Consider the following 57671-nt stretch of genomic DNA (forward strand, 5'->3'; position numbering starts at 1 on the left):
ATTGCTAATACAAGAGTAAGCAAAGTGAGTCCAATGCTCAGAGTGAAAGGTGAGGGCAGTACTTTAGCAAAAAAAAGTTCGAGTTTAGCTATCAACGAATTATGAATATTTTAAAAATTCAAGGAGTAAAAATAAAAAAAGCTCTAGAAAAACTTCTAGAGCTGTAGTTATTTATCGATTGATTTTATTTAGAATGGTAAATCATCTTCGTCATCGTCATTCAAATCTTGAACAGGTTCAAATTGATCTGACGGAGGCACCGGAGGTGCACCAGCAGAATTGCTTTGCTCTAAGTTTTCAATCCTCCAACCATTTAATGAATTGAAGTATTTTGTCTCCCCTTGTGGGCTAACCCATTCGCGACCTCTAAGGTTGATTCCAACTTTCACATTTTGGCCAACATTAAAATTGTCTAGCAAATTAGTTTTATCTTGAACAAATTCTATTAAAATATGTTGTGGATATTGTTCTTCTGTGGTCACAACCATTTCTCTCTTTCTGAAACCATTACTACCAAATTCCTTGGTTTCTCCTAATACTTTAATTTTTCCTTGTACTTCCATAATTATTGTTTTGCGAGTAATATATTCAGAGCTTTTTCAAGCTCATTTTTTTCTATGTATTCTTGAGCGATCAAGTGGACACGCTCATCAGAACTTTCTTCTATAAAATGTTCCAAATCATGATTGGAAATAAATTTTTGAACTACAGCTTTGCTAGGCAGTTCTTCAATATTTCCAAGCTTGCCAAGATCATTTCCAGTCAAGACAGAGCTTAATCTTACAGATTTTGGCAACTGGTCTACGCCAATACCAGTTTTAAGTATCGGTTTTTCAACCTCAAACATACCTTCGTTTGCTCTGGAGTACCAGTTTCCACCCATCCTAGATACCAAATCAATTTTATGCTGATTGATATGTAAACCATCATCCAGCAAGTCTTCTCGAATGTGAATTTTTATCACTTCAGCAATTACAAGATTTCCAGCTCCACCCTCTTCTCCTAGTGAAATGGTGTCATTGACCTTGCATTCATACTGAACCGGAGATTCTTTCACCCTTGGCGGTTTAACTAAGTCTGATTTCAGCATCGTTAGTCCAGCTTTTTCAAACTCATTTACGCCTTTGTCATATTCGGTACTAGATAAAGATACTTGTTGTACTATGTCCCAGTTGACTATATTTATGACAACCTCTTTGGATTCAATAGCATTTTCTAAGGTGTGCTTTGTAGAATTATCCCTTACACGTCTTACTGGTGAAAATATCAAAATCGGTGGGTTAGCGCTAAAAACGTTAAAAAAACTATATGGAGATAAATTGGGTGTCCCGTTTTTATCTACAGTGCTCACAAAGGCAATAGGTCTTGGGCCTACAGAGCCGGAAAGCAGTCCATAAACATTTTTAGTTTCCAATTCTGAAGGCAAAAAACTTTTCATATTTGAATTTTTACAAAGGTAATTAATCTCTTTCGGAATTTCTTTTTAGAAAAGATTTGACTTAGAAAAAGTTGCTTAAAGATTAAATTTAAAAAAACTAAATACTGAATTTCCATACCTTCTTTGCTCTGAAAAGGTGTCTATATGTTCTAATTTTGTATGTTTCGAATGTTCAATGATGAGTAAGCCATCTTCATTCAAAAGACTTTTTTCTTTTATTATAGTTTCAATTTTCTCAAATTCCTCGATAGGTAATCCGTACGGAGGGTCTGCAAAGATAAGATCTGCTTTTTGAGATGTCTTTTCTAAAAAATCAAAAACATCACTTTTTATAATGTTTAGATTCAAATCCAACTCTTCAGAAGTTTTGGTTAAAAACTTTATACAGTCATAATTTGCATCAACAGCTGTAACGCGTTGCGTTCCTCTTGAAATAAATTCAAAAGAAATACTACCTATTCCAGCAAATAGATCAATCACTTCTATCTCTTGAAAATGTAATCTGTTATTTAAAATATTAAACAAGCCTTCCTTAGCCATATCTGTGGTAGGTCTGACGGGAAGTTTTTTGGGTGCTATGATTCTTCGTCCTTTAAGACTGCCAGATACTATTCTCATAATTTATATTAAATTAAAATGCTCGTGAAATGCTTTATTACGTCCAAATTCAGATGAATCTACTTTATTTTTAAATTGTATATGTCGAATATATGTAGAAAGTATCTCGAGGGCTTTATTGTCTTCAAAATTGTAAAAATTCCCAGTAAAATCAATTAATAATTGTTCCCTGTTAAAGTTCAGTTCTTCAACTGAGAATAAAACATAGTATGCAAAATCTTCAGGTGTTTCGTAAGAAAACGTATTTGCTAATTGCAATTTTTGATTTTGAAACGCTGTTAGGTATATCTGGTCTTTACTTACGTGAATTTTCAGGTATTCTGCTGAAGCTGAACATTCCTTATATCCGCTTTTTACTAAGCCTGTGAATAGGTGGGTGAATTTAAAACTCCCAAATGCGTCAAATAGGTAATTATTTATATTTATGTACGGAATATAAACGGTGTAGGCCTGTATGGGAGGAATTTCATCATAAGAGAAATCATCACCTTCAATAAGTTTCGAACTGTATTTTAAGTAATGGGGGAGATGAGATTCTACAAAATAGTCTTTCGGGACAATGCTAAATTGAGGATTTCCATAAATAACTTCTAGCTCTCGAATTTTATTATTACCGATAAATTCAGTATCGATTTTTGATTTCAGAAGTTTTAAAAGCTCTGTTGTGGATGAGCCAGTTTCAAGTCGAAAATCTTCAAAACCTATTGGAATGTTTAGTTCATTAAGTACTAAAAAAGAAAATCCATCTTGTAAAATTAAGATGGATAGTCTATTATTAATATGTATGGAGTATTCATCCATTAATTATCACCAAAGTTTTTTGGCCAGTTACCACTAGTATTAACTTGTTTCATAGACCCTACTTTAATTGCAGGACCATCAACACCATCTACAGATTTGATTTGTTTTTCTTGAATAACAAGGTCTCTGTCTTGATCTGCAAGAATCAAATCTTTAGGAGCTTTTACTTCAAAAACTGGAGTTTTATTTCCATCTTCTTCGAGGAATCCAGCCTCAATTTCAAATTTTTTCTTGTCTGTATGTGGAATATACATTATTTGCTTATATCTATCAGAATCACCAAATATGGAATCCTTAACAGATGCAAATCCTAATGTATCAATAACAACATCTTCAATATATTGATCTACTCCGTAAGTTTTTCTGTACTCTTCATCTAAAAACGTAGTGTCTCTTCTTTGTGTAATAACATATTCTGCTGTATCTATGAATTTGATCATATCATCGAAGTTACCAACATAATTTCCGATAATTTCCCTGTGAGCTAACTCCACATCACGGATGTCTTTCATTTTTTCAACTACATCTAAGTATCGTCTGTCTCTTATTTTATTAAATTCAACAGGTCCGTAAACCGCATTATAAGTGTAGTAACCTAACACTCCGATAACAACCCATAAGACAATCTGTATTACAATCTTCATAACTTATAATTAAGAATTTTTGATATAAGCAAAACTACAACTTTTTTTCAATCACAAAAGTTTACTACCAAAAAATCGTGCTTATATTTGAAATTTAAGAATTGTAACTTCTTTTATGAATAATCAAGAGTTTTACGAAGCGCTCAAAACCGATTTTGGACATCCTCCAACTCCTAAGCAAGATCTTACTTTGCAACTTCTAGCCAAATTTGTTTTAGAAACTTCAGTTGATCGTATTTTTTTATTAAAAGGTTATGCAGGTACAGGTAAGACTTCGATTATAGGAACTCTTGTCAAGAACATTTGGAAGGTGAAAAAGAAAGTGATTCTGGCAGCACCAACCGGAAGGGCTGCAAAAGTGATTTCAAATTACAGCAATCAATATGCTCAAACCATTCATCGTAAAATTTATCAGCCTAAAAGTACTAGCGGAGGAGGAATAGAGTTTGTTCCTCAAGTCAACAAACATAAAAACACAATTTTTATTGTAGACGAAGCTTCTATGATTCCAGATTTTCCAAGCGGTGATCAACTTTTTAACAGAGGTTCTGTATTAGATGACCTTATGGAGTATGTCTATTCTGGTGATAATTGTAAATTGATTTTTATTGGCGATACTGCACAGTTGCCACCAGTGAAGTCAAATTTGAGTCCCGCTCTGGATGAAAAAACGTTAACCACCCACTATCAAATGGATGTGATTCCTGTTGAGCTAGATGAGGTTGTTAGGCAAAAACTTGAAAGCAGTATCTTGTTGAATGCTACTAAAATCCGTGAAACCATCGAAAATGAAGATTTTGAAAACTTCAAATTTGAGTTGTCTGATAAAGCCGATATGGTAAGACTTGTGGATGGCTACGAAATCTTAGATGCGATAAATGAAGCTTATGATAATCTGGGTCATGAAGAAACAGCTATAATTGTAAGGTCTAATAAAAGGGCGAACCTCTATAATGAACAAATCAGAAGTAGAATACTTCTAAGAGAAGATGAAATTGCGCCAGGTGATTTCTTGATGGTAGTAAAAAATAATTACTTCTGGGTTAAGCCCAAAAGTGATGCTGGATTTATTGCCAACGGAGACATCATAGAAATTCTGGAAATTTTTGGTTTAAAGGAACTCTACGGGTTTCGGTTTGCAGAAGTCAAAGTTCAGATGGTAGATTATCCTAAAATGAAACCTTTTGAAACGGTGATCATGTTGGATACCTTAACCTTAAACTCACCATCCCTCCCTTACGAAAGGTCAAATGAGCTTTACCAGGAAGTGATGAAAGATTATGAAGACATCACCTCGAAATACAAGAAGTTTCAAAAAGTTAAGCAAAATCCGTTTTTTAATGCTCTGCAAGTAAAATTCAGCTATGCTATAACCTGTCATAAGTCTCAAGGAGGCCAATGGGATACGGTTTTTGTAGAACAGCCTTATTTACCAGATGGAATAAATAAAGATTATTTGAGATGGTTGTACACGGCTTGTACCAGAGCAAAGGAGAAATTGTATTTAATTGGTTTTAAAGATGATTTCTTCAGTGAAAAGCAATTATAAATTTATAATAAAATTTAAAATCTATGTCAAAGCCTTTCAAAGTTATAGCGATGATTCCTGCCCGTTACGAAGCTTCCAGGTTTCCAGGGAAGCTAATGCAGGATTTAGCAGGAAAGCCCGTTATTGTTCGTACTTATGAATCGGCAAAATCTACCCAGTTATTTGATGAAGTTTATGTAGTAACCGACTCCGAGCTTATTTTTTCTGAAATTGAAAAGCATGGAGGTCAGGCCATCATGAGTCAAAAAGAGCATGAATGTGGAAGCGATCGCATTGCAGAGGCTGTTCAAGATATGAATGTTGACATTGTCATTAATGTGCAAGGCGACGAGCCTTTTATTAATGAAAAAGCTTTGAGTCAGCTGTTGAATGTTTTTGAAACTGACACCGAAAAGCAAATAGATTTAGCTTCACTAAAACTGAAATTAACTTCAGAAGAGGATATTGTCAACCCAAATCATGTGAAAGTAATTACCGACTTGAATAACTTTGCGCTATACTTTTCGAGATCAGTGATTCCTTTTCACAGAGCTAAAGAGTTGAAAGTTGATTATTTCAAACATGTTGGTATTTATGCCTTTAGAAAAGAAGCCTTGATGGCATTTTATCACTTGCCAATGAGTCCATTGGAAGCTGCAGAAAAAATCGAATGCATTCGTTATTTGGAAAATGGAAAAACCATTAAAATGGTGGAAACACAAGAAGTGAGTATTGGGATTGATACACCAGAAGATCTTGAAAAAGCCAGGCTCAGGTTTACTTAATGACTACCTCTTATGGTGTGACGTTTTAGAATTTTCTTACCTTCAACCTTGGATCTTTCAGATTGAATAATTTTCCAGATCGCATCTGATGCCTGCTGACGTGCAGATTCCATATCGACTATGGGGTGAGGATAATCTTCGCCAAGTCTAAAGTTGTACATGGCTTGTTCCATCTTAGTCAATTTCCAGGGCTCGTGCACAAATTCTTTAGGAATAGAGTTTAATTCTGGAATGTATTTCAGAATAAATTCACCTTCAGGATCGTGTTTATATGAATTTTTGACCGGATTGTAGATTCTCAAGGTATGAATTCCAGTGGTTCCAGCCTGCATTTGCAACTGTGGATAATGAATGCCAGGTTCAAAATCTAAAAATAAACTCGCCAGATGTTCTGAGGCTTCCTGCCACTTTTGCCAGAGCAAATGTGTGAAAAATGAGACCAAAAGCGCTCTCATTCTAAAGTTGAGATACCCCGTTTGAGTTAAACAGCGCATGCTTGCATCTACAAGTGGAAATCCCGTTTGTCCGTCTTTCCAGGCTTGGATCAAGTTATCATTTTTAGGTTGTTTTAAAACATTGAATGCAGGATTAAAATTTTGAAACTCAGCTTTGTATTCCATTTCAAACTTCTGAATGAAATGCGCCTGCCAGCGCAATCTGGATTGAAACTGACTAAGAGCCCCCTTGTATCTAGTTTTATGTTCAATCTCCATGGAAGCATGAATCACTTCTCTCATGGATAAAACGCCCCAGGCGATATATGGTGATAATCGGCTGCAGGATTTCCTGGCCAAAAGCGGTTTTGAAATGTGATTTTGATAATTGGGATAGCGTTCTTCCAGAAAACTTTTGAGGTAACGTAAGGCCATCTTTCGGCCTCCTTTCTGAAAAATGGTATTTCTTTCTACTGAAAGGATTTCGTCTTCAAAATGACCTTTAAGCTTTTGGATAGTATTAGAATCAACAAATTGTCCGAGGCTTGCTGAAAATGGAATTGGCTTTTGGTTCATGAAATTTTCCCAGGAATTCACCCAGGTTTTTCGATTTTTTAAGCCCCGAATCACGCCATTATTGATAAATTCTTTCCATTGAATTTTTTCTGTAGTAAACACCTCTTTTAGGCTTTTATCTCTTTGGAAAGTAATATGTATACCTGTTTCCTGATGGGAATACACTGTTTTGATTTTAAGCTCAGTATGAATTTTTTTGAAAGCATTTTTAGCAGAAGACTTCACTACCAAAACTTGAGTTTGATATGCAGCTAATTCTCTTTGAAGTTCCTGAATAGATTCTTTGATGAACCTAAAATGCCGTTCGCTGTAATGTGGGTCTTTCAACACTAGGGGTTCAAAAATGTATAACAGGAGTATAGGGTGTTGCTTTTGTAGGGCTTTATGTAAAGGCGCATGGTCCTGTATCCTCAAATCCCTCTTCAACCAAACTACATTCACCATCACCTAAAATTATTTATATTCTAATTTTTCACAGCTTCCTTATAAGTTTCTAGACAGCGTTCTCGTGCTAGTTTATGCTCTACCATTGGCTCTGGATACTTATCAGATTCAAATTCCGGCACCCATTTTTTGATGTATTTTTTGTCTTTATCAAACCTGTCGGTTTGAGAGTAAGGATTGAAGACTCTAAAGTAAGGTGCGGCATCCACACCAGAACCGGCGACCCATTGCCAGCCACCGACATTGGATGACATTTCATAATCCAAGAGCTTTTCTGCAAAATAAGCCTCTCCCCAGCGCCAGTCGATTAACAAATGCTTGCATAAAAAACTACCGACAACCATTCGAAGTCTATTATGCATCCAGCCCGTTTCATTAAGCTGTCGCATTCCTGCATCTACGATGGGATAGCCCGTTTGTCCTTTTTTCCATTTTTCAAATTCTTCTTCATCATTTCGCCATTGAATGCGGTCATATTTTGGCTTGAAAGCGCGTTCTTGAGTTTCGGGATAGTGATATAGAATCGCTTTATAAAATTCTCTCCATATTAATTCTTCCAAAAACGCTTCATCTTTAACAGACAAGGCTTTTTTGACGACCTTTCTATAACCGATGACGCCAAATCTCAAATATGGACTTAATCTTGAAGTTCCTTCAATAGAAGGGATATTACGGGTGTCGTCGTAATTTTTAATTAATTCTTTATCGAGATTATGATCTGGGACTTTAATGGATGACCTTTCAAAACCCATATCAGATAAAGACACATTGGGTAATCTCGAATTTTCATAGGTATTGTCTAGTAAATCTTCGGAAGGATAGGTTTTGAAGTCAATTTTGTCAAACTCTTTTTTCCATTGTTTCATATAAGGCGTGTACACCAGATACATTCCGCCATCATTTTTTTCGACTTCCGTTTTTTCAAAAATGACCTGATCTTTAAAATCATGAAATTCAATTCCATTTTGAGCTAAGAGTGCATTGATTTCAGCATCCCGTTTCTGAGCATAAGGCTCATAATCTCTATTGGTGTAAACGGCTTCAATATCAAAGTCTTCAATGATTTTTTTGAAAGCATTTTCTGGAGTATCATGATACGTAGCAATAGAAGATCCATACTTATCTTGAAGATAAGATCGCATCTTTTGTAATTCATCATGAATAAAAGTGACTCGAGCATCATCTTTAGGTAATTCATCTAAAATATATTTGTCAAATATGAATAGCGGAAGGACATTATAATCGCCCGACAATGCGTGATACAAGCCCACATTATCTTCAAAACGCATATCTCTCCTGAACCAAAATACTCTTAACTTATCACTCATGATTGAAAATTTTAATTATCCCTTAAACTTAAAAATCTTCTTGCAGGAAAACTATCCTGCAAGAAGATTTTAATAAAATAAGTTTGGAATTAATTCATATTAAGACTTCCCATACCACCGTCAACTCCTAAAACTTGACCAGTAATCCAGGACGAGTCATCAGATAAAAGGAAACTTGCAATTTTTCCAATATCGGAAGGTTCCCCGACACGTTTGAGTGGGTGTTTTTCGTCCATTTTTTCTTTTTTCTTTTCACTACCAAGTAGTTTTCCTGCCAGGTCAGAATTTACTAACGACGGCGCAATAACATTTACTCTAAACGATGGCGCATATTCTGCAGCGAGTGATCTGGCAAACCCTTCAATTGCCCCTTTTGCGGCGGCAACGCTGGTGTGAAATGCCATTCCAGATTGAACAGCAACTGTACTGAAATAAACGATACTGGCTTGTTCAGAATTTTTTAGTTTGGATAAAACTCCGTGAGTCACTTTAACCAAACTTAAGAAATTGAGTTGAAAATCTTCTTCAAAAATTTCTGGTTTCATCATTTTGAACGGCTTCAGGTTGATGGTTCCAGGACAGTAAACCAAACCATCTAAAGTGTCTGGTAAATCTAAATCTGAAATATCATCTTTTAGCGCATCAAATTTATGATAGGTGACATCATAGTCAGATAAATTTTCATCGGTTCTGGAGGCCACAATAATGTTGTGATCTGCGCTTAATTCTTTTACGATTTCCAGACCTATTCCTTTAGATCCACCGATAAGTAAAATATTCTTCTTCATAACTTTTTATTTATTTTGATTATCAAAATGACCGAATTTTTCGATCATTTTAGCTTCTCTAGCTTTAAAAATTTTATTCAATTTTGGTTTCACTACCAGTGGATGCATCAATCTGCCTAAAGCACCAAATGGTATTTTATAGTGAACAAGATCCTCGACTTCAACGCCACCCTCAATCTCATGTATGAAATGTTTGTGATGCCACAACGCATAAGGTCCATACAATTGAATGTCTACAAAATAATTTGGTTTTTCTACGTGTGTAATTTCAGTAACCCATTTGGTATTAAAACCAGGGAATGGAGTAACATTGTATTGTAGTAATTGTCCTGTAAACATTTTTCTATCTGCTCCTGAAAGGATTTCAAAACCCATATCGTCTGGCATGATTTCTTGAAGATTTTTAGGATCAGACAAAAATTCCCAAGCTTTTTGCTTTGTAATGGGTAATTTCTGTTTTGTGTTGATTTCATATATCATACTCCAAAATTAAATATTTAATTGTTTAATAAAACAGGATTGAAGTTAAACAAAAGTTATTGTTAAGGGGTTTCAATTTGAAAAACTGATAAATAAATCTTTATATGTCATTTGATTATAATGAGTATGCCTTTATTTGTATCAAATTCAAGAAAAAAATGAAATACATAAGCCTTTTGGTATTAGTTGTATTTACGGCTTGTAAAAGCTTTCAAACTGAATTGCCCTTACTGCAAAATTGTCCAGGAAATGGGGACTGCGAAGTCCAAGTTTTTAAAGAAACTAAATTATTACTCACAGAAGAATCTTCTGAAGTTTCAGATGTTTCTTTTGAAGAGGATAAAGATTTTCAAGTGATTTACATCAGATATAAAGATTCAAAAAAAGTAGATTACACTGAGGAAGTCTATCTTCAAATACCATCAAGATTTAAAGAAATTCATTCCAAAAATCATAGTCTACAAAATCAAAAAGTTGTGTTTGGTAAGTTCTGTGATTGCAATGAACAAGGTTTTGTTCGCATTAATCACGGTGAGTTATTAATCGTAAATAACAAAGAATTTATATCTCTTCATCTAGAAATCAAATCAGAAAAAAATCAAGTAATACAAGTGATTGATCTTGATATTTAATTGTCTATAACATCTCCTGCAAACGGTGGAACACCTGGTGAGAAGCTAGGTTTTTTTGTATCGTCTTCTGAGTTCAATTCAATTACATTGTAAGGAAAATCTCTATTTCTGATTTTCTTTCTTTGTTTACACCCTAGATCTGCATAAAAAGTTTCATACTTTTCTTCAGCTGAAGTATCCCAAGCATATAAATAAACTTCTCTTACGTATTTTAGGATAAGCTCATAAGCATCATGTTCTCCATAAGAACCTAATGCTACTATCGCTTGTTTTGGCGAGTCAGCTTTGGTTTTATCCTTGTTAGGGTTTGTTAAAAATTGGTAGACAGCTTCTTTAAATTGAATTTCAGAAATTCCTTCTTTTTCAATTCCATTCATCAATAATTTACCCTCTTGATTAATTACAAGCGTGAGTAAGTTATTGGATTTTGCTGAAGTATAATCTTCACTAGAAGTTTCTTTTTCTATAGGGCAAGTATTGTCAAGCCATACTTGGCTATGAGTTACTCCCATTAAAGAAAAACATAAAATAGTAAAAAGTAGAGTTTTCATAATTTTAATCTTTGACCGTAACAAAGATATAAACTTATTCCTCCAATATTACTAGAGCTGATACTTATCATTTTTATTAGTAGATTAGTGTAAGATTTTTGTGCCATATTTTAAATCTATGTCAAAGGATAAATGTTTTCACTGTGGTGATGACTGTACTACCAAAATTTATCACGATGATAAATTGTTTTGCTGTAATGGCTGTAAAACAGTTTTTGAGATTTTTTCTGAAAATGACTTGACTTGTTATTATGACTTAGAACAGAATCCTGGTACAACTCCAAATGAAATTAATGGAAAATTCGATTATCTAGAAAAGGAGGATATTGTTAATAAATTAATTGATTTTCAAGAAGATTCCACCGAAATTGTTACTCTTTATATTCCTCATATTCACTGTAGCTCATGCATTTGGGTATTAGAAAATCTCCATAAATTAAATAAACACGTAGTATCTTCTCAAGTTGACTTCCCCAAGAAAAAAGTGACCATCACTTATAATACTGAAGAATTTTCACTGAAGGAACTAGTCGAGCTTATGTCGAGAATAGGATACGAACCTTATATAAGCTTAGAAAATTATGGTCAAACTCAGCAAAATTTAGATAGAAGCCTTGTTTACAAAATAGGTGTTGCTGGATTTGCATTTGGTAATGTGATGTTTTTAAGTTTTCCAGAGTACTTTGAAGTTTCAGAATATTGGCTGGAGCAGTATAAGCCAGTGTTTAGGTGGCTTATGTTTTTCTTCAGCTTGCCGGTTGTTTTTTATGCAGGTCAGGATTATTTTAAATCTGCCATCAAAGGACTTAGAAGTAAGATTCTGAATATAGATATTCCCATAGCTTTAGGTATTACAGTTCTGTTTTTAAGGAGTACTGTAGATATAGTATTTGATTTAGGGTCTGGATTCTTCGATAGTCTCACAGGCCTTGTCTTCTTTTTGCTTTTAGGTAAAATTGTGCAGCAAAAGACGTATAAATTCATGTCTTTCGAAAGGGATTATAAATCCTATTTTCCCATAGCTGTGACGAAAATAAATTCAGAAGGAGAGGAGGAAAATACTCAAGTTTATGATATAGAGAGAGGGGACAGACTACTTATCAGAAATCAGGAATTACTTCCTGTGGACGGCGTTTTGATGTCAGCTTCTGCTGAAATTGATTATAGTTTTGTGACTGGTGAAGCTAAACTCGTGAAAAAAGTGTCTGGCGATAAAGTTTATGCTGGCGGTAAGCAAAGTGGAAGTGCGGTAGAAATTGTAGCCGAAAAATCGGTGGAACAAAGTTACTTGACTCAATTGTGGAGTAATGATGTCTTCCAAAAAGATTACAATCCAAAATTTCAAAGTCTGATTAATAAAATCAGTAAAAAATTTACTATTGCTGTCCTTACGATCGCGTTTTCTGGATTGTTATACTGGTTGTTTTACGATGCTAGTCTCGCCTTAAATGTATTTACGGCTGTACTTATTATTGCATGTCCTTGTGCTATAGCTCTTGCTACGCCTTTTGCAATGGGTAATTTGTTGAGAATATTTGGAAAGAACGGGTTTTACCTTAAAAATACAAATGTCCTGGAACAAATGGCAGATCTTGATGTTTTTGTTTTTGACAAAACAGGAACGCTTACCACAAATAAAAAAAGTGATATTTCTTACTCTGGTCTGACTTTAAGTGAGGATGACAAAATGGTCTTAAAAAACTCCTTTAGAAATTCTAATCACCCATTAAGTAGAGAGTTATATTCCTTTTTAAGTAGCCAGAATATTCAAGATTCAGAATCCTTTGAAGAACACCTTGGGGAAGGAATTATTTCATCTTACAACGATCATACCTATAAACTGGGGTCTGCAAAATTTGTTTCTAATCATTTAGAAGAACCTAACCTGTCTACTGCTGTCCATATAAGCAAAGACGAAACCTACTTAGGTAAGTTTGAATTTGATACGATTTACAGAAAAGGTGTAGAGCCACTGTTTGAGTCACTAGATTCACATTATAAATTGATTATACTTTCTGGTGATAATGAAGGTGAGAAGGCAGTACTTACAAAGATGCTGCCTAAAACCACTCAGATGTTTTTCAATCAAAAGCCAGATTCTAAAATGCGTCTGATAGAAAAAATTCAATCTGAAAATAAAAATGTTGCGATGGTAGGCGATGGATTGAACGACGCTGGTGCTCTAAAGCAAGCTGATATAGGTATTGCTATTTCAGAAAACGTTAACGTCTTTTCTCCAGCTTGTGATGCTATCATGGATGCATCGGAATTCTACAAATTAGACAAGTACGTAGAAATAACTAAGAAGGGGATAAAAATAATCAAGTTCAGCTTTGCATTTTCGTTTCTGTATAATGTAATAGGATTGTACTTTGCTTTAACAGGGCAGCTTGAGCCAGTTATTGCTGCTATCTTGATGCCTTTGAGCTCAATATCTATTGTGATTTTTACTACTTTAGCTACACAAAACATTTCTAAACCTATACTTAATAAGTAAGTCATTGAAACATGATTAAGATCATTTTTTTAGAAAATATTCACATGTAGTTTTGTCAAAAATTAATTCATGAACGTCATTTACGGACTTCTCGCCATCAGTATTCTCGTAGCCCTAGTCTTTTTTGGGCTCTTTATTTTTTCAGTTAAAAAAGGTCAATTTGATGACGATTACACGCCATCGGTCAGAATGCTTTTTGATGATGAGCTTGTAAAAGATAAAGATGAAGAGAAAAATGAAAATTCGAACAATCAACAAAAACAATCATAACTATGGAGTTACAGCAATTTCATTACGATAATAAAATCGTAAAAAACTTCCTTTTTGCCACTGTAATTTGGGGCGTTGTAGGAATGTCAGTTGGCCTATTATTGGCATTTATGTTTATTTTCCCAGATGTCACCGATGGTATTTCTTGGTTGAGTTTTGGTCGGTTGAGACCTTTACATACTAACGCTGTGATTTTTGCATTTGTTGGTAATGCTATTTTTGCGGGAGTTTATTATTCTACTCAGCGATTGCTCAAAGCGAGAATGTTTAGCGATGCTCTTAGTAAAATTAACTTCTGGGGATGGCAATTAATTATTGTTGCCGCAGCAATCACTTTGCCTCTTGGCTATACAAGTTCGAAAGAATATGCTGAATTAGAATGGCCAATCGATATTATGATAGCTGTAGTATGGGTTGTTTTTGGATGGAACCTTATTGGTACTATTCTAAAGAGACGTCAGCGCCACTTATATGTAGCGATTTGGTTTTACTTAGCTACATTCGTTACAGTTGCCGTACTTCATATTTTCAATAGTTTGGCTTTACCAGTAAACTTATTGAAAAGTTACTCTGCGTATGCAGGAGTTCAAGATGCATTGGTGCAATGGTGGTATGGTCATAACGCTGTTGCGTTTTTCTTAACCACGCCTTTCTTAGGCTTAATGTATTACTTTGTACCAAAAGCAGCAAACAGGCCTGTTTATTCCTATAAATTATCTATCATTCATTTCTGGTCTTTGATCTTTATTTACATCTGGGCTGGTCCTCATCACTTGCTCTACACGGCATTGCCAGACTGGGCTCAAAACTTAGGTGTTACTTTTTCTATTATGTTGTTAATGCCGTCTTGGGGTGGTATGATAAATGGATTGTTGACGCTGCGTGGAGCCTGGGATAAAGTAAGAACAGATCCTGTTCTTAAATTCTTTGTGGTCGCCATTACAGGTTATGGTATGGCGACTTTTGAAGGGCCAATGTTATCACTTAAAAATGTAAATGCAATAGCCCACTTTACAGACTGGATTATTGCTCACGTCCACGTTGGAGCTTTAGCTTGGAATGGTTTCTTAACCTTTGGTATGATATACTGGCTAGTTCCAAGATTATTTAAAACTAAATTATTTTCAGTAGGATTGGCAAATGTTCATTTCTGGCTAGGGACTTTAGGTATTGTTATGTATGCATTACCTATGTATGTAGCTGGTTTCCTACAAGCATCTATGTGGAAACAATTCAATCCTGATGGAAGTTTATTCTACGGTAACTTCTTAGAAACTGTTACTGAAATTATGCCTATGTACTGGATGAGAGCTATCGGAGGTAGCCTTTATATCATCGGTACTTTTGTGATGATTTACAACGTTATCAGAACAGCTAAATCTGGTTCTAAAGTTGAAGATGAACTTGCAGAAGCAGCAGCTTTAAGCCGTGGAGGTAAGAGAAAAAGAGGAGAGAAATTCCATACTTGGTTAGAAAGAAAACCTATTCAATTAACCATTTTAGCAACGATTGCAATTTTGATAGGAGGTATTGTTCAAATTATACCAACACTACTTGTGAAATCTAATATACCAACTATTTCAACTGTTAAGCCTTACACTCCCTTAGAACTAGAAGGGCGTGACTTATACATCAGAGAAGGATGTGTTGGTTGTCACTCTCAAATGGTCAGACCATTCCGAAGTGAAGTAGAGCGTTATGGTGAATACGCGAAAGCAGGTGAATTTGTTTATGACAGACCATTCTTGTGGGGAAGTAAACGAACAGGGCCAGACTTACTGAGAGTTGGTGGTAAGTATTCGGACAACTGGCATTTTAATCATATGTATGATCCGCAAAGTACCTCTTCGGGTTCTATTATGCCAAGCTACCAGTGGTTGATTAAAAGTGAGTTAGATAAATCTTCTACAGAAGACAAAATGCAAACCATGGCAGATCTAGGTGTTCCTTATTCTGATGAAGAAATCGAAAATGCACAGGCTTCTATGCTTGCACAAGGAACAGAAATTCAAACTAATTTGTATAACGATCCCGATTTTGTAAAAGCATATGAAGCCGATAAAGCTTATGCTGAAGAAAATAACCTTGACTTTGTAGAAATGAAAAATCGAGAAATTGTTGCTCTTATTGCCTACTTACAAAGATTAGGTACAGATATTAAAATAAAGACTAACCAAGAAGCAACCACTTCTAATTAAATTCTTGCATTATGTTGAAATTTATAAAAGGACATATGGAAACGATACAAGGGATAGAAATCTATCCCATCATTTCCCTGCTTATTTTTTTCCTCTTTTTTGTTGTGCTTTTTTGGTGGGTTTTCACCGCCAAGAAAGACTATGTGGAAGAGGTAAGTCAAATACCACTGGAATCTAAAAACGATAATTAATTATGAGAAATCTTGTATCTATTTTTAGAATAATAGCTTTAACAGCTATAGCTTGGGGAGGAGTTGAGCTTCTTTTTGAAACAGAACCTGGACAATGGGCTGTTATAGAATACCCCAAGACCTTGATCTTTATTGGGATGATATTTTTAATATCTATCGCCATAGAAGTTTCAGTAGCAGCACTTCGATTTACTTTGTTCAGATCACTTTCAGAAGAAAAGCAGGAGAAGTTCTTGGCTTCAGAAAACCAATTGGTAAATAAATTGAAAGCTAAATATGAAAATCTTCCACAACTTTTAACTCGATCAAAACCAGTTGAAGAGGAAGGTGAAATTGAGCTAGATCATAATTACGATGGTATTCGTGAGCTTGACAATAAATTACCACCATGGTGGATCTATAGTTTTTACGCAAGTATTGTTTTTGCTGCGATTTATCTCATAAGGTTTCATGTATTTGATGATTATACACAAGTTGAAGAATATCAAGCTGAAGTTGCTCAAGCAGAAATTGATATTGCAAGATATAAAGAAACAGCAAAAGATCTAGTTACTTTGGAAACAGTTACTCTTATGGCTGATCCTTCAGACCTTGAAGCCGGAAAACAAATCTACACAAACAATTGTGTGGCTTGTCATAAAGCTGATGCTGGTGGAGGTATTGGCCCAAACCTTACAGATGAGTACTGGATTCTTGGTGGTGGTATCAAAAATGTATACCAAACCTTGGTTGAAGGTGGTCGACCTGGAAAAGGTATGGTATCATGGAAAAATGATTTTAAACCTTCAGAACTTCAGCAAGTAGCTAGCTATGTGCTTTCATTACAAGGGACTGTTCCAGCTGAACCTAAAGAGCCTGAAGGCGAGGTTTGGGTAGAAGAAACTGAGGAATAAATTTAAATTAACTAAAAGTGGATAATCAAGAAAAGTTTAGAGATAGCATTGGTACGATGGACCAAGAAGGTAAGCGCAAGTGGGTTTACCCGAAGAAACCTGATGGTATTTTCTATAAGTATAGAAAATACGTAAGCTATTTCTTATTGCTTTTCTTGTTCGCCGCCCCTTTTATAAAAATTAACGGTAATCAATTTTTACTTTTTAATGTTTTAGAAAGAAAATTCAACATTTTTGGTTTTCCGTTCTGGCCTCAAGATTTCTATTTGTTTGTTATTGCAATGCTTATTGGAGTGATTTTTATTGCTCTTTTTACAGTAGCTTTTGGTAGAATATTTTGTGGATGGATTTGTCCTCAAACCATTTTTATGGAGATGGTTTTTAGACGCATAGAATACGCTATTGAAGGAGATAGAGGTAAGCAAATCCGTTTGGATAAAATGCCATGGAACAAAGAAAAGATCTTAAAAAAAGGAAGCAAATGGTTTATTTTTGCCATCATATCATTTTTAATTGCCAATGTATTTTTGGCATATCTTATAAGTAGTGATGAATTAGTAAAGTACGTGATTAATGGTCCATCAAGTCATTTAGGTACTTTTATCCCATTGCTTATTTTTACGGCTGTTTTTTACTTTGTTTTTGCTTGGTTCAGAGAACAGGTATGTATTATTGCCTGTCCATATGGGAGGCTTCAAGGAGCCTTACTCGATGAAAAATCTATTGTTGTTGCCTACGATCATAAACGTGGAGAACGCGAAGAAGGACGACAAAAGTTTAGAAAAAATCAAGATAGAGCAGAACAAGGAATAGGTGATTGTATAGATTGTTCCCAATGTGTGCAAGTTTGCCCTACAGGTATAGATATAAGAAATGGTACTCAACTAGAATGTGTGAACTGCACAGCCTGTATAGATGCTTGTGATTCTATTATGGAAAGTGTGGATTTACCAAAAGGACTTATTCGCTACGCCAGTGAGAAGAATATTGAGAAGAAGGCAAAGTTTGAATTTACACCAAGGTTAAAAGGGTATACGGCTGTTTTAACTATACTTACAGGATTATTGGTAGGATTATTACTTATAAGAAGTGATGTAGAGGCCAAAGTATTGAGGTTACCTGGACAATTATATGAATTAAAGGAAAATGGCAATATCTCAAACGTATTCACTTATAAGCTTTTAAATAAAACAAATACTGAACTAGATAGTATTCACTTCAAATTGGCTTCAATGCCAGGTGAAATTAAAATGGTGAAAAAAGACTATTTTACTATCGGTGAAAGCGGATTGCAAAAAGGAACCTTTTTTATTGAAATCCACCCTTCACAACTCACCGATTCCAAAAATAAAATTGAAGTAGAGGTTTACAGCAAAGACCGGATCATTGACAGAGCAACAACCAACTTCATGGGGCCACGAACTTTTAGATAAAAAATTATGAAATTAAACTGGGGAACATCTATAGTAATAGCATTTGTACTTTTCATTGGATTCATCATGTTTATGGTGGTTCAAATGCTGTCAAATAAAGAACTAGAATACGATCTTGTAGTCGAGTCTTATTATCAAAAAGAATTGACCTTTCAAGACGACCTAGATTCTGCACAGAACGCTGAGGATCTTCAAAATCAGGTAAAAATAGGCTTGATTTCAGAAGGGCTTCAGATTATTTTTCCTTCAGATTTTGATTATTCTGAAATCCAGGGAGAAGTTTTTTTATACAGACCATCAGACAAAGCATTGGATTTCACAGTTCAGCTTCAGTTGGAAGGTGACGAATATGTCTTGCCTAGATCATTAATGGAAGACGGTATATGGGAAGTCAACCTTAAGTTCAATCATAAAGGAGAAGATTATTTTATTCAACAGAAAATTAAAATTTAAATGTTGTGGACGGCATTCATATTAGGACTTTTAGGTAGTTTTCACTGCGTTGGCATGTGTGGACCTATAGCCCTTGTATTGCCAGTAGACCGCCATAACCCATGGCGAAAAGCCTTTCAGATATTTTTATATCATTTTGGTAGAATAACAACTTATGCTTTTATCGGTTTAGTTTTTGGACTCATTGGAGAAAGCTTTGCCTTATTTGGGTTTCAACAGCAACTCTCTATTATCATAGGAGTTATTATGCTCTCTTCTCTTCTTTTTTCTGAATCTATTTTGGGAAAATTTAATGTTACAAAGCCTCTTTTTAAGTGGGTAGGAAAACTAAAGTCCGAGCTTGGATCTTCTCTAAAGAAAAAGGAGCTAGACACTTTTTTTTATTTAGGTTTTCTGAATGGTTTCCTGCCTTGTGGACTTGTTTATATGGCAGTTTTTGGTTCTATAGCTATCACAGGATTATTTGAGAGCTCGTTGTATATGGCTTTCTTTGGTTTAGGTACAATTCCGTTGATGAGTGTTGTGATCTATGCGAAAGATTGGCTAAAATCTGTCCTGAAATTCAATCCAAAACGACTAATTCCTATTGCCATTGCCATTATTGGTATTCTCTTTATCCTTAGAGGAATGGGACTTGGTATTCCTTATGTTTCTCCAAAACCTGCTCAAGCTCAAGTGACTTCTTCTATGGAATGTCATTGAATTTTAACGGCTGGAAATTTTAAAATCAATTCAGAGTCTATTTAAGCAGACGTAGCTACTAGATGTTATAGTTTCATTTAGTTTTTTATTATTTTGGAGTAAATAATAGCAAAGTAGTTATGTAAATATTTGACGGAAATTTCTGAACTTATTTTCTAAAACGATTTATACTCTGACCTAGAAGTTAAAAAGTTTATTTTATTTTTAAACAAAAATTTGAAAACGACTTCTTACGCAACCGTAGATCAAACATCTTTTCCTCTTATCACTGTGACTTTCACTGGTGAAAAAAGTTCGAATGCTAATTTTAAAGCTTACCTTAAAGAGCTAGATGACTGCTATTTTACCCAACAAAAGTTGGCTTTTATCTTTGATGCAACAAATGCTTCAGTACCTAGACTTTCACATCAGAAAATGCAAGCAAAGTGGTTAAAGGAAAATTCTGTTTTGATACAAGAATATTGCAAAGGAACAGCATATGTGATTCCAAACAAGACTATACAATGGGTATTGAAAATGATTCTTTTACTACAAAATCAGCCAGTCCCTTACGAAGTTTTTTCAACATATAAGGATGCTCAAATTTGGATATGGAATCAGATTCAGAAAAATTAAGTCATTTTTTTTTAAATTTACAGGTGATTATTTCCTGGCAGAAAACCTAGCTTAAACTGATTGAAATCATATAATCTTTTGTTTAAGCTCAGCTTAAATAGAGTCTTAGCCCTTATTTTTGTATTTAAATTTAAGACCAAAAAATATGATCAATCAACTCAATAAAGTAACCGCTGAAGAGGCTGTATCAAAAGTCAAATCAGGAGATAGAGTTTTTATTCAAGGTGCAGCAATGACACCATTAAAACTTATTGATGCTTTAGTATCTAGATATGAATCTTTGGAAGATGTCGAGATCATGCATATGCATACAGAAGGATTGGCTGCTTATTCGGAAGAGCCTTATTCTAAAGCGTTCAAGGTAAATAGTGTGTTTGTAGGTGGAAATGTAAGAAACTCATTAAAGAAAGGAAATGGGGATTATATTCCAATATTTTTAAGCGAGATTCATAGATTATTCAGAAGGTCAATATTACCTCTAGATGTTGCATTCATTCAGGTTTCACCTCCAGACAGACATGGATATTGTTCCCTGGGAGTCTCGGTAGATATAACTATTCCAGCGGTACAAACAGCTAAACTGGTAATAGCTCAAGTGAATCCAAAAGTGCCAAGAACACATGGGGATGGTATTATTCATATGAGTGAGCTTGATTTTGCAATCGAAGTTGAAGAGTCTATATTTGGTCATGATCCAGCTCCAGTTTCAGAATTGGAAAGTAAGATAGGAGCTAATGTTGCAAGTTTAGTAGATGACGGTGCAACATTACAAATGGGCATTGGAGGAATTCCTAATGCAGCTCTCAAAAACTTAGGAGGTCATAAAAACCTTGGTATCCATACAGAAATGTTTTCAGATGGAATTTTACCATTAGTAGAAAGTGGTGTAATTAATGGAAGTAAAAAGGAAGTGAAAACCGGTAAAATTGTAACCTGTTTTGCTGTTGGTTCTCAAAAGCTTTATGATTTTATGGATGATAATCCGTTAGTTCATATGAAAGAAGCAGCTTACACAAATGACACTGCCATTATAAGGCGGAATCCAAAGGTTACCGCAATAAACTCTGCAATTGAGATAGACCTCACAGGTCAGGTTTGTGCTGATACTATCGGTAAAATGCAGTTTTCTGGTGTTGGTGGACAAATGGATTTTATTAGAGGAGCTTCATTGTCTGATGGTGGTAAAGCTATTATTGCAATGCCATCTGTTACAAATAAAGGTATTTCAAAAATTTCTTCATTCCTGAATGAAGGTGCTGGTGTTACAACTACTAGAGCTCACGTCCATTATATTGTTACAGAATATGGTGTAGTAAATCTGTATGGTAAAAATTTAAAACAAAGAGCAGAAGCTTTAATTTCGATTGCTCACCCAGATCACCGGGAAAATTTGGAGAAGGCAGCTTTTGAGCGTTTCAAATCCAAAGCTTAGTCGGTATTTTTTTAAATATTAACTTTAAAATAAACTATTATGAGTCAAAAATTTAATGAGATTATAAAGAGTGATACCCCTGTACTTATTGATTTTTTTGCAGACTGGTGTGGACCTTGCAAAATGTTAGCTCCAATTTTAAAGGATGTCAAAGAAGAACTCGGAGATAAAGTAAAAATCATAAAGGTAGATGTTGATAAGAATGAACAGTTGGCAGCAAAATATCAAGTAAGGGGAGTACCAACGATGATTGTTTTCAAAAACGGTGAACAAAAGTGGAGACAAAGTGGAGTTTTACAAAAAGACGAGATCGTGCAAGTGATAAAGGCTAATTCGTAAACTACTCGAGATTTCAAATACAAAAAAGGACCTCATATGAGGTCCTTTTTTGTATTTGAAATCTTATTTGAATTATATTTTTAGTGTAAGAACTGGTAAATCTGAGTGATTTACAATGTCTTCACCTATACTACCATTGAAAAAGTGTGATATGCCTTTTCTGCCATGAGTTGGAACAATGATGAGGTCAGAATTTAGTTTTTTGGAACCATTAATAACACCATCTTGAATGGTATAGTCGTTGAATATTTCGATATGTTCTTTGCTTAAAGGCATTTCTACTTTATTCAGGAAAACACGCATTTGTTCGTGTATTTCCAATGTGCTGCTAAACTGGTTTCCAGGAAGATTTACATAAAGCATATGCATTTTAGCATCAAAACTATCTGCAAATCTTTTAGCTTTTTTGTATGCCTCAAGATTTTCAAGTTCGAAGTTAGAAGCAAAAACAATATTTTTTATATTAATACTTTGAATCTCATTTTTAACAACCAGTACAGGAACATCAGAATATCTTACAACTTTTTCAGTGTTTGACCCTATTACGATTTCTTCTAATCCTGAGGTTCCGCTGGAACCCATTACGATCATATCAATATCGTTTTTACTGACAGTTTCTCTTATGGCTAATGCAGCAGATCCTGGCTCTACATAGCTCTTTACAGTAATATCTTTTAGATAATCCTGTTCAAGAAATTTCTCAAATCGCTTATGAGCAAGATTCATAAAGAAAATAATCTGCTCATCATTTACATTGAATTGTTCAGCACCAAAGAGAGATTCTGCAAGCTCTATGACATGTAAAACATGAACTTCTGCTTCATTTTTTTTAGCGAGTTGTGCAGCAACTTTTAGTGCATTTTCAGATGGAGTTGAAAAATCTACTGGGACTAATATTTTTTTCATGATTGTTGGTTTTTAAATTGTCATTGAAAATAATTGTGATTGGGTTTGCTTCGCCTTTAACCTAAGATCAAATGCCATGCAAACGTTTCTTATAAAAGCTTTACCTATTGGTTTTACTTTTATCATATTGTCTTTAATCGTTAATAATTCATCAGATTCAAATTCTGCCAAGTCATTCTTGATTTCTAGTTTGGTGTTTATGTCTAATCCTTCTAAATCTGTTTCAAAGTGACACATTAAATTTAATATTTTTCTTTTAATTATCAGATCTGTTTCATTTAAAATATGACCACGTGAAACGGGGAGTTCATTTTTAGTAAGACTATTATAATACTCATTAATATTTTTAAGATTTTGAGAAAAACCATACCAACTATCACTTATTGCAGAAACACCAAGTCCAATCATTTTGTCAGTTTTAGTAGTGGTATACCCCATAAAGTTTCTGTGAAGATTTTGATTTTGAAAAGCTTTGGCTAGCTCGTCTTCCGGGAGTGCAAAATGATCCATACCAATTTCTATATAACCTTTTTCTTCAAGCATTTTTTTGCCAACTTCGTATTGCTGGCGTTTCAATTCTGCAGAAGGCAAATCCTTTTCATCATAGCCACGTTGACCATTTCCTTTTGTCCACGGTACATGTGCGTAACTGTAAAATGCAATACGATCTGGCATCAGCTCTATAGTCTTTTCAATTGTTGAAACTACATCTTCTAAACTTTGAAGAGGTAAACCATATATGAGATCGTGACTTACAGAGTTGTATCCCAGTGCTCTAGATTGCTCAGTTATTCTTTTTACAGTTTCAAAAGATTGTATCCTGTGTATAGCGATTTGAACTTTAGGGTTATAATCCTGAATACCATAACTCACACGATCAAAACCTAGCTGACTTAAAGTTCGTAAATGGTCTTCAGTTGTATTATTAGGATGACCCTCAAAACTATAGCTAACATCTTCAGGTATCTTACAAGACTTTTTGATCGTATCTAGAAGATATTCCAAATGTTTTGGATCAAAAAAAGTAGGTGTTCCTCCACCAAGATGTATTTCTTTCAAGATGGGTTTCTCTTGAAGAATTTCCAGATACATTTTCCATTCTTTTAGAACAGCTTCGATATAAGGAATTTCAACTTCATGTCTTTTCGTAATACGTTTATTGCAGGCGCAAAACGTGCATAAACTCTCACAAAAAGGAAGGTGGATATATAAACTGATTTCTCTGGAGCAATTGTCTTTTTGAAGACTATTTATCCATGATGTCGTATTATATGTGGATTCATCCCAAAAAGGAACCGTAGGATAACTTGTGTATCTAGGTCCAGGAACGTTATATTTTTGAATTAATTCTTGCATTACTGTTGCATTTTATTCAAAAGTAATAGTAGAGTGACGTATTTAAAATGATATAAATCAGCATATAAGAGAAAACTGCTGTTTGTGCTCACAAAGAATACTAACTTTGAAAAAAAAAGAGAATGCCAAAACTTAAAGATGTTGTTTTAGTTTCTATTCAGTTTTTCCTGATGCTAGTATATTTTCTGAATGTGGAGTGGTTTTCATTAAACTTTATGGAGCATTTCATATGGTTTTATCTAGGTGTTCTAGGTGTCGCTATTTCAGGAATCGCACTTTTACAGTTAAATGTTAACTTATCTCCTTTTCCAACACCAAAAGTAAATTCCAAACTCATTACAAATGGAGTATTCAAAATTAGCCGGCATCCTATTTATACAGGAATTTTAATATTTATGTTTAGCTTTTCATTCTGGCTAGGCGATGGATACAAGTTTTGTGTTAGTCTAGCGATTTTAGCGTTGTTCTATTATAAAACTAAATACGAAGAGTCTTTGCTTGAAAATACTTTTGACCATTATATAACCTATAAGTCCAAAACAGGTCGCTTTTTCCCAAAATTCTAAAACTTAACTTCTTAGATAACTGGCTCCATTTACGTCTATGATTGTTCCAGAAGAGTAAGCAGCCTCATCTGAGGCTAGAAATAAGATGGCATGCGCTATTTCTTCGGGTTTTGCCATACGGTGAAAAGGAGTTTCTTTGAGCATGTTTTCTTTTTTATCGGGAGTTAGTGTCTCCGTCGCCATATCTGTTTCTGTAAATCCAGGCGCTACTACACCTACATAAATCTTATGCGGAGCTAGTTTTTTTGCTAAGGACTGGCTTAAAGCATTAAGGCCAGCCTTGCTTGCTCCATAAGCGGGCTGGTCAGGTTCGCCACGGAAAGCCCCCCTGGAAGACACATTCACAATATTTCCACCTCCTGACTTTATCATATGTTGAGTAGCTAGGTACGATAAGTTGGCTACTGCAAAAAGATTTGTTTGAAGAGTCTTTTCCCAAGCAGAAGTCCAGTCATTAAAGTCAATTTCATCTACATTATGAGATATTGCTATTCCTGCATTGTTAACCAACACGTCTATTTTTCCAAAATGATTAACAAAATCGTCAATCAAGGCCTTAGCTTCTTCCTTTACAGAAATATCTCGCCGAAAAAGTTGATGGCCATTACCTGAAAGTTCAGCTAGTGTTCTTTCAGCTTCATCAACTCGACTTCTGAAATTTATACCAACTTTTGCTCCTCTGCTGGCAAAAGCTATAGCTGTTGCTTTTCCAATTCCTCTAGAAGCTCCAGTGACTAAGACATTTTTATTTTTAAAATTCATAAGGTTTATTTTTTCTCAAATTTCAACTGAATTAAAATTAAAGCTTTAAGATAGAATGGCAACCTGAAATTGATCTAAATCCTATCAAAAACTCACTAAAATTTAAAAGACTATTGTGATTTATGATACAGTGCGAATCGCTTAGAGGCCTTAATTTTGCAATTAATTATGGAAAAATATATTGACATTTTTTTTAATTCCTTTAGCGGGTATTTCAATTATTTGGTAGACGAAATTCAAAACCCCTCGCTCACCAATTATTTTTGGTGGCTAATTGGACTTTCTTTTTTAGTGCTTTCTATGGAAATCATCATTCCATGGCGAAAAGACCAGAAAATTATTCGAAAAGGATTTTGGTTGGATGTTTTCTATATTTTCTTCAACTTTTTTATTTTTTCACTTATTGGTTATAATGCTATTTCCAATGTGTTTGTAGAATTATTCAATGACTTTTTAGGTCTTTTTGGAATTGAAAACTTAGTAGCATTTCAAGTTCAAGATTTTCCAGTTTGGTCTCAATTTTTAATTATGTTTTTGATTGCAGATTTTATACAATGGAATGTGCACATCCAGTTGCATAAACGTTCATGGTTATGGAAGTTTCATAAAGTTCATCACAGTGTTAAGGAAATGGGGTTCGCGGCCCAATTTAGGTTTCATTTTATGGAAACTATTGTTTATAAAGTGGTTCAGTATCTACCGTTAGCCATGATTGGTTTTGGGATACAGGAATTTTTTATCGTTCATATGTTTGGTGTTTTGATAGGTCACCTCAATCATGCTAATGTGGGCTGGGATTATGGTCCATTGAAATACATATTTAACAATCCTAAAATGCACATTTGGCATCATTCCAAAGCTTTACCAGAAGAGCGTCCTTATGGTATGAACTTTGGACTTACTTTAAGTCTTTGGGATTATATCTTTGGAACTGCTCATATTCCCGGTAATGGAAAAGATATTGAGCTAGGTTTTGAAGATGATGATCACTATCCGCAAGATTTTTGGAACCAGCTTAAGAAACCTTTTAAAGAATAAATAGTTTCTTTAATCGTTAAACAAAGCTTTCATCAAAGTTTTTATGCCTCTAAACATTAAAAAAACAGATCCCGCACATGCCAATATTCCTAAAATCAAAATCGGCAAATACAGGGGTTTATCTTGATTGTTAAATGCGCTATAAATCACAGAAGGCCCAATAAATGCAAGTGGCAAAGCACCGGCAAGAAATTTTATGCCTTTGGCTAGAGTCTCTTTATTTGTGTGTTTCATGTTCTATAGCTTTTCTCACGCTTCCGTGAAATTTCAATAGTTCAACAGCCTTTTCTTCTGAAACACCTAAAGCCTTTGAAATTAAAAGGCTTCCACGCTGTTTAAGTTTTACATTGCTTAGCTGCATATCTACCATTTTGTTGTCTTTGACTCTGCCAAGTTTAATCATTACTGAAGTGGAAATCATATTCAAGACCAGCTTCTGTGCTGTTCCTGATTTCATTCTTGAACTTCCTGTGACAAATTCTGGTCCTACAACCACTTCGACTGGAAAATCAGATACTTTTGAAATCGGAGAATTAGGATTACAGACAATACAACCAGTCACGATTCCATTAGCTTGACAAGCTTCCAGTCCGCCAACAACGTAAGGCGTGCTTCCTGATGCGGCAATACCTATTACGACATCGTTTTTTTGAATGTAATGTTCTCTGAGATCTTTCCAGGCTTGTTCGGTATCATCCTCGGCGTGTTCAACGGCTTTTCTTATGGCATTATCGCCGCCAGCAATTATTCCATTCACCAATTCCGCCGAAACACCAAATGTTGGGGGGCATTCACTGGCATCCAAAATTCCTAATCTTCCACTTGTTCCAGCTCCTATATAAAATAATTTTCCTCCCTTCTGAATTTGCTCTACAATTACTTCAACCAATTGTTTGATGGCTTGAATTTCCTTCTGTACTGCTAGCGGAACCAGCTGATCTTCAGCATTAATATTTGTCAGTAATTCTTGTGTAGACATGTTTTCTAGATGCCTATATTTTGAAGATTGCTCCGTGATTTTCTGATTTTCTTTAGACATTATTGGATCGTATAAATGATTTCATCGACTTCTGAAAGCCCAAAGTAACCAAAAATTAATTCTTCATCATCATTCTCATTTTTGATGTTTCCTCTCACGGTAGCAGGTTGAGTTTCAAAAGGACCTCCAGCACTTCCAGCCTGGGCGAGTAAGATTTCAAGGAAGTTATAATAGTCTCTAGAAATCCCATTAAGCTGAATGGTAACTTCCATACCTGGTTCCAAGTCTTCTTCAGAAAAAAGCCCAAAGATTTGGTTACCATCATTAAACTCATCATCAAATACAGTAAAGTCTGGAAATGCCAAAAAAGGTGCGAAAAATTTGAACAAATAGTAATTTTCTATCCCTTCAGGATCTGTGTAAAAAGCTTTTAACTCAATATCTTCACCGGAAAAGCCTCCTTCATTATTTTGTTCTATAAAATCTAAAGCAACTACAGGCTTTAGAGTTTCTTCGGCACTATACACGTTGCCATCAAGTTCTATCGTTAAACTATAAAGCTCATTTATTTCTGGCTGAAAGTTATCTGTGATGTATTCACCTGAAGCAGACTCCACAAAAGTGAATTCCATACCACTGCTATTTCTAACGATAACATTGGCCCCAGAAACAGGGTTGGGTTGTCGTTCAAAAAAGTCACGGGTACGGCTAATTTTTATAGACTGGTTAGCACCAGTAGTTCCTTTTTTCCATTGTAAGATTGCATCGACTACAAGTCTTGGTTGTGCCTCTTCCAGATCGACTTCCACCACGTCTTCGCATGCGGTGAACAAGCCTACAAAACCTAGTAAAATCAAGAGTTTTCTCATCATTTAAAATTTAAAACTATAGCTCACAGAAGGCACTATTCCAAAAATCGAAAACCTTACAGCCTCATTCTGACCAGTGGTAGTGTTTTGCTCAAAATTAAGTGAAGCTGCGTTTCTACGATTATAAACATTGTAGATGCCAAAATTCCATGACGATGACCAATATTTATTTTTCTTCTCAGGAGTATATGTCGCAGAAAGATCTAATCTGTGGAAAGTTGGTAACCTATTTAAGTTCCTTCCTTCAAATACAGGAATATTAAGGTCCTGGAATTCAAACTGACCAACAGGGAAATTTACCGGACGTCCAGTTTGCAAAACGAAATTACTGTTAAGTTGCCATTTTTCATTGAGTTCAAAACTACTTGTTAAGGAAATATCATGTGTTTTATCAAAGCCATTGAGGTACCAATCACCATTATTGATACCAATTTCATTTGGTGTACGACCTGGTGTGCGTTGCTCGCTTCTGGATAAAGTATAGGATAGCCAGCCTGTAAGTCTTCCTGTATTTTTCTTGAGATAAAATTCTAGTCCGTAAGCTCTTCCTTCGCCATTCAAGATGACGCGTTCTATGGCGTCGTTGGCAATCAGGTTTGCTCCATCTATATAGTCAATTCTATTGTTGATGGTTTTATAAAAAACTTCAGTTTCTAATGTAAATGGGATAGATTCAAAATCCTTAAAGTAGCCAAAAGCAAACTGATCCAGCTTTTGTGGCTTGTTATAATTTCCACTTGGAGTCCACACGTCAAATGGAGTAGGTGATGAGGTGTTAGAAAGCAAATGAAGGTTTTGAACCATTCTATTATAACTTGCTTTTATGGATGCGTTGTCGTTTAAGAGATAAGAAATACCAACTCTTGGTTCTAAATTGATAAAGCTTTTGTTTATTTTAGGTGTATCTCCATCGATAGTTTCAATAGGGTCTGCTTCTACATAAATATTTCGAGTGTCGTCATATAGAAGAGGATTATCGTTAGCATAAACATCTATAGATTTATCTTCCATTCTCAAAAATGCACTAACTCTTAAGCCGTATTGAATATTTATTTTGTCACTCAAAGATTGATTAACAGTTAAAAAAGCAGCATTATCGAAAGCGTATTTGTTATCAAGTTTTCTTGGATTAATACCTGAATCTGCAGTGGTTGGTACAATTTCTCCAGGATTTATGGTATATTGAATGCTGCTTAAACCATAAGAAAGATCTAGATCTGAATTGATCTGGTGATTAATCTTATAACTTAAATCAAAGTTGGAAATACTATTTTCAAAATTGAAACCAACCAAAGCTAAATCGAGTTCATAATAATATCGGCTATAAGAAAAGTTCAAGTTAGAATTCATATTTTCATTAAACTGATGACTCCAGTCTAAAATTCCAAAAGCGTTGCCGTAAATATTGGTAAAGCTATCGTTGATGTTAACGTAATCCAAACCATAATATCCAGAAAAGCTCAATGAGTTTTTCTCGTCAATATCAAAGTTAAGCTTAGTGTTCAAATCATAAAAATAAGCAGAATTGGCATTATCGGTAAACTTTAAAAATAAATGAGCATAAGTCCCTCTGCCGCTTACTAAAAACGAACTTTTATTTTTTTGAATAGGACCTTCCAAAGTTAATTTACTTGAAATGACTCCAATTCCACCTTCTCCTTTCAATTTCTGACTATTTCCTGTTTTTTGCTTGATGTCCAAAACTGATGAAACACGACCGCCATAGCTGGCAGGAATTCCACCCTTATAAAGTTTTAAATTTTTAACAGCATCTGGATTGAAAATTGAAAAGAAACCGAACAGGTGTGAGGAATTATAAATTAGAGCATCATCTATCAAAATCAGATTTTGGTCAGTTGAGCCACCTCTTACATTAAATCCTGAAGCACCTTCGCCAGCATTGGACACACCAGGAAGTTGAAGTAAAGATTGAATAACATCCACTTCTCCAAACACAACAGGAATCTTTTTTATACTAGAGGCATCAAGTTTACTCACACTCATTTCAGGATCTCTTATGTTGATGCCTTCAATATTATCTGTAACAACAACTTCTTGTATATCCTCGGTTTGAGGTAATAAAGTAAAATCTAATTTTTTGTTGGTATCGAGCGTGATTTGTTCTTCAACAGTTTTGTAACCGAGGTAAGTAACTTTAACACGATAATTACCTTGAGGAAGTTTTATGGAGTATTCGCCATCCTGGTTGGTTACAGTTCCTCTAGATTCATTATCGATTATAATGTTTGCACCCAAAACAGGCTGATTTTCAATGTCTTTAATAGTTCCAGATAGTTCATAATTCTGGCTATAGCTTAATTGAAATACAAAAAAAATAAGGAGAAAGCTTAAAAGTTTGATGGCTTTAGTTTTGCTCAAATATATTTAACAAAACTTGTTATACCTCTGAATAAATCTTTAAATAAAACCAAAATTTTCATAATACTTAGAGCTTTCTAGAAATTGTAAATCCATCTCTTATAGGAAGTAAAACGGTTTCTAGTCTAGGGTCTTCTTTAAGCTTCAGATTATAATCCAGTAAAGCCTTTGTATCTTTGTCTTTGGGATTAAGTTCTTCAACAACTTTTCCACTCCAGAGAACATTGTCAGATAAAATAAGTCCGTTAGGCTTCAGCTTATCGATAATTAATTCAAAATAAAGTGGATAAGATGTTTTATCAGCATCAATAAAAACCAAATCAAATTCAGCAGAAATATCAGGAATTATTTGTCTTGCATCTCCTGTATATTGCAGGATCTGCTTTCCATAACCGCTGAGATCAAAGTATTTTCTCTGCAAATCGTAAAGCTCTTCGTTACGATCTATAGTATGAATTTTTCCTCCTTCTGAAAGACCTTCAGCAAGACTTAAGGCGGAGTACCCCGTGTAAGTACCAATCTCTAAAATAGAAGATGGTCGAATTAGTTTTGAAATTAAACTCAATAATCGACCTTGGTAATGTCCGCTAAGCATTCTGGGCTGAAGTACTTTTTGCCAGGTTTCTTTTGTTAGCTGCTGAAGTATTTGTGGTTCCTCTTCAGTATGAGCTTCAACGTAAGTTTGAAGTTTTGGAGCAATAAAATCCATTAGCTTAAAATCTTATTTACTAAATCTTCTTTTTTCTTTTTATCATCCCCAAAAAGCCACTGCAAAACGTTATCCGACCAGATTTCATCTTTTTCTACTTCGGTGATAATGTTTTGCTCTAAAGCTAAATCTAATATTTTTCCAGGATAGGAAGACTGAGGCTCGCTTTCCATTTCGCCTAACGGATAGGGATCATCAAGTCCAGCCAGGATTTGAGAACTCTTTTGATTTTCTAAAAGCATTTTTAAAGATCTGGTGTCGTGAACCAGCGTATCGAAGAAAATATTCTTGTGTCCAACTGATTTCCTTGGATGGACTTTACCTTCAAATAAATCCGGTCGACCATCAAAACCTTGAATACGTCGCCCAAGATTGATTTGAGCCAATTGCCCTCCATGAGCAAAACATACACGCATATTGGGATATTTGTCTGGATAACCATTTAAAGTTAAAAAATGATAAGCATCGGCACATTGAGCAAGCATCCAAATCAAATGAAAACGCCAAGACGTATTTTCTAATTTAATGAACTTTTCACCATCGTAAGGATGAATTTCTACAGCCAAATTGTATTTGTTGGCCAGTTCAAATATGGGTTCGTTTTCTTCATCAAAAATACAACGCCAAGTTCCAATACTATCCATATAGTGAGTTGGTAAGCAAAGCAACTTTAAATCCAGTTCCTCCACGCAGCGTTCTATTTCCCAGAGTGCTCCACGAACAAAACCAGGATGCACTACAAAACCGCAGGTAAACTTTTTAGGATGATTTTGTTGAACCTTAGCATTGAAATCATTCTGGAAACGAAGGGCTTTCTTCATTTCTTCCACACGCAGTCCGTTTCCGTAAAGCTGAGATAAGTTGAGAACAACAGCATGGTCGATTTTGTAACGCTCCATCCATTCCAGTTTTTCGTTGAGAAAAAAACTAGAATCGGTTACAGGGCGTTTCCATCCTTTTTGGAGCATAAATTTTTTATCATCATCTATCCAGAAAATTTCCTTTTCCCGCATAAAATCAGGAATTTCTTCTGGATAAGGCAGAAGGTGAGAATGGCCGTTTATTCTAAGTTTTTGTTTTGTCATCACTACTTTTATTTTACTATTTACGGCAATAAGTGAATTAGGTATAATTCAAAAAAAAAATTGCAACCGCTTTTAAGAACGATTGCAATTTAATGATAAAAAAAACTATAAAACTGAAGAATTTACTTCATCATTTAGGTTTATTGTTTTTTCCAGAATTTTGTAGTTAAGCTTTTATCGAGATTTTTAATTTCAAGATTTATATCCTTGAATTTTGCTGTTTGTTTAAATTCCTCAATGATTTCAAAGATGTCATGGTGAACAAATTTTGCTTCACTACCATCAATAAGAAGGTGACTCCCTTCAGGAACGTGATCTAAGTAGAGCATGATATCTGCTTTGTTTAAAAATGTTGTTTCTTGTGCAAGTTTCAAAACCTTTTTTTCTTTACTCCCTGAATGCTTATCGTGTATGTACGCATTTTTATAATTATCTCTCAAGATAAAGAAAATAGCTACAGTACCACCCACAATAATTCCAGTGATAAGGTCTGTAAACATGACTACTAGAATGGTAATGATGAAAGGTAAAAATTGTTTTTTTCCTTGTTTGAAAATACTCTTATAAATACTTAAACTCGTCAATTTGTAACCAACTACAAAAAGCACAGCAGACAATGCTGCAAGAGGTATTAAATTCAAAATATAAGGAATAGCAAGAACACAAACGAACATAATTACACCGTGTGTAATAGTTGCAGTTTTTGTGCGACCACCAGCATTCACGTTTGCAGAAGTTCTTACGATAACCGCCGTTACTGGTAACCCACCGATTAATCCTGATACGATATTGCCAATGCCTTGAGCTTTTAGTTCTCTATTGGTAGATGTTCTTCTTTTGTAAGGATCCAATTTATCTCCAGCCTCAGTACTAAGTAAAGATTCTAAACTGGCAATAAATGCTATAGATAAAGCAATGGTATATACTTCCATATTAGCTATAACAGAAAAATCCGGGAACTGGAAAAAATTAAAAAATTCTCCAATTGAATCAGAAACTGGGAGATTGACAAGATGGCTAGTATCTAAAGCTAGGCTAGATGCAGAAGCTTTAAAGTATTCATTCAATAAAATGCTTATTATTACCGCAGCAAGAGCTGAAGGAAAAAATTTGAAAAATGTAAATTTCTTTAAAAAAGGTCTGTCCCAGCCTATGATGATGAAAAGAGATACAATAGTAATAATTAAAGCGCCATAATTGATATGACCTACAATATTCATCAGTCCAGAAAAAGTATTGGTGCCATCGTTATTTTTGAAACTGTCAATACCCTCAAATACTTCATCCACGCCGAAGGCATGTGGAATCTGTTTCAGTATTAAAATTAATCCAATTGAAGCTAAAATCCCTTTGATCATAGCATTAGGAAAGAAATAAGCTACGGTTCCAGCTTTCAAATATCCTAAACCAATTTGAATAATTCCAGCAAGTATGACTGCAACCAAAACAGCTTCAAAACTACCTAAAGTTTGTATCGCTGTGAAGATGACTAAAGCGACACTCGCCGCAGGTCCACTCACGTTGATACTAGAGTTACTAGTTATACCAACTACAATGCCGCCAATGATACCAGCGATGATTCCAGAAAATAATGGAGCTCCAGAGGCTAATGAAATTCCAAGACAAAGTGGTAAAGCAATTAAAAATACAACAAGACCTGAGGATAGGTCGGTTACAAAATGTTTTTTAATGAAATTTAGGTTTTCTTTCAAAGGATATATGTTTTATTTTAAAAAGTTGCAAAGCTAGTTAAAATAAAACATTTAAAAGGTCAAGTAAATTCTTAATTAAAAACTCAGTTAAATAAATTGATAATATTATATCTTTAATTTACTCATCAATCAGATTCTTCATCTTCCAGGCTTCATAGGTGTTGAGAATCAGACCAGCAATCGTCATAGGTCCAACTCCTCCTGGGACTGGGGTGAGATAATCCGCTTTTTTAGAAACACCATCAAAATCACAATCACCAACCAGTTTTCCAGATTCCAAACGATTGATACCTACATCGATGACTACCGCACCTTCTTTAATCATATCAGCTGTTAAAAATCCTGGCTGACCAACAGCTACAATAACGATATCTGCTTTTTGGGATTCTTCTTTTAAAAGTTCTTTGGGAGTGTGAATATCACAAGAGGTTACGGTAGATCGACCTACTTCAAAATCATTTCCCAACATGATGGATATCGGTTTTCCAACTATATTGGATCTTCCTATCACAACGACATGTTGACTATTGGTAGGGATGTTATAATATTGAAGCAACTTTAAAATTCCATAAGCAGTAGCTGGTCTCATCGATTTTTGTCCCAAGGCCATTTTTCCGAAATTAAGCGGATGAAATCCATCAATATCTTTATAAGCACTTATCTCGTTGATGATGGAGTTAGGTTCTATATGATCGGGTAAAGGCAACTGAACTATAAATCCATCAAAATGTGATTTATTCAGTAATTTTATTTCTGAAATTAATTCAAAAGCAGAGATGTTTTCATCAAACCGAATGATTTTATAATTGATGTCTGCTTTTTCACAGGCTTTGGTCTTTGCACGAACGTAAGATTCGCTAGCGGCATTGTGACCGACTAAAACTATTGCCATACTAGGCCGAGAAAGATTATAACCCAAATGTTTTTTGTCGATGTGGTGGTCTATATCTTCTTTTACTTTCTTTAGTATTTCTTTGGAGACTGCTCTACCGTCTAGTAATTTCATGGCTTAGGATTAAAAGTCAAAAATCAATTCGTTTTCTTCTACTTTTTTGGAAACTTCAAGCACCAAATTTAATTTTTCTTTGAGACTCATTTCAGATTTCAGGATATTTTTTCTTAGCATTTCCAGAATGACATGATCTTGAGCTCGCCCTTGGCTTATAGCTTTGGAGTAGGGAAGGTCTGCTCTAAAGGTGACCAGCGAGTATTTAGAATAGTATTCAGTTGGGAATTTCTTTTCAAACTCCAGTTCCAGTTTTCGTTTTTCCAGGAAAACTTCATCGGCCGTATGCGATTTCATTTCATGAAAGTTATCCAAAGCCAAATCTGCAATCGCATCGGCATCTGGTTTTCTATGTTGACTAAAATGCTTAAAAGCGGCATCCAGATCAAAATCAGACTCATCTAAAGCTTTGTCAAATTCCACCACATCTTCAAAAGACGCATTCATACCTTGACCATAAAACGGAACAATGGCATGGGAAGCATCTCCCATCAGCAAGGTTTTACCGTAAGTCCAGGGGAAACAGCGAATCGTTCCCAGAGGTGCCGTGGGATTTTCAAAAAATTCAGTTTTTAAGTCGGGCATCAATTCATAAGCATCGGGATAAACCTCCTTAAAGTATTCTTCAACAATAGCTTCCGTCGTCAAGTTATTGAAATTATACTTGCCGCCTTCATAAGCTAAAAACAAGGTTACCGTAAAACTCTTGTCCTGATTGGGAAGAGCAATCAGCATATTTTCGCCTCGTGGCCAAATGTGTAGTGCTCCTTTTTCTGTAGCGTAATTTCCGCCTTTTGTCGCTGGAAACGTTAGTTCCTTATAGCCATGCGTCAGGAAATCTTGGGAATGACTAAACAAAAATCCCTTTTCACTTTCCATCTGCTGTCGAACTACAGAACCTGCACCATCTGTTCCGATAATGTAATCTGCCTGTAAAGTGTATTCTGAATTTGAGTTTGCGGGCTTAAATCTGGCGTTCGCCTGCTTAAGGTTTACGTTAGTACAGGTGTTTTCAAATTGGATCTCGACATTAGGATAAGTTTCCAACTTATCTAAAAGCAAGGCGTTAAGACCAGTTCTTGAGATCGAATTAATGTATTCTCCTTCTCTTCCGCTGTATTTTGAAAGCTGAGTTTCGCCCTGAAGGCTGTGTAGCATCCTGCCATACATTGGGATGCACAGGCTTTCTACCTCCTTCTCCAAGCCTACCATTTTAAGGCCCTTCAATCCACGACTGGACAAGGCTAAATTGATGGATCTGCCAGCCGCCAGTTTCGCTTTGCGCAAGTCAGATCGCTTTTCGGTTAGCGTAACTTTATAGCCCAGTTGTGCCATATGTAAAGCGAGTAGTGAACCGCAAAGTCCGGCACCAATAATGAGTATGTGTTCTTTAGTTGCCATATAGACAGAGTTTTAAAAGTTGTACAAATTCATATACATCTGTAAACGAATTATAAAGTGGAGCAGGGGCGATGCGAATCACATCGGGTTCTCGCCAGTCGGCTACCACACCTTGAGCTGTGAGCTGATCGAAAAGCGAACGATCTGCGTTTTTCATTTGTATAGATAACTGGCACCCACGTTCTTCCGGAGATCGAGGTGTCAAAATTGAAATATCGGTGTTGTTCAGTTCGTCTATTAAAAATTCAAGAAAACCAGTCAGTTTTACCGACTTTCTTCTCAAGTTTTCAAAGCCTGCTTTTTCAAACAGATCCAATGATGATCGTGTACCTGCGAGAGATAAAATCGGCGGGTTGCTCAATTGCCAGCCATCTGCCGTTGGCGTAGGATCAAATCCAACTCTCATATTGAAACGTGAGTCTTTGTTATGTCCCCACCAGCCAACAAATCGGTTGATGCTTTGGTTTTGGATATGTTTTTCGTGCACAAAGCAGCCTCCGATGCTGCCCGGTCCGGAATTCAAATATTTATAGGTACACCACACAGCAAAATCGGCACCGATATCGTGTAAGTTAGGCTGAATGTTCCCAGCTCCATGGGCTAAGTCGAAACCAACTGTTATGTTTTCGTCCTGACAACGTTTGGCGATGCGTTTCAAATCAAAGGCCTGGCCGGAATAGTAATTGGTGCTTCCTACCATCACCAGAGCGATTTCATCTTTATGAGTTTCCAGAAGCTCTTCAAAATCTTCGTGTCGGCAAAGGTGTTCACCTTCACTAGGCTTCCAAAGAATTAAACCGTCTTCAGGATTGATGTTATGGAACTTTAACTGAGATTCCACCGCATATTTATCAGATGGGAAAGCATCGCTTTCAATCAGGATTTTGAATTTCTTTTGAGTCGGTTTGTAAAACGATACCATCATCAAGTGAAGGTTCACCGTTAAGGTATTCATGATGACGACTTCCTCTGGCTTTGCACCCACGATCTTAGCCATGGGTTGTGCCAAATCTTCGTGAGAAGTCAGCCAGGGGGTTTTGGCATCGGTATGGCCTTCCACTCCAAATTTTGCCCAGTCGTTTAATTCCTGCTGAACGTATCCAGACGTTTGAGTAGGCTGAAGCCCTAGGGAATTGCCACACAAATAAATCTTGGGTGAACCGTCTGCTTTGACCGGAAAATGAAACTGACTTCTAAAGTGGGACAAAGGGTCATTTTGATCCTGTTCTTCTGCAAAAGCTTTGGTATTGATATACTTCATAAATTAATTGACGCTAATATCGGTGAAGTAAATTTTGAAGTTTTCTTCTTTGGTATCATGCATTCTGGCGATTTTGATGCCCTTGAAGTCATCGTAATCCTCCCAGGTGGTGGCCAGTCTTGGCTCGTCGCTACCTTTGGGCGTATAAGACCACTCGCGGATCATTTGGTTCTCATCTACATAAATATGATACGTATCTCCGGGGGTGTAGCCTGCTTCATCTTTATACATGATGGCAATTTCCTGCATCAGTTCACCAGAAATCGGCGCTTCTGCCTGTTCGGCAACTTCATAATCAAAGTTATCGTCCCAAGCCAAATGGAATGGAAATAGCAACCAGTATTTATCATTGACAAAACCACGATCGGCAAAAGCGATTTCTTCTTCAAACTTATTGGTGTTATACGTGAGGGTGGTATCTTGCGTTTTCATAGTCACCTCACCTGTTTTTGGTTTCCATTTCCAGGTGCGGCTGGAGATATTTTCTCCATTTTGGGCATTGAAGGTGTAGGAGATGGAATCTACTTCAGACCAGTTTTCGTAGCCATTGGCATAAGCGATGTCTTCCAATACGTTCATTTCTTTTTCTGAAGAGACTTCAGAAGTTGCCTCAGTCTTAGATTTTTCAGACTTATCTTTTTTCTGGTTGCAGGCTACAAAGAGGAGGAGCGACACTAATAAAAGGGAAAGATGTTTCATGGTATTTATTTTTTGAGTAAAGTTAGGTGTTGTAAAAGGCATCTACAAATATAATGAAGAAGACAGGAATTTATTTAACAGGTGTAGGGAGCAAGATATGAAGTGTCTAAGCTTGCGAAGTTTAAGGTGATTTATTAGTTGTAGTCTTGTCTTAGGCTGTTTTTTTAATCTTTTCAACCGATAAAGATGTCAGGGCTCTGCCCCTCGGCACATATAGTGGATGAGTGCGTGCCTTACGAAGATTTGAGGGCTCTGCCCCCTTTTTAAGGGGCGTAGTCCTAATAGTCTTCATATCCTAAGGGAATGCATGTAAAAATTTTAGCCCCAATATTCTTTATAACGAAAAACACGCGGAAGGGGCAGAGCCCCGTCATCTTCTTAGCCAAAGAAGACAGTATATTAAGGAGGGGCGTTAGCCCTGACATCTTAAAAGCGATGTTCAAAGTCTAGTATCATTATCTAATGAGACATAACGCATTAACACGTGTTTAGCTTTGTCAACTTGTCCCGTGCTTTGGGACAAGTTGACAAGCCTGGACGTTGAGCTGAAGCCAGCTTAAGTATTGAGCTAAGTGTTGCTGGGTACTAGTGTTTAACATTGAGCTTCACTACTTCAGTATAAACTCCGTTGAGATGAATGGGTTCTCCACTCCGCTCGAACTTAAAACAAAAGTTATGTCGGAATTATAATTATTCTTTCTTATAATTGAAAGCTTTAATTAGAGATATCTGAAATGGTTTAATGATTTGTAGGGTATTACAAATTGAAAGCTTCTTTCAGTTGATCCACATAATCCAATTTTTCCCAGGTGAATAGTTCGACTTCGTGTCTAACTTCTCCTGAGTAATCTGAACGGTAGATTTTAGTTTCTAAGCGAGGTTCTTTTCCCATGTGGCCATAAGCGGCTGTTTCGCGATAGATTGGATTGCGAAGTTTAAGGCGTTCCTCAATCATCCCCGGACGCATGTCAAATATCTGTCTGATTTTTTTAGCGATTTCTCCATCGCTCATGTCGATGTGTTTGTTGGTAGTATTGACCAGGATGGAAGTAGGTTCGCTGACACCAATGGCGTAAGACACCTGCACCAAGACTTCGTCAGCAATACCAGCGGCTACCATATTTTTGGCAATATGTCTCGCTGCATATGCTGCAGATCTATCGACTTTACTGGGGTCTTTACCAGAAAATGCACCACCACCGTGAGCGCCTTTACCGCCGTAAGTATCCACAATAATTTTTCTGCCCGTTAGGCCGGCATCTCCGTGAGGTCCACCAATGACGAATTTTCCAGTTGGATTGATGTGGTAAGTGATATCATCATCAAACAAAGCCTGAGTATCTTCATCAAATAAAGCTTTTACTCTTGGAATCAGGATGGACTTTATGTCATCGGCGATTTTCTTAAGCATCGTCTCGTCTTCATCGAAATCATCGTGCTGAGTTGAAATGACAATAGTATCGATGCGTTGCGGTACGTTGTCATCGGAATATTCTATGGTAACCTGAGCCTTTGCATCTGGTCTCAGATATTTTATGTCATCACCTTCTCGGCGAAGTTTTGCCAGCTCAATCAACAATTTATGTGAAATGTCCAGAGCCAATGGCATGTAGTTTTCTGTTTCTTTTGTGGCATAGCCAAACATCATTCCCTGGTCTCCGGCACCTTGCTCTTCCTTGGAGGTTTTGTCAACACCCTGGTAAATGTCCTGTGATTGCTCATGAATTAAGGAAATGACGCCGCAGGAATCTCCAGAGAATTGATATTCTCCTTTTGTATAACCAATATCATTAATGACGTCTCTAGCGATCTGTTGAACATCTAGATAGGTATTGCTTCTTACTTCACCTGCCAAAACTACCTGACCGGTAGTGACCAAAGTTTCACAGGCGACTTTGGAAGTTTTATCAAACGCTAAAAATGAATCGAGTAATGCATCACTGATTTGGTCAGCGATTTTATCTGGATGTCCCTCAGAAACACTTTCTGAAGTAAATAAATATGACATAAAATAAGATTTAAAGTTATAGTCAGGAGGAAAGAAAATAGAACTACGGTCTTCAAAAAAAGCACTGCTTTAGCATTTTAAAAAGAGGTTGCAATCAGTCAAATCATTCCTCGATGCAAACATAATAAATTTGAGCCATTCTAAATTGTATTAAGTTATTTTTAGCAGAGTTATGATTTAGATTCCTTTTTTTTGTAGAAAAATACGGTATCATGAAAATCAGTTTACATAAGAAACCTAACAGTGACGTTCATTTTGAGGCAGAAAATTCATTGGGTCATAAAATCGAACTTTACAATTCTTCAGCCCCCAACCCACAGGCACCAAGTCCAATGGAATTGATTTTGATGGGAACGGCAGGATGTAGCAGCATCGACATAGTTCATATTCTGAAAAAGCAGAATCTGGAGATCAAAGATTTAAATGTTGAAGTAGAAGGTTTCCGTAAGGATACCGACCCTAAAGTTTTTCACACCATACAGTTACTGGTAAAACTTGAAGGGGATATTCCTGCCAATAAAGCCAAACGTGCCGCGCAGTTGTCTTTTGAAAAATACTGTTCGGTCTCCAAGATGTTGGATCAAACGGTGGATATTCAGTATCAGGTGGAATTGAACGGGGAGCTTTTGGAGTAGTTAGTGAGTTAGGCAGTTGGAGCTAGGTTTTAGGTAGTCGTAAAATTCACTTTTTAGTATTCAGTATTCCTTATTCTTTGTGAGTAGAATTATTTAGTTGACCAGTAGACCGGTGGACCAGTTCACCAGTCTACCGCTCGTACAACAAATAGGGTTTGATTTTTTTCTTGTAAGTGTTGAGTTCAGATTCCCAGTTTTCTCTTATCTCCTGTGCTGTTTTTCCCTGCTGAATTTGCTCCTGTAAGCTTGCATTTCCTGCCAGTTTACTAAAGAAATTGTTGAAAAATGAAGCCTGGTCCTGGGTGTGATGATACGCCTGAAGCAACCATTCCAAATTTAAATAATCGAGATCGTTATGATTTTGAAGATTTCTGCCAAAACAAAGCGTATTCTCATGTTTTGGATACTTTGCTCCGTCTGAGGACTTCGGCGTGTATTCAAAATCAAAGACTAAAGGATCCAAAAAAGGAGAGCCAAACACCTGAAACTGCATAGACGTACCCCGGCCTGCATTCACATTAGTGCCTTCAAAAAAACACAAACTCGGATACAAATTAATGGATTTGGAATTCGGTAAATTTGGAGAAGGCTTGATGGGTAAATCATAAGTTAATTGGGGAGCATAGCCTCTCATGTCAACGATTTCCAATCGGCACTGGATTCCGTTCTTGAGCCATTTTTCACCATTTATCATTTTTGCATATTCAGCAATCGTTAATCCATGAACCACAGGAACGGGGTGCATCCCTACAAAACTTTTAAATTCGTCTTCCAAAACGGGACCGTCAATGTAATGTCCGTTAGGATTTGGACGATCCAAAATCAGTAAAGGAATATTCTGTTCGGCACATGCTTCCATGATGTAATGCAAAGTAGAAATGTAAGTATAAAATCGCGCTCCCACATCCTGAATATCAAACACCATGATGTCGATACCTTCTAAATGTTCAGGATCTGGTTTCTTTTGACTTCCATAAAGGGAAATAATAGGAATACCAGTTTTAGTATCAATACCGTCTTTGATTATTTCGCCAGCATCTGCAGTTCCTCGGAAGCCGTGTTCCGGAGCAAATACTTTTTTGATGATGATATTTCGATTCAAAAGTGAATCTACGAGGTGGACGTAATCTGTTTCGGATTTAAAGATGACAGAGGTTTGATTGCCTACAACTCCTACATTTTTATCTTCCAAAAATTTTAAGTAAGATTCTGTACGGTTGGCGCCTACGCCAAGACTGCTATAAGTATTAATTTCTGCTTGTTGCGCAGAGCAAGAAATACATGCCAAAAGAATAAAATAAACTGTATTTTTGAACCTCTTTAAAATCATATGTCAGCTTGAATTTTGAATATTTTATTTCCAAACGCCTAGTCACCAAAACCGATCATAAAAGTAATATATCGGCTCCGATAATTAAAATTGCTATTTCTGCGATAGCCATTGGCATTATAATGATGTTTGTGGCGATTAGTACAGGGTTTGGTCTTCAAAATAAGATAAGAGAAAAGATTGCGGCCTTCAATGGTCATATTGTAATCAATAATTTTTCCAATAACCAGTCGACAATCACTCAAAATCCAGTAAGTACCGTACAGCATTTTTATCCAGAATTCACATCAGTTCCTGAAATAGAACACATTCAAAAAGTAGCTACCAAATATGGCATCATCAGAACTGAAACCGATTTTGAAGGTATTGTTGTAAAAGGTGTAGAAAAGAATTACCGCTGGAAATATCTGGATGAGTATCTGGTCAAGGGGAAACTTCCTGTATTTGATGAAACCATAAGCAGAGAGGTTTTAATTTCAAATTATCTAGCTAATCGCTTAGGTTTTGATGTGGAGGATAAACTAATCGTTTATTTTTTAAGAGATGACCAGGATCGTTTGCCAAGATCAGTGGGATTAACAATTTCAGGAATATTTGATTCGGGTTTTAAAGAATTTGATGAAACTTACATCATCGCAGATTTGAAGCAAATTCAAAGATTGAACAATTGGGATGAAGATCAAATTGGCCAGTTTGAATTGTTTGTTGAAGACTTTTCAGACATAAAAGAAGTTGGGTATAAAGTTTATGAAGAAGTCGATTCTTTTTTGAATGCCAGTACTATCATTGAATTGTATCCTTCTATTTTTGAATGGTTGAAAATGTTTGATTTTAATATTATTTTGATCATTGGGATTATGATTTTGGTGGCAGGTATTAATATGATAACAGCTTTGTTAGTCTTGATTCTAGAACGCACGCAAATGATAGGAATTTTAAAAGCTCTGGGGTCTTCAGACTGGTCCATCCGAAAAATATTTCTTTATAATGCTGGCTTCTTGATTTTCAAAGGTTTGTTTTGGGGTAATCTCATCGGGATTTCACTTTTACTCATTCAGAAGTATTTAAAAGTTATTCCACTTAATCCTGAGACTTACTATGTGTCTGAAGCTCCAATCTATCTCAGTCTGGATTATATTTTGATCATTAACATAGGGACTTTGCTGCTTTGCGTATTGATGCTTTTGATCCCTTCTGTTATTATCACAAAAATTTCTCCGGTGAAAGCCATGAAATTTGAATAGAGAAAGATTGGAATTAGTCTATGGATTATAACTCAGTTTTTGATTATTACTTTTTTTATATTTGCGCAACTAAATAAAAATTATGGATTACGCTGAAAATATCCTTGGAACTATTGGTAAGACACCGATGGTGAAAATGAACAAAATAGTTGAAGACATCGATGCTTTGGTACTAGCAAAGTATGAAACCTTCAACCCTGGAAATTCTGTAAAAGACAGGATGGCTTTGCAAATGATAGAAGATGCTGAGGCCTGCGGAGCTTTGAAGCCCGGAGGAACTATTATAGAAGGAACTTCAGGGAATACAGGAATGGGATTGGCTTTAGTGGCCATCGTTAAAGGTTACAAAGTGGTTTGTGTTCTGAGTGATAAGCAGAGTAAGGAGAAGATGGATATTTTACGGGCTGTAGGATGTGATGTTCATGTTTGTCCTACTGATGTGGCTCCAGATGATCCAAGGTCTTACTATTCGACTTCGGCAAGACTGGCTAAAGAAACGCCTAATTCCTGGTATGTGAATCAGTATGACAATCCTTCTAACTGTAAAGCTCACTTCAAAACGACCGGACCTGAAATTTGGGATCAGACAGACGGAAAAATCACTCACTTTGTTGTTGGTGTAGGAACTGGTGGAACCATTTCTGGTGTAAGCAGTTATTTGAAAATGAAAAATCCAGACATTAAAGTTTGGGGAATCGACACCTATGGTTCGGTGTTCAAAAAATACCATGAAACAGGTGAATTTGATGAAAATGAAATTTATCCTTATGTCACAGAAGGCATCGGCGAAGATATTCTGCCTTTGAATGTAAGGTTTGATGGCATCGACGGCTTCACTAAAGTCACCGATAAAGATGCTGCTGTTTACACACAAAAATTAGCTAAAGAAGAAGGGATGTTTTTAGGGAACTCAGCAGGAGCAGCAGTCAAAGGGCTTTTACAGCTGAAAGAGCATTTCAAAAAAGATGATGTAGTGGTTGTTTTATTTCATGATCACGGTAGTCGATATGTGGGTAAGATGTTTAACGATGACTGGATGCGGGAAAAAGGTTATATTGAATAAACTTCCTGTAAAGTTTTGATTTGATCAGAATTTCCGATCACTATGATTTTTGAATTTGGTGTAAGCTGAATTTTAGGGTTAGGATTGACAATGTATTCTCCATCTGCAGATTTAAAACCTATAATTGTACAGCCTGTTTTTTGTCTTAAATCCAGCTCCAGGATTGTAGATGGTTTTTCATGGTCAAAAAGTTGCTCAAATGAAACTTGCTCCAGATTAACGCTGTTACTGTCACCATAACTTAAATTATCCCAAAACTCCAGCAAATCTGGACTTACAATTAAAGAAGCCATGTGCTGGCCTCCAATTTTATCGGGTAAGATGACATTATTTGCACCAGCCAATTTTAGCTTTCTATAGCTGGTTTCCTCCGTTGCTCTGGAAATAATTCTTAAGTTGTTATTAAGTTGTCTGGCGCTCAGAACTATAAACAGATTATCAGCATCGTCAGGTAAAGCTGTAATAAGATTACTGGCTTTTTTAATCCCTGCAGTGAGTAAAATATCGTCGTCATTTGCATTTCCAACCAAATACTGTTCAGATTTTAGGTCACTTTTCTCTAATAAATCCTGGTTCTTATCTATGACCAAAAATTCTTTATGAAATTCCATAAGCTTTCTTGCTGCCTGCTGACCATTTCTTCCATAGCCACAAACAATAATATGATTTTCCATTTTTTGAATATTTTTCAATTTACGCTTTTGTCTTAAATCATTCAAAGAACTGAAAGATATAAAATATTCTGTCACAACTGATACTACAAAACCCAGGATAACTACACTTGATAGTATAAGTATAGTTATGAATATTTTCGCTTCATCTGAAGGTAAAACCACTTCCCTGTAGCCAACAGTTGTAATGGTGATCGCTGTCATGTAAAATGCATCTATCCAATTCAAATCCATTATAATTCTAAAACCAAACACCCCGGTTAAAAACACCAGGGCCAGTAATAAAAGGGCTACAATTAGTTTTATCCTAAATGATTTCAAAATAGTTTGTTTTAGATATGAAATACAAATCAGACCCCGATTTGCATTTGGTAAAGATCAAATTTTTAATATGATGAGTTAGATCAAATATAGCATAAATCCAAAACCTGATAACAAAGATTAAAAATGATTAAAATGTAAACTTATTATTGTCTATAGATTTGTAGAATTCATTTAGGGAGGCTTATTGGAATCAAACGAGTGTAAACTTCTTCTTACTTCCGTACATAAACATTTAAAATCCAATTTTTTCCGGCATAAACTCAATTATTGATTTCTAGGTTTAAAAACTCTGAGCCTTTATCACTAGAAGATTTTATGATCTAATTCTTGCGAAATAGTTAAAATTTACGGTCAAACCGTAATCATAAAATAAAATTTAATTCTATGTTTGTATAGCATTTATTCATTACATGTAGCAATAATTAAAAATAAATCTCAAATAGATAAATAGATAAGCTTATGGAATTAATACTACCAGAACCGTTGATTCATATTTTTCTTATGTCTTTATTTGGATTAAACATCATCTTATCCCTTCACATACTCATAGTTCAGAAGCAATTGATGGGTAAAGTTATATTCATATCCATAATTTGGATTCTACCAATACTTGGAATTATAGCTTACTATGCATCAGCATATATATATTATGATGAAGAAAAAAGAAACCTTACACCTTAAGTGCAGGTTGTTCTAGCCTGATTGTAGCGAAAAGCTCGGAGTTCCCACAATCCCCAAAGCTTTGGGGAAGTGTGAGGACTTGAAGCGGAAAGCAGGTTCCCGGCTCCAAAAAACATTAAAACTCCGATGTAAAGTGAAATGTAATATTTGGATACTTCTGCTGTGTCATTTGTAAAGAGAATTCAGAATCGGCAAGAAAAACGAGTTGGTCTGCCTTGTCTTTAGCCAAAAACTTTGCTTTGACACGTTTAAATTCTTTGAACTCTTCACTTTTAGGATCTTTGGGCTCTACCCAGCAGGCTTTGTAAACATTGATGTTTTCATAAGAACATTTAGCACCGTACTCGTGTTCCAGTCTGTATTGAATCACTTCGTATTGAAGAGCGCCAACAGTTCCAATAATTTTTCTGTTGTTCAGTTCAAGGGTAAATAACTGGGCAACACCTTCGTCCATTAACTGCTCAATACCTTTATTGAGCTGTTTGGACTTCATCGGATCTGCATTATTAATATACCTAAAATGCTCTGGTGAGAAATTGGGAATACCTTTGTACTGAAGAATTTCACCTTCAGTGAGGGTGTCTCCAATTTTGAAGGTTCCTGTATCGTGAAGTCCGACGATATCTCCTGGAAACATCTCGTCCACGATTTCTTTACGTTCGGCGAAAAAAGCATTGGGACTGGAAAATTTAAGGTTCTTGTTGCTTCTTACGTGGAGGTAAGGTTTGTTTCTTTCAAATTTTCCAGAAACGACTTTTACAAAGGCCAGTCTGTCCCTATGGCGAGGGTCCATGTTGGCATGAATCTTAAACACAAAACCGGTAAATTTATCTTCTTCAGGCTTTATTTCTCTAATGTCACTTTGTTTTGGACGTGGAGGAGGTGCGATTTCAATAAAACAATCCAGTAACTCACGAACTCCAAAATTATTAAGAGCAGAACCAAAAAATACTGGCTGCAGTTCTCCTCGTTTGTATTGGTCGATATTAAATTCAGGGTATACACCTTGAACGAGTTCAAGCTCTTCTCTTAAGGTATCTGCAGAATCAGTACCGATAAGCTGATCAATTTCATCTGTAGATAAATCACTAACTTTAATTGTTTCTTCTATGTCCTTTTTAGGGTCACCAGTAAATAAATTGACGTTCTTTTCCCAAATGTTATAAATACCTTTGAAGTCGTAACCCATGCCAATAGGAAAACTTAATGGTGTAACGTGGAGGCCTAATTTCTGCTCAATTTCATCGAGAAGTTCAAAGGCATCCTTTCCTTCTCTATCCATTTTATTGATAAATACTATAATAGGAATATTGCGCATTCGGCAAACTTTTACAAGCTTTTCCGTTTGTTCCTCAACACCTTTCGCAACATCAATTACTACGATTACGCTATCTACTGCTGTAAGTGTTCTAAAGGTATCTTCAGCAAAATCCTTGTGACCAGGCGTGTCAAGAATATTGATTTTTATATTTTTATATTCAAATCCTAAAACCGAAGTGGCTACCGAAATCCCCCTTTGACGCTCTATTTCCATAAAGTCACTAGTGGCGGTTTTTTTTATCTTATTTGATTTAACAGCGCCTGCCTCTTGGATTGCACCTCCAAAAAGAAGTAGTTTTTCAGTTAGAGTTGTTTTACCAGCATCAGGGTGAGATACAATACCGAAAGTTCTTCGGCGATTGATTTCCTTATTTATTTTCATGTTGCAAATTTAATTTTTTAATACTAAAATCAATTATATTCACCTATTTATTGATGATTTTTGCTTAATTAAATCGAAAGACTCTGAAATCTTTAATATATATTTGTGTTAAAATTCTATTACATGAGAATAACAACTTCATCTCTTATATTCTTGCTTGTATTGATTTTTCAAGGCTTAGAAATTACTGCTCAAGAAGAGAAATCATACATACCAAGTCCATTTGAAGAACTAATGCAAAGGCTGAGTGCCTCCGGTACCGTGGAGGGCTTTATTTATGCAGATTTCAATGGTAATGGAACTCAAGATGTTGGAGAACCTGGACTTGAAGGGGTTCGAGTCATAATCGTGAATTCTAACGGGAATGGACAAACTGCTCCAACTAATTCTGATGGGATTTGGTCAGCTGAAGTAATAGAGGGTGATGCTCAGTTGATAATGGACTCATCAAGCTTGCCGATTGGATTTCTACAAACGGAGGGTTCAGACCCAAGTAGTGTATTTGTTATTGCAAATGAAACGGTGGAAGCTGAAACTAAAGGATTTACATTCCAAGGCGATGCTAAGGGTCATATTTATTTTGATATAAATGGAAACGGATTACAAGATCCTGCAGAACCTGATATGCCTAGCGTAGATGTTTTCATTACTGACCAATATGGAAATTCTCAAACAGTAACAACTGATATTGATGGAGATTGGTTAGCAACTGTATTATTTGGTCCTGTTGTAGTAAATGTAGATGAAACTGACACTAATTTTCCTACAGGAGCTTTTCAGACTGAAGGAACTAATTCTTCAACGCATAATATACCGCAGGGTTTAGAAACATTCACAGAAAATGATGGGTTTTTTGAATCGGGGGTTCTTTCTGGCATTTTATATTTTGATGATAATGGTAACGGTAACTTAGACCCTAACGAATCCGGTATTGCTAATATTCCTGTAGAAGTAACAACTTCTCTTGGAAATGTTATTAATTTAGTTACAGATGGCAATGGTGCTTGGAATATAAGAGTGCCCCAGGGAACTGCTGTATCACTCATAAACGAAACTGCTCCAGGTTTTCCTACAGGATCATCACAAACAGAAGGTTCGAACCCAACAACAACCGAAGTTATCAATGCTCAAACTTATGAAGAGTTCGATGGGTTTTTAGGTACTGGAATTTTAAGAGGTCATTTATATTTTGATGAAAATGGTAATGGTAATCAAGACTTTGGCGAACCAGATATGCCTAATGTAGATGTTGAAATCATAGACTCCTTTGGGAATACAACAATACTTGAAACAGATGTAAATGGAGATTGGGAAATCGAGGTGCCAGCAGGTAACACTATTTCTAATAACGATAATCTAGATCCTGACTTTCCACAAGGAGCTGATCAAACAGAAGGTTTTGATCCTACATCAACACAAGTTATTGCAGGAGCCGATATTTTATCAGATAATGATGGTTATTTTGTAGTTGATACAGAATTTGAGGGCACATTACTAGGTCATTTATATCTAGACACGAATGGAAACGGAACTCAGGATGCTGGAGAACCTGATCTACCTAATATAAATATTCAAATTACAGACACGTTTGGAGATGTAAGTATTCTGGAAACCGATGCTAATGGAGATTGGTCAATTGTAGTTCCATCAGGAAGTACAATTTCTGCAATTCAAAGAAATGATCCAGATTTTCCACAGGGAGCAGTGCAAAGAGAAGGTACCGACCCTACTACAACTTTTGTTCCGGTAGATTCTACAATTCTATCAGATGATGATGGCTTTTTTATCCCAGATTCAAGTCAGTTTGGTGAGTTGGTAGGACACCTTTATTTTGATACGAATGGAAATGGTAATCAAGATTTTGGAGAACCAGATATGCCTAATGTAGATGTTGAAATTATTGATGTTTATACAGATGTCACCTTAGTTGAAACAGATATTAATGGAGATTGGTCTGTTATTGTTCCTGCTGGAAATACGTTTTCCAACATAGATGAACAGGACCCAGACTTTCCAACGGGGGCTACAAGAACAGAAGGCTTTGATCCATCACTTACTTTTGCAGTGGCAGATGAAACTACTTTTGTTGGAAATTTCGGTTTTTTTGTTACAGATCCAAATTTGGAAGGAACTCTTCTTGGTCATTTATACTTTGATACTAATGGAAACGGAACTCAAGACATTGGCGAACCAGACATGCCAAATGTAGATGTAGAAATCACTGACGTTTTCGGAAATATCACGATTTTAACTTCTGACGCCGATGGAGATTGGTCAATTTTAGTTCCTTCAGGAGTTACTAAATCTGAGGTGATTGAAGATGATCCAGACTTTCCACAAGGAGCTACTCAAACTGAGGGCGTCAATCCATCATTGACTTTTGTACCAGCAGATGTATCCGTACTATCAGGTAATACTGGTTTTTTTATCACAGATCCAGATCTTGTGGGCACACTTACAGGCCATCTATATTTAGATAGCAATGGAAACTCTAATCAAGATTCTGGTGAACCTAATTTAAACAATGTTGAAATCGAAATCACAGATGTTTTTGGAATTACATCTTCGGTTATTACTAATGAAAATGGAAATTGGTCTATTGAAGTCCCGGCGGGAAATACAGTATCAGAAATAAATCTACAGGATTCCAATATACCTCAGGGTGCTGTTCAAACAGAAGGTAGTAATCCAACAACGACTTTTGTAGCTGTTGGTAATACAACCTTTTCTGAAGATGATGGTTTTTTCGTTCCAAATCCAAATTTGACTGGAACCCTAACAGGCCATCTTTATTTTGATGACAATGGTAATGGAACACAAGATGTTGGCGAGTATGATATGCCAGACGTTGATGTTGAAATCATTGATGTTTTTAATAACTTAACAATACAAACTACAGATGCCAATGGTAATTGGTCTATTGAAGTTCCAGCTGGGGCAACTATTTCTAATGTGGATGAAGAAGATTCAGATTTTCCACAAGGTTCAGTAATAACTGAAGGCAATAATCCAATATCTACTTTTGTAATAGCGAATGCTAATACGTTTTCAGGTAATATTGGATATTTCGTACAAGACCCTAGCATAACTGAAATTCTTTCGGGTCATTTGTATTTTGATAATAATGGAAATGGACAACAGGATCCTGATGAACCTAATATGCCAAACATTTCAGTTCAAGTTGTTGATGGAGAAGGAATAAGTCAGAATTTGACTACAGATGAAAATGGCGACTGGACTACAACTGTTGCTGAAGGAACTGTCATCTCTACAATCGATGAAACCGATCCTGATTTTCCTCAGGGTGCAGGCCAGACACAAGGGGACAATCCAACCACTACTCAAGTAACTGCAGGACAAGAAGTTCCAGAAGAACTAGATGGATTCTTTACAGAAAATCAGACCGGTACTTTAAGTGGAATCCTATATCTGGATGAAAACAATAATAGTACCCAAGATCCTGAAGAGCCTGGAATAGCCAATGTTGAAGTAGAAATTGAGCAGTCTGATGGCAGTATTCTAACACTTACTACAGACGAGAACGGTCAATGGTTTACTCCAGTGTCCATAGGTACAACCACTTCTACAATTATTGAAAGTGATTCTAACTTTCCACAAGGAGCAGTACAAACTCAAGGGACAAACCCTACGACAATTTTTATAGGTTCCAATGCCAATGGATTTGATGCAGATGGATTTTTTGTTGAAGAAACAACGGGGATTTTAACAGGTCGTCTTTACTATGATGATAACGGTAATGAAACACAAGATTCAAATGAAGATGGTATTCCGAATGTAAGCATATTAATAACGGATGTGGATGCCAATGAATTTGAAGTTGAAACCAATAGCGATGGTGACTGGTCTATAGAAGTTTTAGCTGGTGAAACTACTTCAAAAATTGATACCGAAGATACTAATTTTCCAACTAATGCTTCACAAACAGAAGGAACAGACCCAACAATAACCATAGTCCTTGCAGGTGAAATCGTAAATTCAGATAGCGATGGATTTTTAAAAGATGATATTGAAATATTCAATGCTGTAGGATCTGAAGAAAATATAATTAATGACTTTTTCTTTATAAAGGGTATTGAGAATTATCCAGAAAATTCAGTTCAAATTTTTAATAGGCAAGGTGTAAAGGTTTTTGATGCTGAAGGCTATGACAATGAAGAAGTTAAATTCTATGGTTTTAGCGATGGAAACATTACAATTCAGAAAGATAAAAGACTTCCAACTGGAACCTATTTTTACATTTTGAATTATATAAACAAAGTAGGTGATCCTGTAAGAAGAAACGGGTATTTACATTTAAATTAATAATGAATGATGACTAAAAGTCGAATTCTATATACGAGCTTAGTGGTATTATTTCTTTTGTTTAGTTTAAGAAGTAATGCACAACAAGACCCAAATTTTACTCAGTATATGTATAATACGATGAGTATAAATCCAGCATATGCAGGGTCACGAGATGTACTTAGTGCAACTGTTTTACATAGATCTCAATGGCTTGGGTTTGATGGTGCTCCAACCTCTCAGACATTGTCTGCTCATTCACCTATAAAAGACGGGAAAATGGGATTGGGTTTTAATATAGTTAATGATCAGATTGGAGTTACAAAACAAACAGATATTAATGCGGTTTACAGCTATGCTATAGAAGTTAATAGATATACTAAACTATCATTTGGAATAAATGCTGGAATCAATATGTTAAATGTTGATTTTAATGATTTGAATTCCCTGCCTAATGATCCGGAATTTGAAAATAATATTGAAAATAAATTTTCGCCTCAAGTAGGCTTAGGAGCTTTACTTTATAACGATCAATACTTCATTGGCTTAAGTGTTCCTGCCTTGTTAAGATCAGATCGTTTTTCTGATAGTAACGTTGCTGATGCAACAGTAAGAGATCGCTTACATTATTTCTTAACTGCAGGTTTAGTATTTGATATTAACCCCTCATTGAAATTCAAGCCATCTATACTAATGAGGCACGTAAGTGGCTCTCCTTTGCTAGCTGAATTATCATCTAATTTTTTAATAAACGATAAATTAACTGTCGGAGCGGCTTATAGATTAAATTCAGCTTTTTCAGGTCTTTTTGCCTTTCAAGTCAGCGACTCTATATTGTTAGGTTTGTCTTACGATAGAGATACTTCAACATTATCAAGCTATAATGATGGATCACTTGAATTTTTTGCAAGGTTTGAACTTTTCAAGAAATATAAAAGGATGTATACACCGAGATTTTTCTAAACTATGAAGATGAACATTAAACATATAATTTTTTTATTAACTATTCTTTTTTCAAGTTTAGTCAATGCTCAGGTTGATAAATTGAAAGAAGCCGACAAAATGTTTGAGGGTTATGCTTTTATTGATGCTCAAAAAATATATCTCGAAGTAGCAAGAAGTGGTTATGAATCTGAGAATTTATTTAAAAAACTTGGAGATTCTTACTATTTCAATAATGATCAGGAAAATGCCTTAGTTTGGTATGAAAGATTGTATAAATTAAATCCAAACCTTACAAAAGAGTATTTGTTTAGATATGCTCAATCACTAAAAAGTGCAAAACAATACGAAAAATCAGATCAAATTATGCTTGAGTTTGATGCGATAAATGATAGCGATAGTAGAGTTTCAAAATTGAAAAAAGAAAGGAACTATTTGGAGCTCATAGAAATGCAATCTGGAAGATTTAGTATCAATTCACTTTCCATAAATTCTGAATATTCTGAATTTTCTCCTTCATTTTATGGAGGTAAAAAAATGGTTTTTGCATCGAATAGACCCATTTCATCTTCAGTAAAACGGGTACATGAATGGAATAATCAACCATATCTCAATTTATATGGTGTTGATCTCTCAGATTCTCTAAATATAGAATCAGAACCCGTCAACTTTTCAGAAAATTTAAATTCTAAGTTTCATGAGTCTTCTGCAGTTTTCACAAGTGATGGAAAAACAGTTTACTTTACCAGAAATAATTTTTCTGGAAATAAGTTGAATCGCGGTGAAGATGGTGTGAGTTATCTGAAATTATTCAAATCTGAAATGAATTCAGAAAATGAATGGACTAAGCCTCAGGAGCTACCGTTCAACAGCGATAACTATTCTGTTGCTCACCCTTCTTTAGGCAATGATGATAAAACCTTGTATTTTTCTTCAGATATGCCAGGTACAAGAGGAATGTCAGATATTTTCAGAGTAGATGTTTTAGGGAATAATACATATAGCGAGCCGGAAAATTTAGGCGACTTTATTAATACTGAAGGAAGGGAAAGTTTCCCTTTTGTAAGTGAAGATAACCTGCTTTACTTTTCCTCAGATGGTCATCTTGGTTTAGGTGGATTGGATGTTTTTGTGGCAGTAATCAAAGATAATGGTGAGTTGGGAGAGGTTTTTAATTTGGGTAGACCTATCAATAGCAATAAAGATGATTTTAGTTTTATTATAAACTCAAAACTCAAAAAAGGCTTTTTTGCTTCTAATAGAGGTGAAGGTGAATCTAATGATAACCTGTATTCACTTACTCAGCTTGAAAAACTTATGACTGCTTGTTCTCAAATGTTAAACGGTAAAATTTTTACAACAGACGGCGAAGAAGCTCTTACAAACGCTAAAGTTGAATTATTTGATGAAGATTTGAATTTATTGAAATCGACCACGACTAATTCTGAAGGTTTTTATCAGTTTGAAGTTGACTGTGACACTCGATATGTAGTAAGGGTTTCTAAAGATGGTTTTGCTACAATAGAAGAATTGGTAAGTACAAATTCTGATTTTGGAACTGAAAACTCACTGGATTTTAATGCTCAAGCAGGAGATGAACTTGGCGTAACTAAGGCTGATAAAGGTGATGATTTGAGTCAGTTACTGCAATTGGATCCTATCTATTTTGATATTGACAAATTTCAAATTCGATCTGATGCTGAGGTTGAATTGCAGAAAATAATAGTGGTTTTAAAATCCTATCCCGAAATGCGGATAGATGTAAGATCTCATACAGATAGTAGAGCAGGTGATGCCTATAACAAAATCTTATCTGATAAGCGTGCGACTGCTACCAAAGATTACATTATTGAAAAGGCAGGAATTAGCGGAAATCGAATTTCAGGGAGAGGATATGGAGAAACCCAGCTAGTCAACGAGTGCTCAAACGGTGTTGAGTGTTCAGAAGAAGAGCATGCTCTAAATAGAAGGTCGGAATTCATTATATTAAATGATAATGAAACTCCCGAAGACATTCGTAGTGAAATTTTAGCTTCAGAAAAGAAAAATGTTGACAATTCTGAAAAATCAACTTATTACGATTTTAAAAATACAAATACAGAAGTCTACACTGTTCAAATAGGTGCTTTTGGTAAAAACTCTAATGTCCAATTTGATAATATAAAAAATGTTTTTAGTCATGTTTATAGCGATGGTTATAAACGTTATTTCTCTTCTATTTTTTCTACAAGAAAACAAGCTGATGCTTACAAAGCAGAATTGAGAAATAAAGGAGTAGAAGGTGCCTTTGTTGTTGGTCTTCGAGGAGAAAACCGTTTTTAAAATTTATATGTCAATTACTAAATAATTCATAAATAGCACCTTTTAAGCCAAGGTGCTTTTCTTATTTGTACCCAGATACAAGTTATTTTGTATTTTTGAATTTATGACAGATAGCACTTCAAACTACGTAATTTTAGTGGACGAAAATGACAATCCACTCGGTACAATGGAAAAAATTGAAGCTCATGAAAAGGCTAAGCTTCATCGAGCATTTTCAGTATTTATTTATAACTCTAAAAATGAGTTGATGCTTCAGCAAAGAGCTCTATCAAAATATCATACTCCAGGCTTATGGACAAATACCTGTTGTAGTCATCAAAAATTAAATGAAACCAACATAGAAGCTGGAAAAAGGCGGCTTCAAGAAGAAATGGGGTTTAGTACAAACCTTCAGGAAACAATTTCGTTTATTTATAAAGCTCCATTTGAAAATGGCCTGACTGAACACGAATATGATTATATTCTTGTAGGAGAGTATAATAATGAGCCAAAACCAAATCCAGATGAGGTAAATGATTGGAAATGGATGAAACTTGAAGATATTGAAGTTGATATCAAGAAAAATCCAGATAATTATACTGAATGGTTCAAAATTATTTTTGAAAAACATAAGAGTGAAATGGTCAAATCTTCAACTTAAGCATATGAAAGTTACAGTACATCGCAAAGCTCACTTCAATGCAGCGCATAGATTATATAGAAAGGATTGGCCTTTCGAGAAGAATGAAGAAGTTTTTGGCAAGTGCAATAATCCACAATATCACGGTCATAATTACGAGCTCATAGCTTCAGTAACAGGTGAAATTGATCAGGAAACTGGTTTTGTAATGGACGTAAAGATCTTAAAAGATTTAATTAAATCTGAAGTTGAAGATGCGTTTGATCATAAAAACTTAAATGAACAAGTTCCTGAATTTGAGAACTTGAATCCAACTGCAGAAAATATTGCAGTCGTGATTTGGAATAAACTAAAACCAAAATTGAAAGAGGATCATCAATTAGAAATAACACTCTATGAAACACCTCGAAATTTTGTAACATATAAAGGAGAGTAAGATGTCATTAGAAAAAGGAGAAAAAGTACCACATTTCGAACTTAAAGACCAAAACGGAAATGTTTTTGATTCTAAAAAAGTTATAGGTAAAAAGCCTGTTGTAATTTATTTTTATCCGAAAGATTTTACACCTGGCTGCACAAAAGAGGCTTGTAGCTTTAGAGATAGTTATGAAGATTTTAAAGAAGCCGGCGCAGAAGTAATAGGTATAAGTAATGACTCAGAAAAGTCTCATTCGAAATTCGCAAAAAAACATAACCTTCCCTTCATTTTACTATCAGATTCAAGTGGTAAAGTGAGGAAGAAATTCGGGATTAAGAAAAGCTTACTTGGATTGGTCCCAGGAAGAGAAACTTTTGTTATCGATGGTGAGGGAAAAATTATTTTCAAATTCAATAGCTTAGACGCTTCTAAGCATATGAAGAAAGCGTTAAACGCTGTAAAAAAAATAGATTAGTGCTATATCCCTTAAAGTTTGCACCTATTCTTAAAGAAAAGATTTGGGGAGGTTATAGATTTCATTCTAAAACTCATCAAAACCTTGGTAATAAAAAGATTGGTGAAAGTTGGGAAATAAGTGGCATAAAAGATGAT

The 57671-nt window shown here is 35.5% G+C and carries 55 protein-coding genes (2 of these 55 running past the window's edge); 26 read left to right on the top strand and 29 right to left on the bottom strand.

Annotation, left to right across the window (positions count from 1 at the left end):
* The 6 genes from ACFQ0R_RS01900 to ACFQ0R_RS01925 all read right to left on the bottom strand — a co-directional run.
* On the bottom strand, positions 1 to 95 hold the beginning of the coding sequence (locus ACFQ0R_RS01900; RefSeq protein WP_379656677.1) for a short-chain fatty acid transporter. 1258 nt of this gene lie to the left of the window's left edge; the window shows 95 of its 1353 coding nt (coding positions 1–95); its start codon is at positions 93 to 95; its stop codon lies off the left edge, out of view.
* A gap of 93 nt (positions 96 to 188) precedes the next feature.
* Positions 189 to 563, bottom strand: coding sequence for a DUF3127 domain-containing protein (locus ACFQ0R_RS01905; protein WP_224454503.1), 375 nt, complete (start codon positions 561 to 563; stop codon positions 189 to 191).
* Between the two features lie 2 nt (positions 564 to 565).
* The gene (locus ACFQ0R_RS01910; protein ID WP_379656678.1) at positions 566 to 1438 is read right to left on the bottom strand and encodes a flavin reductase family protein; all 873 of its coding nucleotides are present in this window, start codon (positions 1436 to 1438) and stop codon (positions 566 to 568) included.
* A gap of 75 nt (positions 1439 to 1513) precedes the next feature.
* The gene (locus ACFQ0R_RS01915; RefSeq protein ID WP_379656679.1) at positions 1514 to 2056 is read right to left on the bottom strand and encodes an RsmD family RNA methyltransferase; all 543 of its coding nucleotides are present in this window, start codon (positions 2054 to 2056) and stop codon (positions 1514 to 1516) included.
* Between the two features lie 3 nt (positions 2057 to 2059).
* Positions 2060 to 2857 carry a DUF3822 family protein gene (locus ACFQ0R_RS01920; RefSeq protein ID WP_379656680.1) on the bottom strand — a complete coding sequence of 266 codons (798 nt, stop codon included), beginning with the start codon at positions 2855 to 2857 and terminating at the stop codon, positions 2060 to 2062.
* Positions 2857 to 3501, bottom strand: coding sequence for a hypothetical protein (locus tag ACFQ0R_RS01925; RefSeq protein WP_379656681.1), 645 nt, complete (start codon positions 3499 to 3501; stop codon positions 2857 to 2859). Before ACFQ0R_RS01925 ends, ACFQ0R_RS01920 begins: the two co-directional genes overlap by 1 nt.
* A gap of 115 nt (positions 3502 to 3616) precedes the next feature.
* Here ACFQ0R_RS01925 and ACFQ0R_RS01930 point away from each other — a divergent pair, with 115 nt between their 5' ends.
* Both ACFQ0R_RS01930 and kdsB read left to right on the top strand, forming a co-directional pair.
* Positions 3617 to 5050: an ATP-dependent DNA helicase gene (locus ACFQ0R_RS01930; RefSeq protein WP_379656682.1), complete on the top strand. Its 1434-nt coding sequence runs from the start codon at positions 3617 to 3619 to the stop codon at positions 5048 to 5050.
* 23 nt (positions 5051 to 5073) lie between these two features.
* On the top strand, positions 5074 to 5814 hold the full coding sequence (gene kdsB, locus ACFQ0R_RS01935; protein ID WP_379656683.1) for a 3-deoxy-manno-octulosonate cytidylyltransferase: 741 nt from the start codon (positions 5074 to 5076) through the stop codon (positions 5812 to 5814).
* Here kdsB and ACFQ0R_RS01940 read toward each other — a convergent pair.
* From ACFQ0R_RS01940 to ACFQ0R_RS01955, 4 genes are all read right to left on the bottom strand, one after another.
* Complete coding sequence (locus tag ACFQ0R_RS01940) at positions 5811 to 7268, bottom strand: cryptochrome/deoxyribodipyrimidine photo-lyase family protein (protein ID WP_379656684.1); 1458 nt, start codon at positions 7266 to 7268, stop codon at positions 5811 to 5813. The two genes, kdsB and ACFQ0R_RS01940, sit on opposite strands and share 4 nt — an antisense overlap.
* Before the next feature lie 20 nt (positions 7269 to 7288).
* Complete coding sequence (locus ACFQ0R_RS01945; protein WP_379656685.1) at positions 7289 to 8596, bottom strand: cryptochrome/photolyase family protein; 1308 nt, start codon at positions 8594 to 8596, stop codon at positions 7289 to 7291.
* 89 nt (positions 8597 to 8685) lie between these two features.
* Entirely contained in the window at positions 8686 to 9384 is a 699-nt protein-coding gene (locus tag ACFQ0R_RS01950; RefSeq protein ID WP_379656686.1) for an SDR family NAD(P)-dependent oxidoreductase, read from the bottom strand.
* A 6-nt stretch (positions 9385 to 9390) separates the two neighbouring features.
* On the bottom strand, positions 9391 to 9864 hold the full coding sequence (locus ACFQ0R_RS01955; protein ID WP_379656687.1) for an SRPBCC family protein: 474 nt from the start codon (positions 9862 to 9864) through the stop codon (positions 9391 to 9393).
* Between the two features lie 158 nt (positions 9865 to 10022).
* Between ACFQ0R_RS01955 and ACFQ0R_RS01960 the strand changes: the two genes are divergently transcribed.
* Entirely contained in the window at positions 10023 to 10496 is a 474-nt protein-coding gene (locus ACFQ0R_RS01960) for a hypothetical protein (RefSeq protein ID WP_379656688.1), read from the top strand.
* Here the strand turns inward: ACFQ0R_RS01960 and ACFQ0R_RS01965 are convergent.
* The gene (locus tag ACFQ0R_RS01965; RefSeq protein ID WP_379656689.1) at positions 10493 to 11047 is read right to left on the bottom strand and encodes a hypothetical protein; all 555 of its coding nucleotides are present in this window, start codon (positions 11045 to 11047) and stop codon (positions 10493 to 10495) included. The genes ACFQ0R_RS01960 and ACFQ0R_RS01965 overlap by 4 nt on opposite strands.
* Before the next feature lie 118 nt (positions 11048 to 11165).
* On the opposite strand from ACFQ0R_RS01965, the gene ACFQ0R_RS01970 reads away from it, so the two are divergent.
* From ACFQ0R_RS01970 to trxA, 11 genes are all read left to right on the top strand, one after another.
* Positions 11166 to 13544 carry a heavy metal translocating P-type ATPase gene (locus tag ACFQ0R_RS01970; RefSeq protein ID WP_379656690.1) on the top strand — a complete coding sequence of 793 codons (2379 nt, stop codon included), beginning with the start codon at positions 11166 to 11168 and terminating at the stop codon, positions 13542 to 13544.
* A 69-nt stretch (positions 13545 to 13613) separates the two neighbouring features.
* A complete protein-coding gene (gene ccoS, locus ACFQ0R_RS01975) occupies positions 13614 to 13814 on the top strand; it encodes a cbb3-type cytochrome oxidase assembly protein CcoS (RefSeq protein ID WP_379656691.1) in 201 nt (66 codons plus the stop codon).
* Between the two features lie 2 nt (positions 13815 to 13816).
* The gene (gene ccoN / locus ACFQ0R_RS01980; RefSeq protein ID WP_379656692.1) at positions 13817 to 16012 is read left to right on the top strand and encodes a cytochrome-c oxidase, cbb3-type subunit I; all 2196 of its coding nucleotides are present in this window, start codon (positions 13817 to 13819) and stop codon (positions 16010 to 16012) included.
* Between the two features lie 11 nt (positions 16013 to 16023).
* On the top strand, positions 16024 to 16203 hold the full coding sequence (locus tag ACFQ0R_RS01985) for a CcoQ/FixQ family Cbb3-type cytochrome c oxidase assembly chaperone (RefSeq protein WP_379656693.1): 180 nt from the start codon (positions 16024 to 16026) through the stop codon (positions 16201 to 16203).
* 2 nt (positions 16204 to 16205) lie between these two features.
* Entirely contained in the window at positions 16206 to 17096 is an 891-nt protein-coding gene (locus ACFQ0R_RS01990) for a cbb3-type cytochrome c oxidase N-terminal domain-containing protein (RefSeq protein WP_379656694.1), read from the top strand.
* Positions 17097 to 17152: 56 nt separating this feature from the next.
* A complete protein-coding gene (gene ccoG / locus ACFQ0R_RS01995) occupies positions 17153 to 18529 on the top strand; it encodes a cytochrome c oxidase accessory protein CcoG (RefSeq protein ID WP_379656737.1) in 1377 nt (458 codons plus the stop codon).
* 6 nt (positions 18530 to 18535) lie between these two features.
* On the top strand, positions 18536 to 18982 hold the full coding sequence (locus ACFQ0R_RS02000) for a FixH family protein (protein WP_379656695.1): 447 nt from the start codon (positions 18536 to 18538) through the stop codon (positions 18980 to 18982).
* Entirely contained in the window at positions 18983 to 19684 is a 702-nt protein-coding gene (locus tag ACFQ0R_RS02005; protein WP_379656696.1) for a sulfite exporter TauE/SafE family protein, read from the top strand.
* Between the two features lie 216 nt (positions 19685 to 19900).
* On the top strand, positions 19901 to 20299 hold the full coding sequence (locus ACFQ0R_RS02010; protein ID WP_379656697.1) for an STAS/SEC14 domain-containing protein: 399 nt from the start codon (positions 19901 to 19903) through the stop codon (positions 20297 to 20299).
* 145 nt (positions 20300 to 20444) lie between these two features.
* A complete protein-coding gene (locus tag ACFQ0R_RS02015) occupies positions 20445 to 21731 on the top strand; it encodes an acetyl-CoA hydrolase/transferase family protein (RefSeq protein ID WP_379656698.1) in 1287 nt (428 codons plus the stop codon).
* A 39-nt stretch (positions 21732 to 21770) separates the two neighbouring features.
* Positions 21771 to 22070: a thioredoxin gene (trxA, locus tag ACFQ0R_RS02020; protein WP_379656699.1), complete on the top strand. Its 300-nt coding sequence runs from the start codon at positions 21771 to 21773 to the stop codon at positions 22068 to 22070.
* A 72-nt stretch (positions 22071 to 22142) separates the two neighbouring features.
* Here the strand turns inward: trxA and ACFQ0R_RS02025 are convergent, their stop codons facing one another.
* Together ACFQ0R_RS02025 and hemN are read right to left on the bottom strand one after the other, a co-directional pair.
* On the bottom strand, positions 22143 to 22976 hold the full coding sequence (locus tag ACFQ0R_RS02025; RefSeq protein ID WP_379656700.1) for a universal stress protein: 834 nt from the start codon (positions 22974 to 22976) through the stop codon (positions 22143 to 22145).
* Positions 22977 to 22988: 12 nt separating this feature from the next.
* Entirely contained in the window at positions 22989 to 24332 is a 1344-nt protein-coding gene (hemN, locus tag ACFQ0R_RS02030) for an oxygen-independent coproporphyrinogen III oxidase (RefSeq protein WP_379656701.1), read from the bottom strand.
* Positions 24333 to 24454: 122 nt separating this feature from the next.
* Here hemN and ACFQ0R_RS02035 point away from each other — a divergent pair, with 122 nt between their 5' ends.
* Complete coding sequence (locus ACFQ0R_RS02035) at positions 24455 to 24898, top strand: methyltransferase family protein (protein WP_379656702.1); 444 nt, start codon at positions 24455 to 24457, stop codon at positions 24896 to 24898.
* A 3-nt stretch (positions 24899 to 24901) separates the two neighbouring features.
* On the opposite strand, the gene ACFQ0R_RS02040 is transcribed toward ACFQ0R_RS02035, so the two are convergent.
* Positions 24902 to 25660, bottom strand: a complete 759-nt coding sequence (locus ACFQ0R_RS02040) for an SDR family NAD(P)-dependent oxidoreductase (protein WP_379656703.1) — start codon at positions 25658 to 25660, stop codon at positions 24902 to 24904.
* Between the two features lie 168 nt (positions 25661 to 25828).
* Here ACFQ0R_RS02040 and ACFQ0R_RS02045 point away from each other — a divergent pair, with 168 nt between their 5' ends.
* Positions 25829 to 26698: a sterol desaturase family protein gene (locus ACFQ0R_RS02045; RefSeq protein ID WP_379656704.1), complete on the top strand. Its 870-nt coding sequence runs from the start codon at positions 25829 to 25831 to the stop codon at positions 26696 to 26698.
* A gap of 9 nt (positions 26699 to 26707) precedes the next feature.
* On the opposite strand, the gene ACFQ0R_RS02050 is transcribed toward ACFQ0R_RS02045, so the two are convergent.
* The 12 genes from ACFQ0R_RS02050 to metK all read right to left on the bottom strand — a co-directional run bounded on the left by ACFQ0R_RS02050 (position 26708) and on the right by metK (position 40806).
* Positions 26708 to 26932 carry a DUF6095 family protein gene (locus ACFQ0R_RS02050; protein WP_379656705.1) on the bottom strand — a complete coding sequence of 75 codons (225 nt, stop codon included), beginning with the start codon at positions 26930 to 26932 and terminating at the stop codon, positions 26708 to 26710.
* Positions 26916 to 27737: an N-acetylmuramic acid 6-phosphate etherase gene (gene murQ / locus ACFQ0R_RS02055; protein WP_379656706.1), complete on the bottom strand. Its 822-nt coding sequence runs from the start codon at positions 27735 to 27737 to the stop codon at positions 26916 to 26918. The genes ACFQ0R_RS02050 and murQ overlap by 17 nt, the downstream gene beginning before the upstream one ends.
* Positions 27737 to 28549, bottom strand: coding sequence for a DUF4249 domain-containing protein (locus tag ACFQ0R_RS02060; RefSeq protein ID WP_379656707.1), 813 nt, complete (start codon positions 28547 to 28549; stop codon positions 27737 to 27739). The genes murQ and ACFQ0R_RS02060 overlap by 1 nt, the downstream gene beginning before the upstream one ends.
* Entirely contained in the window at positions 28550 to 30925 is a 2376-nt protein-coding gene (locus ACFQ0R_RS02065) for a TonB-dependent receptor (protein WP_379656708.1), read from the bottom strand.
* Between the two features lie 67 nt (positions 30926 to 30992).
* Positions 30993 to 31634: an O-methyltransferase gene (locus ACFQ0R_RS02070; protein WP_379656709.1), complete on the bottom strand. Its 642-nt coding sequence runs from the start codon at positions 31632 to 31634 to the stop codon at positions 30993 to 30995.
* Entirely contained in the window at positions 31634 to 32719 is a 1086-nt protein-coding gene (locus ACFQ0R_RS02075; RefSeq protein WP_379656710.1) for an amidohydrolase family protein, read from the bottom strand. Before ACFQ0R_RS02075 ends, ACFQ0R_RS02070 begins: the two co-directional genes overlap by 1 nt.
* Positions 32720 to 32859: 140 nt before the next feature.
* Positions 32860 to 34431, bottom strand: coding sequence for a SulP family inorganic anion transporter (locus ACFQ0R_RS02080; RefSeq protein ID WP_379656711.1), 1572 nt, complete (start codon positions 34429 to 34431; stop codon positions 32860 to 32862).
* A 118-nt stretch (positions 34432 to 34549) separates the two neighbouring features.
* Positions 34550 to 35437, bottom strand: coding sequence for a bifunctional 5,10-methylenetetrahydrofolate dehydrogenase/5,10-methenyltetrahydrofolate cyclohydrolase (locus tag ACFQ0R_RS02085; RefSeq protein WP_379656712.1), 888 nt, complete (start codon positions 35435 to 35437; stop codon positions 34550 to 34552).
* Between the two features lie 9 nt (positions 35438 to 35446).
* Positions 35447 to 36838, bottom strand: coding sequence for an FAD-dependent oxidoreductase (locus ACFQ0R_RS02090; protein WP_379656713.1), 1392 nt, complete (start codon positions 36836 to 36838; stop codon positions 35447 to 35449).
* On the bottom strand, positions 36828 to 38099 hold the full coding sequence (gene kynU / locus ACFQ0R_RS02095) for a kynureninase (protein WP_379656714.1): 1272 nt from the start codon (positions 38097 to 38099) through the stop codon (positions 36828 to 36830). The genes ACFQ0R_RS02090 and kynU overlap by 11 nt, the downstream gene beginning before the upstream one ends.
* A gap of 3 nt (positions 38100 to 38102) precedes the next feature.
* Positions 38103 to 38840: a hypothetical protein gene (locus tag ACFQ0R_RS02100; RefSeq protein WP_379656715.1), complete on the bottom strand. Its 738-nt coding sequence runs from the start codon at positions 38838 to 38840 to the stop codon at positions 38103 to 38105.
* A gap of 715 nt (positions 38841 to 39555) precedes the next feature.
* On the bottom strand, positions 39556 to 40806 hold the full coding sequence (metK, locus tag ACFQ0R_RS02105) for a methionine adenosyltransferase (protein WP_379656716.1): 1251 nt from the start codon (positions 40804 to 40806) through the stop codon (positions 39556 to 39558).
* 212 nt (positions 40807 to 41018) lie between these two features.
* Here metK and ACFQ0R_RS02110 point away from each other — a divergent pair, with 212 nt between their 5' ends.
* Complete coding sequence (locus ACFQ0R_RS02110) at positions 41019 to 41441, top strand: OsmC family protein (RefSeq protein WP_379656717.1); 423 nt, start codon at positions 41019 to 41021, stop codon at positions 41439 to 41441.
* Positions 41442 to 41571: 130 nt separating this feature from the next.
* On the opposite strand, the gene ACFQ0R_RS02115 is transcribed toward ACFQ0R_RS02110, so the two are convergent.
* Positions 41572 to 42771, bottom strand: a complete 1200-nt coding sequence (locus ACFQ0R_RS02115; protein ID WP_379656718.1) for an exo-beta-N-acetylmuramidase NamZ family protein — start codon at positions 42769 to 42771, stop codon at positions 41572 to 41574.
* Between the two features lie 8 nt (positions 42772 to 42779).
* Between ACFQ0R_RS02115 and ACFQ0R_RS02120 the strand changes: the two genes are divergently transcribed.
* Both ACFQ0R_RS02120 and ACFQ0R_RS02125 read left to right on the top strand, forming a co-directional pair.
* Positions 42780 to 44015 carry an ABC transporter permease gene (locus ACFQ0R_RS02120; protein WP_379656719.1) on the top strand — a complete coding sequence of 412 codons (1236 nt, stop codon included), beginning with the start codon at positions 42780 to 42782 and terminating at the stop codon, positions 44013 to 44015.
* Positions 44016 to 44097: 82 nt separating this feature from the next.
* Positions 44098 to 45078, top strand: coding sequence for a PLP-dependent cysteine synthase family protein (locus tag ACFQ0R_RS02125; protein ID WP_379656720.1), 981 nt, complete (start codon positions 44098 to 44100; stop codon positions 45076 to 45078).
* Here the strand turns inward: ACFQ0R_RS02125 and ACFQ0R_RS02130 are convergent.
* Complete coding sequence (locus ACFQ0R_RS02130; RefSeq protein ID WP_379656721.1) at positions 45066 to 46070, bottom strand: potassium channel family protein; 1005 nt, start codon at positions 46068 to 46070, stop codon at positions 45066 to 45068. The two genes, ACFQ0R_RS02125 and ACFQ0R_RS02130, sit on opposite strands and share 13 nt — an antisense overlap.
* A gap of 799 nt (positions 46071 to 46869) precedes the next feature.
* Positions 46870 to 48456 (bottom strand): peptide chain release factor 3, encoded by a 1587-nt coding sequence (locus ACFQ0R_RS02135; RefSeq protein WP_379656722.1) that lies wholly within the window; start codon positions 48454 to 48456, stop codon positions 46870 to 46872.
* A gap of 123 nt (positions 48457 to 48579) precedes the next feature.
* Between ACFQ0R_RS02135 and ACFQ0R_RS02140 the strand changes: the two genes are divergently transcribed.
* The 7 genes from ACFQ0R_RS02140 to ACFQ0R_RS02170 form a co-directional block, all read left to right on the top strand.
* Positions 48580 to 52779, top strand: a complete 4200-nt coding sequence (locus ACFQ0R_RS02140) for an SdrD B-like domain-containing protein (RefSeq protein ID WP_379656723.1) — start codon at positions 48580 to 48582, stop codon at positions 52777 to 52779.
* A gap of 6 nt (positions 52780 to 52785) precedes the next feature.
* On the top strand, positions 52786 to 53721 hold the full coding sequence (locus ACFQ0R_RS02145) for a PorP/SprF family type IX secretion system membrane protein (RefSeq protein WP_449314337.1): 936 nt from the start codon (positions 52786 to 52788) through the stop codon (positions 53719 to 53721).
* Positions 53722 to 53730: 9 nt separating this feature from the next.
* Complete coding sequence (locus ACFQ0R_RS02150; RefSeq protein ID WP_379656724.1) at positions 53731 to 56022, top strand: OmpA family protein; 2292 nt, start codon at positions 53731 to 53733, stop codon at positions 56020 to 56022.
* A 103-nt stretch (positions 56023 to 56125) separates the two neighbouring features.
* On the top strand, positions 56126 to 56662 hold the full coding sequence (idi, locus tag ACFQ0R_RS02155) for an isopentenyl-diphosphate Delta-isomerase (RefSeq protein ID WP_379656725.1): 537 nt from the start codon (positions 56126 to 56128) through the stop codon (positions 56660 to 56662).
* A 4-nt stretch (positions 56663 to 56666) separates the two neighbouring features.
* Entirely contained in the window at positions 56667 to 57077 is a 411-nt protein-coding gene (locus tag ACFQ0R_RS02160) for a 6-pyruvoyl trahydropterin synthase family protein (protein WP_379656726.1), read from the top strand.
* 1 nt (position 57078) lies between these two features.
* On the top strand, positions 57079 to 57534 hold the full coding sequence (locus ACFQ0R_RS02165; protein ID WP_379656727.1) for a peroxiredoxin: 456 nt from the start codon (positions 57079 to 57081) through the stop codon (positions 57532 to 57534).
* Positions 57534 to 57671, top strand: the 5' end (the start) of a protein-coding gene (locus ACFQ0R_RS02170) for a type I phosphomannose isomerase catalytic subunit (RefSeq protein ID WP_379656728.1). It continues 831 nt past the right edge of the window; the window shows 138 of its 969 coding nt (coding positions 1–138); its start codon is at positions 57534 to 57536; its stop codon lies beyond the right edge, outside the window. The genes ACFQ0R_RS02165 and ACFQ0R_RS02170 overlap by 1 nt, the downstream gene beginning before the upstream one ends.

The organism is Psychroflexus salinarum (assembly GCF_042677225.1).
GTDB classification, from domain to species: domain Bacteria; phylum Bacteroidota; class Bacteroidia; order Flavobacteriales; family Flavobacteriaceae; genus Psychroflexus; species Psychroflexus salinarum.

Bases quoted from the DNA above. Each gene is read 5' to 3' on its own strand.
- ACFQ0R_RS01905 (WP_224454503.1), bottom strand. From the start codon at position 563: ATGGAAGTACAAGGAAAAATTAAAGTATTAGGAGAAACCAAGGAATTT.
- ACFQ0R_RS01910 (WP_379656678.1), bottom strand. From the start codon at position 1,438: ATGAAAAGTTTTTTGCCTTCAGAATTGGAAACTAAAAATGTTTATGGA.
- ACFQ0R_RS01915 (WP_379656679.1), bottom strand. From the start codon at position 2,056: ATGAGAATAGTATCTGGCAGTCTTAAAGGACGAAGAATCATAGCACCC.
- ACFQ0R_RS01920 (WP_379656680.1), bottom strand. From the start codon at position 2,857: ATGGATGAATACTCCATACATATTAATAATAGACTATCCATCTTAATT.
- ACFQ0R_RS01925 (WP_379656681.1), bottom strand. From the start codon at position 3,501: ATGAAGATTGTAATACAGATTGTCTTATGGGTTGTTATCGGAGTGTTA.
- ACFQ0R_RS01930 (WP_379656682.1), top strand. From the start codon at position 3,617: ATGAATAATCAAGAGTTTTACGAAGCGCTCAAAACCGATTTTGGACAT.
- kdsB (WP_379656683.1), top strand. From the start codon at position 5,074: ATGTCAAAGCCTTTCAAAGTTATAGCGATGATTCCTGCCCGTTACGAA.
- ACFQ0R_RS01940 (WP_379656684.1), bottom strand. From the start codon at position 7,268: ATGGTGAATGTAGTTTGGTTGAAGAGGGATTTGAGGATACAGGACCAT.
- ACFQ0R_RS01945 (WP_379656685.1), bottom strand. From the start codon at position 8,596: ATGAGTGATAAGTTAAGAGTATTTTGGTTCAGGAGAGATATGCGTTTT.
- ACFQ0R_RS01950 (WP_379656686.1), bottom strand. From the start codon at position 9,384: ATGAAGAAGAATATTTTACTTATCGGTGGATCTAAAGGAATAGGTCTG.
- ACFQ0R_RS01955 (WP_379656687.1), bottom strand. From the start codon at position 9,864: ATGATATATGAAATCAACACAAAACAGAAATTACCCATTACAAAGCAA.
- ACFQ0R_RS01960 (WP_379656688.1), top strand. From the start codon at position 10,023: ATGAAATACATAAGCCTTTTGGTATTAGTTGTATTTACGGCTTGTAAA.
- ACFQ0R_RS01965 (WP_379656689.1), bottom strand. From the start codon at position 11,047: ATGAAAACTCTACTTTTTACTATTTTATGTTTTTCTTTAATGGGAGTA.
- ACFQ0R_RS01970 (WP_379656690.1), top strand. From the start codon at position 11,166: ATGTCAAAGGATAAATGTTTTCACTGTGGTGATGACTGTACTACCAAA.
- ccoS (WP_379656691.1), top strand. From the start codon at position 13,614: ATGAACGTCATTTACGGACTTCTCGCCATCAGTATTCTCGTAGCCCTA.
- ccoN (WP_379656692.1), top strand. From the start codon at position 13,817: ATGGAGTTACAGCAATTTCATTACGATAATAAAATCGTAAAAAACTTC.
- ACFQ0R_RS01985 (WP_379656693.1), top strand. From the start codon at position 16,024: ATGTTGAAATTTATAAAAGGACATATGGAAACGATACAAGGGATAGAA.
- ACFQ0R_RS01990 (WP_379656694.1), top strand. From the start codon at position 16,206: ATGAGAAATCTTGTATCTATTTTTAGAATAATAGCTTTAACAGCTATA.
- ccoG (WP_379656737.1), top strand. From the start codon at position 17,153: ATGGACCAAGAAGGTAAGCGCAAGTGGGTTTACCCGAAGAAACCTGAT.
- ACFQ0R_RS02000 (WP_379656695.1), top strand. From the start codon at position 18,536: ATGAAATTAAACTGGGGAACATCTATAGTAATAGCATTTGTACTTTTC.
- ACFQ0R_RS02005 (WP_379656696.1), top strand. From the start codon at position 18,983: ATGTTGTGGACGGCATTCATATTAGGACTTTTAGGTAGTTTTCACTGC.
- ACFQ0R_RS02015 (WP_379656698.1), top strand. From the start codon at position 20,445: ATGATCAATCAACTCAATAAAGTAACCGCTGAAGAGGCTGTATCAAAA.
- trxA (WP_379656699.1), top strand. From the start codon at position 21,771: ATGAGTCAAAAATTTAATGAGATTATAAAGAGTGATACCCCTGTACTT.
- ACFQ0R_RS02025 (WP_379656700.1), bottom strand. From the start codon at position 22,976: ATGAAAAAAATATTAGTCCCAGTAGATTTTTCAACTCCATCTGAAAAT.
- hemN (WP_379656701.1), bottom strand. From the start codon at position 24,332: ATGCAAGAATTAATTCAAAAATATAACGTTCCTGGACCTAGATACACA.
- ACFQ0R_RS02035 (WP_379656702.1), top strand. From the start codon at position 24,455: ATGCCAAAACTTAAAGATGTTGTTTTAGTTTCTATTCAGTTTTTCCTG.
- ACFQ0R_RS02040 (WP_379656703.1), bottom strand. From the start codon at position 25,660: ATGAATTTTAAAAATAAAAATGTCTTAGTCACTGGAGCTTCTAGAGGA.
- ACFQ0R_RS02045 (WP_379656704.1), top strand. From the start codon at position 25,829: ATGGAAAAATATATTGACATTTTTTTTAATTCCTTTAGCGGGTATTTC.
- ACFQ0R_RS02050 (WP_379656705.1), bottom strand. From the start codon at position 26,932: ATGAAACACACAAATAAAGAGACTCTAGCCAAAGGCATAAAATTTCTT.
- murQ (WP_379656706.1), bottom strand. From the start codon at position 27,737: ATGTCTAAAGAAAATCAGAAAATCACGGAGCAATCTTCAAAATATAGG.
- ACFQ0R_RS02060 (WP_379656707.1), bottom strand. From the start codon at position 28,549: ATGATGAGAAAACTCTTGATTTTACTAGGTTTTGTAGGCTTGTTCACC.
- ACFQ0R_RS02070 (WP_379656709.1), bottom strand. From the start codon at position 31,634: ATGGATTTTATTGCTCCAAAACTTCAAACTTACGTTGAAGCTCATACT.
- ACFQ0R_RS02075 (WP_379656710.1), bottom strand. From the start codon at position 32,719: ATGACAAAACAAAAACTTAGAATAAACGGCCATTCTCACCTTCTGCCT.
- ACFQ0R_RS02085 (WP_379656712.1), bottom strand. From the start codon at position 35,437: ATGAAATTACTAGACGGTAGAGCAGTCTCCAAAGAAATACTAAAGAAA.
- ACFQ0R_RS02090 (WP_379656713.1), bottom strand. From the start codon at position 36,838: ATGGCAACTAAAGAACACATACTCATTATTGGTGCCGGACTTTGCGGT.
- kynU (WP_379656714.1), bottom strand. From the start codon at position 38,099: ATGAAGTATATCAATACCAAAGCTTTTGCAGAAGAACAGGATCAAAAT.
- ACFQ0R_RS02100 (WP_379656715.1), bottom strand. From the start codon at position 38,840: ATGCCTTTTACAACACCTAACTTTACTCAAAAAATAAATACCATGAAA.
- metK (WP_379656716.1), bottom strand. From the start codon at position 40,806: ATGTCATATTTATTTACTTCAGAAAGTGTTTCTGAGGGACATCCAGAT.
- ACFQ0R_RS02110 (WP_379656717.1), top strand. From the start codon at position 41,019: ATGAAAATCAGTTTACATAAGAAACCTAACAGTGACGTTCATTTTGAG.
- ACFQ0R_RS02115 (WP_379656718.1), bottom strand. From the start codon at position 42,771: ATGATTTTAAAGAGGTTCAAAAATACAGTTTATTTTATTCTTTTGGCA.
- ACFQ0R_RS02125 (WP_379656720.1), top strand. From the start codon at position 44,098: ATGGATTACGCTGAAAATATCCTTGGAACTATTGGTAAGACACCGATG.
- ACFQ0R_RS02135 (WP_379656722.1), bottom strand. From the start codon at position 48,456: ATGAAAATAAATAAGGAAATCAATCGCCGAAGAACTTTCGGTATTGTA.
- ACFQ0R_RS02140 (WP_379656723.1), top strand. From the start codon at position 48,580: ATGAGAATAACAACTTCATCTCTTATATTCTTGCTTGTATTGATTTTT.
- ACFQ0R_RS02145 (WP_449314337.1), top strand. From the start codon at position 52,786: ATGATGACTAAAAGTCGAATTCTATATACGAGCTTAGTGGTATTATTT.
- ACFQ0R_RS02150 (WP_379656724.1), top strand. From the start codon at position 53,731: ATGAACATTAAACATATAATTTTTTTATTAACTATTCTTTTTTCAAGT.
- idi (WP_379656725.1), top strand. From the start codon at position 56,126: ATGACAGATAGCACTTCAAACTACGTAATTTTAGTGGACGAAAATGAC.
- ACFQ0R_RS02160 (WP_379656726.1), top strand. From the start codon at position 56,667: ATGAAAGTTACAGTACATCGCAAAGCTCACTTCAATGCAGCGCATAGA.
- ACFQ0R_RS02165 (WP_379656727.1), top strand. From the start codon at position 57,079: ATGTCATTAGAAAAAGGAGAAAAAGTACCACATTTCGAACTTAAAGAC.